At 56.0% G+C, this 57671-nt stretch carries 55 protein-coding genes and 4 tRNA genes; 27 read left to right on the top strand and 32 right to left on the bottom strand.

Translation table 11 applies throughout. The features are described 5' to 3' along the window. Positions 1–217: 217 nt before the first annotated feature. The gene (gene ulaG, locus ACWKX3_RS18225) at positions 218–1282 is read left to right on the top strand and encodes an L-ascorbate 6-phosphate lactonase (RefSeq protein ID WP_006178987.1); all 1065 of its coding nucleotides are present in this window, start codon (positions 218–220) and stop codon (positions 1280–1282) included. A gap of 110 nt (positions 1283–1392) precedes the next feature. Then, positions 1393–2148, top strand: coding sequence for an HTH-type transcriptional regulator UlaR (gene ulaR / locus ACWKX3_RS18220; RefSeq protein ID WP_006178986.1), 756 nt, complete (start codon positions 1393–1395; stop codon positions 2146–2148). On the opposite strand, the gene yjfP is transcribed toward ulaR, so the two are convergent. Then, positions 2145–2867: an esterase gene (gene yjfP / locus ACWKX3_RS18215; RefSeq protein ID WP_202561573.1), complete on the bottom strand. Its 723-nt coding sequence runs from the start codon at positions 2865–2867 to the stop codon at positions 2145–2147. The two genes, ulaR and yjfP, sit on opposite strands and share 4 nt — an antisense overlap. A 137-nt stretch (positions 2868–3004) precedes the next feature. Between yjfP and bsmA the strand changes: the two genes are divergently transcribed. The 3 genes from bsmA (at position 3005) to ACWKX3_RS18200 (ending at position 5861) form a co-directional block, all read left to right on the top strand. Further along, on the top strand, positions 3005–3334 hold the full coding sequence (bsmA, locus tag ACWKX3_RS18210) for a biofilm peroxide resistance protein BsmA (RefSeq protein WP_006178984.1): 330 nt from the start codon (positions 3005–3007) through the stop codon (positions 3332–3334). Positions 3335–3482: 148 nt separating this feature from the next. Next, the gene (yjfN, locus tag ACWKX3_RS18205) at positions 3483–3758 is read left to right on the top strand and encodes a DUF1471 family protease activator YjfN (protein WP_167519818.1); all 276 of its coding nucleotides are present in this window, start codon (positions 3483–3485) and stop codon (positions 3756–3758) included. A 171-nt stretch (positions 3759–3929) separates the two neighbouring features. Continuing rightward, the gene (locus ACWKX3_RS18200; protein WP_454542172.1) at positions 3930–5861 is read left to right on the top strand and encodes a methyl-accepting chemotaxis protein; all 1932 of its coding nucleotides are present in this window, start codon (positions 3930–3932) and stop codon (positions 5859–5861) included. Here the strand turns inward: ACWKX3_RS18200 and ACWKX3_RS18195 are convergent. After that, positions 5858–7480: an isovaleryl-CoA dehydrogenase gene (locus ACWKX3_RS18195; protein ID WP_088208710.1), complete on the bottom strand. Its 1623-nt coding sequence runs from the start codon at positions 7478–7480 to the stop codon at positions 5858–5860. The genes ACWKX3_RS18200 and ACWKX3_RS18195 overlap by 4 nt on opposite strands. A 193-nt stretch (positions 7481–7673) precedes the next feature. On the opposite strand from ACWKX3_RS18195, the gene ACWKX3_RS18190 reads away from it, so the two are divergent. Beyond that, positions 7674–8948: an MFS transporter gene (locus tag ACWKX3_RS18190; protein WP_454542171.1), complete on the top strand. Its 1275-nt coding sequence runs from the start codon at positions 7674–7676 to the stop codon at positions 8946–8948. Between the two features lie 82 nt (positions 8949–9030). On the opposite strand, the gene rlmB is transcribed toward ACWKX3_RS18190, so the two are convergent. From rlmB to nnr, 14 genes are all read right to left on the bottom strand, one after another. After that, on the bottom strand, positions 9031–9762 hold the full coding sequence (gene rlmB / locus ACWKX3_RS18185; RefSeq protein ID WP_006178978.1) for a 23S rRNA (guanosine(2251)-2'-O)-methyltransferase RlmB: 732 nt from the start codon (positions 9760–9762) through the stop codon (positions 9031–9033). Between the two features lie 69 nt (positions 9763–9831). Then, the gene (gene rnr, locus ACWKX3_RS18180) at positions 9832–12273 is read right to left on the bottom strand and encodes a ribonuclease R (protein WP_454542170.1); all 2442 of its coding nucleotides are present in this window, start codon (positions 12271–12273) and stop codon (positions 9832–9834) included. A gap of 38 nt (positions 12274–12311) precedes the next feature. Then, positions 12312–12737 (bottom strand): nitric oxide-sensing transcriptional repressor NsrR, encoded by a 426-nt coding sequence (gene nsrR, locus ACWKX3_RS18175; protein ID WP_058609530.1) that lies wholly within the window; start codon positions 12735–12737, stop codon positions 12312–12314. A gap of 193 nt (positions 12738–12930) precedes the next feature. Next, positions 12931–14229 (bottom strand): adenylosuccinate synthase, encoded by a 1299-nt coding sequence (locus ACWKX3_RS18170; RefSeq protein WP_006178975.1) that lies wholly within the window; start codon positions 14227–14229, stop codon positions 12931–12933. Positions 14230–14332: 103 nt separating this feature from the next. Further along, complete coding sequence (locus ACWKX3_RS18165) at positions 14333–14530, bottom strand: DUF2065 domain-containing protein (RefSeq protein WP_032643808.1); 198 nt, start codon at positions 14528–14530, stop codon at positions 14333–14335. 71 nt (positions 14531–14601) lie between these two features. After that, positions 14602–15606, bottom strand: a complete 1005-nt coding sequence (gene hflC / locus ACWKX3_RS18160; RefSeq protein WP_101738371.1) for a protease modulator HflC — start codon at positions 15604–15606, stop codon at positions 14602–14604. Positions 15607–15608: 2 nt separating this feature from the next. Beyond that, the gene (hflK, locus tag ACWKX3_RS18155; protein WP_006178972.1) at positions 15609–16868 is read right to left on the bottom strand and encodes an FtsH protease activity modulator HflK; all 1260 of its coding nucleotides are present in this window, start codon (positions 16866–16868) and stop codon (positions 15609–15611) included. 56 nt (positions 16869–16924) lie between these two features. Continuing rightward, the gene (gene hflX, locus ACWKX3_RS18150) at positions 16925–18205 is read right to left on the bottom strand and encodes a ribosome rescue GTPase HflX (protein WP_006178971.1); all 1281 of its coding nucleotides are present in this window, start codon (positions 18203–18205) and stop codon (positions 16925–16927) included. Positions 18206–18278: 73 nt separating this feature from the next. Continuing rightward, positions 18279–18590 carry an RNA chaperone Hfq gene (hfq, locus tag ACWKX3_RS18145; RefSeq protein WP_006178970.1) on the bottom strand — a complete coding sequence of 104 codons (312 nt, stop codon included), beginning with the start codon at positions 18588–18590 and terminating at the stop codon, positions 18279–18281. An 85-nt stretch (positions 18591–18675) separates the two neighbouring features. Further along, on the bottom strand, positions 18676–19626 hold the full coding sequence (gene miaA, locus ACWKX3_RS18140; RefSeq protein WP_006178969.1) for a tRNA (adenosine(37)-N6)-dimethylallyltransferase MiaA: 951 nt from the start codon (positions 19624–19626) through the stop codon (positions 18676–18678). After that, entirely contained in the window at positions 19619–21463 is a 1845-nt protein-coding gene (gene mutL / locus ACWKX3_RS18135; protein ID WP_454542169.1) for a DNA mismatch repair endonuclease MutL, read from the bottom strand. Before mutL ends, miaA begins: the two co-directional genes overlap by 8 nt. Positions 21464–21472: 9 nt before the next feature. Continuing rightward, positions 21473–22819 carry an N-acetylmuramoyl-L-alanine amidase AmiB gene (gene amiB, locus ACWKX3_RS18130; protein WP_454542168.1) on the bottom strand — a complete coding sequence of 449 codons (1347 nt, stop codon included), beginning with the start codon at positions 22817–22819 and terminating at the stop codon, positions 21473–21475. 16 nt (positions 22820–22835) lie between these two features. After that, positions 22836–23297 carry a tRNA (adenosine(37)-N6)-threonylcarbamoyltransferase complex ATPase subunit type 1 TsaE gene (gene tsaE, locus ACWKX3_RS18125; RefSeq protein ID WP_006178966.1) on the bottom strand — a complete coding sequence of 154 codons (462 nt, stop codon included), beginning with the start codon at positions 23295–23297 and terminating at the stop codon, positions 22836–22838. After that, a complete protein-coding gene (gene nnr / locus ACWKX3_RS18120) occupies positions 23290–24813 on the bottom strand; it encodes a bifunctional ADP-dependent NAD(P)H-hydrate dehydratase/NAD(P)H-hydrate epimerase (protein ID WP_454542167.1) in 1524 nt (507 codons plus the stop codon). The genes tsaE and nnr overlap by 8 nt, the downstream gene beginning before the upstream one ends. On the opposite strand from nnr, the gene queG reads away from it, so the two are divergent. Beyond that, on the top strand, positions 24812–25951 hold the full coding sequence (queG, locus tag ACWKX3_RS18115; protein WP_454542166.1) for a tRNA epoxyqueuosine(34) reductase QueG: 1140 nt from the start codon (positions 24812–24814) through the stop codon (positions 25949–25951). The genes nnr and queG overlap by 2 nt on opposite strands. A gap of 270 nt (positions 25952–26221) precedes the next feature. Here the strand turns inward: queG and ACWKX3_RS18110 are convergent. The 4 genes from ACWKX3_RS18110 to orn form a co-directional block, all read right to left on the bottom strand. Further along, positions 26222–26297 (bottom strand) — tRNA-Gly (locus ACWKX3_RS18110). A gap of 36 nt (positions 26298–26333) precedes the next feature. Next, positions 26334–26409, bottom strand: a tRNA-Gly gene (locus tag ACWKX3_RS18105). 36 nt (positions 26410–26445) lie between these two features. Next, a tRNA-Gly gene (locus ACWKX3_RS18100) sits at positions 26446–26521 on the bottom strand. 197 nt (positions 26522–26718) lie between these two features. After that, the gene (gene orn, locus ACWKX3_RS18095; protein WP_141114063.1) at positions 26719–27264 is read right to left on the bottom strand and encodes an oligoribonuclease; all 546 of its coding nucleotides are present in this window, start codon (positions 27262–27264) and stop codon (positions 26719–26721) included. Positions 27265–27371: 107 nt separating this feature from the next. Here orn and rsgA point away from each other — a divergent pair, with 107 nt between their 5' ends. The 3 genes from rsgA to mscM all read left to right on the top strand — a co-directional run bounded on the left by rsgA (position 27372) and on the right by mscM (position 32833). Then, positions 27372–28424 carry a small ribosomal subunit biogenesis GTPase RsgA gene (rsgA, locus tag ACWKX3_RS18090; RefSeq protein ID WP_042322497.1) on the top strand — a complete coding sequence of 351 codons (1053 nt, stop codon included), beginning with the start codon at positions 27372–27374 and terminating at the stop codon, positions 28422–28424. Positions 28425–28521: 97 nt separating this feature from the next. Next, a complete protein-coding gene (asd, locus tag ACWKX3_RS18085; protein ID WP_058609517.1) occupies positions 28522–29490 on the top strand; it encodes an archaetidylserine decarboxylase in 969 nt (322 codons plus the stop codon). Positions 29491–29509: 19 nt separating this feature from the next. Further along, entirely contained in the window at positions 29510–32833 is a 3324-nt protein-coding gene (gene mscM / locus ACWKX3_RS18080; RefSeq protein ID WP_337279555.1) for a miniconductance mechanosensitive channel MscM, read from the top strand. Positions 32834–32880: 47 nt separating this feature from the next. Here the strand turns inward: mscM and ACWKX3_RS18075 are convergent, their stop codons facing one another. From ACWKX3_RS18075 to epmA, 3 genes are all read right to left on the bottom strand, one after another. Beyond that, positions 32881–33219, bottom strand: a complete 339-nt coding sequence (locus tag ACWKX3_RS18075) for a DUF2645 family protein (RefSeq protein WP_172980141.1) — start codon at positions 33217–33219, stop codon at positions 32881–32883. Between the two features lie 51 nt (positions 33220–33270). Continuing rightward, complete coding sequence (yjeM, locus tag ACWKX3_RS18070) at positions 33271–34773, bottom strand: glutamate/gamma-aminobutyrate family transporter YjeM (protein WP_058609515.1); 1503 nt, start codon at positions 34771–34773, stop codon at positions 33271–33273. 199 nt (positions 34774–34972) lie between these two features. Beyond that, entirely contained in the window at positions 34973–35950 is a 978-nt protein-coding gene (gene epmA, locus ACWKX3_RS18065; RefSeq protein WP_006178957.1) for an elongation factor P--(R)-beta-lysine ligase, read from the bottom strand. 309 nt (positions 35951–36259) lie between these two features. Between epmA and frdA the strand changes: the two genes are divergently transcribed. From frdA to frdD, 4 genes are read left to right on the top strand one after another with little or no spacing between them, the layout of a single operon-like run. Further along, the gene (frdA, locus tag ACWKX3_RS18060) at positions 36260–38050 is read left to right on the top strand and encodes a fumarate reductase (quinol) flavoprotein subunit (protein ID WP_058609514.1); all 1791 of its coding nucleotides are present in this window, start codon (positions 36260–36262) and stop codon (positions 38048–38050) included. After that, positions 38043–38777 carry a succinate dehydrogenase/fumarate reductase iron-sulfur subunit gene (locus ACWKX3_RS18055; RefSeq protein ID WP_006178954.1) on the top strand — a complete coding sequence of 245 codons (735 nt, stop codon included), beginning with the start codon at positions 38043–38045 and terminating at the stop codon, positions 38775–38777. Before frdA ends, ACWKX3_RS18055 begins: the two co-directional genes overlap by 8 nt. Before the next feature lie 10 nt (positions 38778–38787). Beyond that, a complete protein-coding gene (frdC, locus tag ACWKX3_RS18050; protein ID WP_042322487.1) occupies positions 38788–39183 on the top strand; it encodes a fumarate reductase subunit FrdC in 396 nt (131 codons plus the stop codon). 10 nt (positions 39184–39193) lie between these two features. Then, positions 39194–39553, top strand: coding sequence for a fumarate reductase subunit FrdD (gene frdD, locus ACWKX3_RS18045; RefSeq protein ID WP_042322484.1), 360 nt, complete (start codon positions 39194–39196; stop codon positions 39551–39553). A 29-nt stretch (positions 39554–39582) separates the two neighbouring features. Here frdD and ampR read toward each other — a convergent pair whose 3' ends face one another. After that, entirely contained in the window at positions 39583–40458 is an 876-nt protein-coding gene (gene ampR, locus ACWKX3_RS18040) for a LysR family transcriptional regulator AmpR (RefSeq protein ID WP_448891688.1), read from the bottom strand. Between the two features lie 131 nt (positions 40459–40589). On the opposite strand from ampR, the gene ampC reads away from it, so the two are divergent. Further along, positions 40590–41735 (top strand): CMY2-MIR-ACT-EC family cephalosporin-hydrolyzing class C beta-lactamase, encoded by a 1146-nt coding sequence (gene ampC / locus ACWKX3_RS18035; protein ID WP_454542165.1) that lies wholly within the window; start codon positions 40590–40592, stop codon positions 41733–41735. A 114-nt stretch (positions 41736–41849) separates the two neighbouring features. Beyond that, positions 41850–42380, top strand: a complete 531-nt coding sequence (locus tag ACWKX3_RS18030; RefSeq protein WP_220710964.1) for a lipocalin family protein — start codon at positions 41850–41852, stop codon at positions 42378–42380. On the opposite strand, the gene sugE is transcribed toward ACWKX3_RS18030, so the two are convergent. Then, positions 42377–42694, bottom strand: coding sequence for a quaternary ammonium compound efflux SMR transporter SugE (gene sugE, locus ACWKX3_RS18025; protein WP_006178944.1), 318 nt, complete (start codon positions 42692–42694; stop codon positions 42377–42379). The two genes, ACWKX3_RS18030 and sugE, sit on opposite strands and share 4 nt — an antisense overlap. A 262-nt stretch (positions 42695–42956) precedes the next feature. Between sugE and ACWKX3_RS18020 the strand changes: the two genes are divergently transcribed. After that, positions 42957–43556 (top strand): helix-turn-helix transcriptional regulator, encoded by a 600-nt coding sequence (locus ACWKX3_RS18020; RefSeq protein WP_006178942.1) that lies wholly within the window; start codon positions 42957–42959, stop codon positions 43554–43556. 38 nt (positions 43557–43594) lie between these two features. On the opposite strand, the gene ecnB is transcribed toward ACWKX3_RS18020, so the two are convergent. The 3 genes from ecnB to efp all read right to left on the bottom strand — a co-directional run bounded on the left by ecnB (position 43595) and on the right by efp (position 44605). Continuing rightward, positions 43595–43741, bottom strand: coding sequence for a lipoprotein toxin entericidin B (ecnB, locus tag ACWKX3_RS18015; RefSeq protein WP_006178941.1), 147 nt, complete (start codon positions 43739–43741; stop codon positions 43595–43597). Positions 43742–43849: 108 nt separating this feature from the next. Next, positions 43850–43981 carry an entericidin A/B family lipoprotein gene (locus ACWKX3_RS18010; protein ID WP_042322597.1) on the bottom strand — a complete coding sequence of 44 codons (132 nt, stop codon included), beginning with the start codon at positions 43979–43981 and terminating at the stop codon, positions 43850–43852. A gap of 57 nt (positions 43982–44038) precedes the next feature. Next, positions 44039–44605: an elongation factor P gene (gene efp, locus ACWKX3_RS18005; RefSeq protein WP_006178939.1), complete on the bottom strand. Its 567-nt coding sequence runs from the start codon at positions 44603–44605 to the stop codon at positions 44039–44041. A 40-nt stretch (positions 44606–44645) separates the two neighbouring features. Here efp and epmB point away from each other — a divergent pair, with 40 nt between their 5' ends. Beyond that, positions 44646–45674 carry an EF-P beta-lysylation protein EpmB gene (gene epmB, locus ACWKX3_RS18000; protein WP_454542164.1) on the top strand — a complete coding sequence of 343 codons (1029 nt, stop codon included), beginning with the start codon at positions 44646–44648 and terminating at the stop codon, positions 45672–45674. A gap of 34 nt (positions 45675–45708) precedes the next feature. Here the strand turns inward: epmB and ACWKX3_RS17995 are convergent, their stop codons facing one another. Next, complete coding sequence (locus tag ACWKX3_RS17995) at positions 45709–46062, bottom strand: DUF4156 domain-containing protein (protein WP_006178937.1); 354 nt, start codon at positions 46060–46062, stop codon at positions 45709–45711. Between the two features lie 231 nt (positions 46063–46293). Between ACWKX3_RS17995 and ACWKX3_RS17990 the strand changes: the two genes are divergently transcribed. Both ACWKX3_RS17990 and ACWKX3_RS17985 read left to right on the top strand, forming a co-directional pair. Then, complete coding sequence (locus ACWKX3_RS17990) at positions 46294–46959, top strand: nucleoside recognition domain-containing protein (protein WP_006178936.1); 666 nt, start codon at positions 46294–46296, stop codon at positions 46957–46959. Further along, positions 46940–47401 carry a YjiG family protein gene (locus tag ACWKX3_RS17985; protein WP_006178935.1) on the top strand — a complete coding sequence of 154 codons (462 nt, stop codon included), beginning with the start codon at positions 46940–46942 and terminating at the stop codon, positions 47399–47401. Before ACWKX3_RS17990 ends, ACWKX3_RS17985 begins: the two co-directional genes overlap by 20 nt. 63 nt (positions 47402–47464) lie before the next feature. Here the strand turns inward: ACWKX3_RS17985 and groL are convergent, their stop codons facing one another. Both groL and ACWKX3_RS17975 read right to left on the bottom strand, forming a co-directional pair. Beyond that, a complete protein-coding gene (gene groL, locus ACWKX3_RS17980; RefSeq protein ID WP_006178934.1) occupies positions 47465–49108 on the bottom strand; it encodes a chaperonin GroEL in 1644 nt (547 codons plus the stop codon). Between the two features lie 39 nt (positions 49109–49147). After that, on the bottom strand, positions 49148–49441 hold the full coding sequence (locus ACWKX3_RS17975; protein WP_003855929.1) for a co-chaperone GroES: 294 nt from the start codon (positions 49439–49441) through the stop codon (positions 49148–49150). A gap of 177 nt (positions 49442–49618) precedes the next feature. Here ACWKX3_RS17975 and yjeH point away from each other — a divergent pair, with 177 nt between their 5' ends. Then, entirely contained in the window at positions 49619–50860 is a 1242-nt protein-coding gene (yjeH, locus tag ACWKX3_RS17970; RefSeq protein WP_454542163.1) for an L-methionine/branched-chain amino acid transporter, read from the top strand. A 32-nt stretch (positions 50861–50892) separates the two neighbouring features. Here the strand turns inward: yjeH and ACWKX3_RS17965 are convergent, their stop codons facing one another. Next, positions 50893–51357 (bottom strand): FxsA family protein, encoded by a 465-nt coding sequence (locus ACWKX3_RS17965; protein WP_042322475.1) that lies wholly within the window; start codon positions 51355–51357, stop codon positions 50893–50895. A gap of 335 nt (positions 51358–51692) precedes the next feature. Here ACWKX3_RS17965 and aspA point away from each other — a divergent pair, with 335 nt between their 5' ends. From aspA to ACWKX3_RS17935, 6 genes are all read left to right on the top strand, one after another. Next, on the top strand, positions 51693–53129 hold the full coding sequence (gene aspA, locus ACWKX3_RS17960; RefSeq protein WP_006178931.1) for an aspartate ammonia-lyase: 1437 nt from the start codon (positions 51693–51695) through the stop codon (positions 53127–53129). Between the two features lie 117 nt (positions 53130–53246). Continuing rightward, positions 53247–54548, top strand: a complete 1302-nt coding sequence (locus tag ACWKX3_RS17955; protein WP_454542162.1) for an anaerobic C4-dicarboxylate transporter — start codon at positions 53247–53249, stop codon at positions 54546–54548. 113 nt (positions 54549–54661) lie between these two features. Beyond that, the gene (cutA, locus tag ACWKX3_RS17950) at positions 54662–54985 is read left to right on the top strand and encodes a divalent cation tolerance protein CutA (RefSeq protein ID WP_006178929.1); all 324 of its coding nucleotides are present in this window, start codon (positions 54662–54664) and stop codon (positions 54983–54985) included. Further along, positions 54961–56658: a protein-disulfide reductase DsbD gene (locus tag ACWKX3_RS17945; RefSeq protein WP_454542161.1), complete on the top strand. Its 1698-nt coding sequence runs from the start codon at positions 54961–54963 to the stop codon at positions 56656–56658. Before cutA ends, ACWKX3_RS17945 begins: the two co-directional genes overlap by 25 nt. 48 nt (positions 56659–56706) lie before the next feature. Then, positions 56707–57282: a transcriptional regulator gene (locus ACWKX3_RS17940; protein ID WP_042322470.1), complete on the top strand. Its 576-nt coding sequence runs from the start codon at positions 56707–56709 to the stop codon at positions 57280–57282. 127 nt (positions 57283–57409) lie between these two features. Next, positions 57410–57485 (top strand) — tRNA-Phe (locus ACWKX3_RS17935). The last annotated feature ends 186 nt before the right edge of the window (positions 57486–57671 follow it).

Here is a 57671-nt window from a genome sequence, read left to right as displayed (position 1 = left end):
GATTTTCACTTCCGATTTTAAAGAATAATTTTATCCTTAAATTTCATTGCCTTAATCGTAAATACTTGATGTTTTAACAACTCAAAAACAGATCTCATAAGGAATTTACGGGAAAAATAGCTGCAATTTAGCCATTGCAAACCGAATCAAAGAGTGCCAGTATTAATCACATCAAATCACAATATGATTACTTTTGATTGAACGCAGGAGTCGAACGATGAGTAAAGTGAACACCATCACCCGTGAATCATGGATTCTGAGCACCTTCCCGGAATGGGGTTGCTGGCTGAATGAAGAGATTGAGCAGGAACAGGTTGCGCCTGGCACCTTTGCAATGTGGTGGCTCGGCTGCACGGGGATTTGGCTGAAATCTGAAGGCGGCGCCAACATTTGCGTCGATTTCTGGTGTGGGACGGGCAAACAGAGCCACGGCAACCCGCTGATGAAAAAGGGCCATCAGATGCAGCGCATGGCAGGCGTAGAAAAACTTCAGCCGAACCTGCGCACCACGCCGTTTGTGCTTGATCCTTTCGCCATTCGCCAGATCGACGCCGTGCTCTCCACCCACGATCATAACGATCACATCGACGTCAACGTCGCTGCCGCGGTGATGCAAAACTGCGCCGATGATGTTCCTTTCATCGGGCCACAAACCTGCGTCGATTTATGGATCGGCTGGGGCGTGCCAAAAGAGCGCTGCATCGTCATGAAACCGGGCGACGTGGTGAAAATCAAAGATACGGAGATCCACGCGCTGGATGCCTTTGACCGCACGGCGCTTATCACGCTGCCTGCCGACCAGAAAGCCGCAGGCGTGCTGCCGGACGGCATGGACGAACGTGCGGTGAACTACCTGTTCAAAACACCGGGCGGTTCGCTGTACCACAGCGGCGATTCACACTACTCCAACTACTACGCGAAGCACGGTAACGAGCATCAGATTGACGTTGCGCTCGGCTCCTACGGCGAAAACCCGCGCGGCATTACCGATAAAATGACCAGCGCCGATATGCTGCGCATGGCGGAAGCGCTGAATACCAAAGTGGTGATCCCATTCCACCACGATATCTGGTCAAACTTCCAGGCCGATCCGCAGGAGATCCGCGTGCTGTGGGAGATGAAAAAAGATCGTCTGAAGTATGGCTTTAAGCCGTTCATCTGGCAGGTTGGCGGCAAGTTCACCTGGCCGCTGGATAAAGACAATCTTGAATATCACTATCCGCGCGGATTCGATGATTGCTTCACCATTGAACCAGACCTGCCGTTCAAATCATTCCTCTGATTGATGCGCCCCGTTGCCAGGCCCAAAGCCTGGCGATTTTCCATTTATCTTAGTAATTTCATGCTATTTCAAATATCATCTTTTCAAATCAATACTTATCGGAATAGCTCATGACGGAAGCGCAACGACATCAAATATTACTGGAACTCCTGGCGCAAACGGGGTTTATCACCGTCGAAAAAGTGATTGAACGTTTAGGGATTTCCCCCGCAACGGCACGGCGAGATATCAACAAGCTGGATGAGAGCGGCAAGCTCAAGAAAGTCCGTAACGGTGCAGAAGCCATCAGCCAACAGCGCCCGCGCTGGACACCGATGAATATTCATCAGGCGTTGAATCATGATGAGAAAGTGCGTATCGCCAGAGCGGCATCGCAGCTGGTTAACCCGGGCGAAAGCGTGGTGATTAACTGCGGTTCAACGGCGTTTCTGCTGGGCAGGGAAATGTGCGGTAAGCCGGTGCAAATCATCACCAACTATCTGCCGCTGGCCAACTACCTTATCGATCAGGAGCACGAAAGCGTGGTGATCATGGGCGGCCAGTATAATAAGAGCCAGTCGATCACGCTGAGCCCACAGGACAGTGAAAACAGCCTCTACGCCGGGCACTGGATGTTTACCAGCGGTAAAGGGCTAACCACCGACGGCTTGTATAAAACCGATATGCTGACCGCCATGGCAGAACAGAACATGCTTAACGTGGTCGGTAAGCTCGTTGTTCTGGTCGACAGCAGCAAAGTGGGCGAGCGCGCAGGTATGCTGTTCAGCCGGGCTGAGCAGATTGACATGGTGATCACCGGAAAAAGCGCTAACCCTGAGATCCTCCAGAAGCTGGAAGACCAGGGCGTAACGGTGCTACGCGTTTAAAGGTGCTGGCGGAAAAATGCCACGGTCGCGTCCAGCGCCGTCGGCGTAATGCGGTGCCGCACACCGGCTTCCCACAAACAGGTGAGATTGCTGTCCAGCCCTTCACGCTGTAACGCCTGCTGCAGACGGAACGTTTCGCCGGGCGGCACGACGTCGTCCGCATCGCCATGCCATAACAGCAGCGGACGATCGGCCAGCTGCGCCAGCGCATGGCTGACGTCCCATTCCGCCAGCAACCCTTCAATTTCCTGGGGTGCCTGCGGCGGGAAAAGCGTTTTCGCCAGCGTGGTAAAGTAACCCGATCCCATCAGGCAGGCTACGGCTCTCACCTCCGGATGGCGGGCCATAATGCCCAACGCCGTCATCCCGCCCATGGAGGCTCCCGCGACCGCCAGGCGGTCATCCGCCACCAGCCGTGACTGACGAAGCGCATCATGCAGCCCGGCGAATTCCGTGAGATTGCCGTGCAGGATGTGCCAGAACTGACCAAGCCGGGCCGCCTCGTTACCTGTGAATCGCGCGCCGTGGTCGGGGGCATCCGGCATCACGACGCGAAAACCCGCCTGCGCCAGCGCCACGGCAAAATAGCTGTATACCAGCTTCGATGAGGTAAACCCATGGTAAAAAACCACGGTGGGCAGCGGGTGTTCACCTTTTCCGGCGGGAAAAGCGTGTAATATTTCATTATCGCCGAGGCGTCGTGTTTCAAGTTCAATCATTGTCACTCCTGGGCTACCGGATGATTCATAATGTTGAGAACTGGGTTACGGTTTCACGATATTTTCATTCGAAAATTACGCCCCAGCTAACACTTCGGGAACATTCCCCCAAAACTAAATTTACAGACAACTACACTATGGCTATCAGGAAACGAGATATGGTTATGCGCAGGTTTGCTGCTTTATTGCTGGTCTCTCTGCTTGGCGGCTGTAGCGCGCTGCAGGGCACACCACAACCCGCTCCGCCGGTCACCGATCGCCCGCAGGAAATTCGTCGTAATCAGACGGAAGGATTACAACGAATGGGCACCGTCTCTGCGATGGTGCGCGGTTCCCCGGACGACGCGGAGGAGGCAATCAGAGCACAAGCCGTCGCCGCCAAAGCAGATTATTACGTCATCATTATGGTCGACGAAACCATTATTACGGGACAGTGGTACTCGCAGGCCATTTTATACCGTAAATAACGGCGATCATTTGAACGACATTTACACTGCTTTGCGTCCATAGACATTTTCCTGTCCACAATAAACTCCATGCCAGCAACAATGGAAGTGAGTTTATTCGCGAAGGATTGCCCGGCGGATACCGGAGACATGTGAAATGGAGCTGACAATGAAACGAACTCTTGCTTTAACCTCTCTGTTGCTCTCAGCGGGCCTTGTAAGCACGACCGCGCAGTCGGCGGAATTCGCCAGCGCAGATTGCGTAACGGGTCTGAATGAGATTGGTCATATCTCCGTAAATAATATTTCGGGAAGTCCACAAGACGTTGAACGTGTCGTTGCATTAAAAGCCGATGAGCAGGGTGCGTCGTGGTATCGCATTATCCAGATGCAGGAAGACCATCATGTCGATCACTGGCGAGTACAGGCCATTCTCTATGCATAATCCCTCCCAGTAAAAGCCACTTATTTTTAGTGGCTTTTCATTTTTGCAAATCTTTCATCACCTTATAAGCCATTAATAAAACAAATAAATAACATCCAGTTACATTTATAGAGTAAATGTTAGCCCTGCTCTGCCGTTGAAAAGCCATACCTTTTTAATAATGAGCAATTTATGATCAGTTTTTTCCGCCGTGCAGGCCTGGGCACTAAGCTATCGCTGCTGACCGGCGTGAGCGTCGCCATTCTGTTTCTGCTGTTCACTTTTCTTCTCAGCCATAAGGCCAGCCAGCAGCTGGAATCACTGGCCGTTGAGGATCTGCATAATCAGTCCACCGGCATGGTGGATATGGTCGAGATGTTCAACACCAGCCTGAGCGAAGAGGTCGAAAGTTATACCCGGCTTTTCACCACCTTTCTTCCGCAACCGTTACATGTCGATTCCGCCGAGAGCAGGACGATCAACGGATTAACCGTTCCCCTGCTGAAAGGCGGCGAGACCGGGCTGCATGATAACAATGCCCTTTCCGACGACTTCCTCAATCGAACCGGTGCGATTTCGACGCTGTTTGTCCGCAGCGGTAATGACTTTATCCGTGTCGCCACGTCCCTGCGCAAAGAGAATGGCGAACGCGCAATGGGTACCGTGCTGGATACCACCAGCCCGGCGTTTGCCGCCGTCACCAAAGGGGAAGTGTACCGTGGGCTGGCGCTGCTTTTCGGCAAGCGTTATATCACCCAGTATCAGCCCGTCAAAAACAGTGACGGCCAGGTGATCGGCATTATTTTTGTCGGGGTGGATATCACCCACTCCTGGAACGTCATGCGCGAGAAAATCCTTAACCGTCGCCTCGGTGAAAGTGGACACTTTTTCGTTCTCGATCGCAGCACCGGGAAGACCCGCGGGCAATACCTGTTCCACAACAGCGAAGAGGGACAATTGCCCAAATGGGATAGCGCCACGCAACAGCAGTTGCTGAGCGATACCGCCGGTACGCTGGAGCGGATCAGTGATGATGGCCGCACGCTCAAAATGGCCTACACCCCGCTTCCGGGCTGGAACTGGACCATCGTGGGCGAGGTGGATAAAGCAGTACTGCTCTCAAACGTGAATCACCTGCGCGATCGCTTCTTGCTGGCGGGCGTGGCGTTATCGGTGCTATTTGCAGGGCTGTTCGTCATGATTATCCGTCGCATGCTTACGCGCCCGTTACGCAATGTGATCCACCTTGCCCGCCTGTACGCGGCAGGCGATCTGCGGGCAAACCTGCCAGTGACGCGCCAGGATGAGGTCGGCCAGCTGATCGCGGCGATCAACGGTATCGGGGATGGCCTGCAAAAGATCGTTATTCAGGTCCGTGAGGCCGCAGGCGACATTCGGACCGGAACCAACGCGCTGGCCAATGATAGCGGCGAGATTTCAGAGCAGATCAACAAGCAGGCCAGCAGCGTAGAAGAGACCTCCGCCAGCATGGAGCAGCTGGCCGCGACGGTGCAGCAAAATGCGGCCAACATGGAGCAAACGCAGCAGCTCGTCGGAGAGACGTCGCGCGCGGTGCATCAGGGCGGTGAAACGGTCACCCACGCCGTTGCCACCATGGATGATATTCGTGATGCGTCAAAACGCATTGAAGATATCACGCGCGTGATCGAGTCAATCGCTTTCCAGACCAACATCCTGGCCCTCAATGCGGCAGTCGAAGCGGCGAGGGCGGGCGAGCATGGCAAAGGTTTCGCGGTGGTCGCGCAGGAGGTCCGCGCCCTGGCGGCACGCAGCGCCAACGCGGTGAAAGAGATTGAGCAGCTGATTGGCGACACGCTGAACAAAGTGAGCGAGGGGCACGCGCTTTCCGAGCAGACGCGCCTGGCGATGGATGCCATCATCGTTCACATCAATAACATCAGCCAGCTGGTGACTGAAATTAACCACGCCTCCCGCGAACAGTCCGCCGGGATTGGCCAGGTTAACCTGGCCATGACCCACATTGGTGAAGCGTCGCACATCAACGCCGATCGCGTTTCACGCAGCGAGCAAACCGCACACGCGCTGCGCGAGCAAGGATCGCACCTCGCCCGGCTGGTAAGCCTGTTCCAGCTGAAAGATTAACCCACCCTGCCCGTGGCGCGCAGCAGCAGGTCATTTTGCACCTGTTCGCTCATCAGCGTTCCGCCACGGGTATCCAGCATCATGCGACACCACGCCTGCGCCATCGGCGGCGAGGCGTGCCGCAGCATCTGGCTTCCCGCGCCCAGCAAACTGAGCTGGCGGGCAATCTCCCTGCCCTGCGCCTCCTGAGGCTTACGCAGCTTCTGCTGGAGCTGCCGCCAGCTGCGATCGAAGTGGCGATCTTGCCCTTTTACCTGGGCGAAGTCGTCGCTGAGCAGGTCGAGCATTCCCGGCTGCTTCGTCAGGACCCGCAGCACGTCCAGGCACATAATATTCCCCGAGCCTTCCCAGATACTGTTCACCGGCATTTCCCGGTACAGACGTGGCAGTTCGTTATCTTCGCAGTAGCCTGTCCCCCCCAGCACTTCCATCGCTTCCGCCACAAAGGGAATGCCTGCCTTGCATACGCTGAATTTCGCGGCCGGAGTGAAAAGCCGCGCCCAGGCCATCTCCTGCGGATCGGCGCGCTTATCCCATGCGCGGGCAAGACGAAACAGCAGCGCGGTTTGCCCCTCCAGCACCAGCGCCATCCGGCTAAGCACCTCGCGCATCAGAGGCTGGTCGATCAGGTTTTTTCCAAACGTCTGCCGCTGATGGGCATGATACAGCGCCACCGAAAGCGCCCTGCGCATAAGCCCGTGGCTGCCGAGCGCGCAGTCGAAGCGCGTCAGCCCGCCCATTTTGAGGATTTGCCGAACCCCTTCCCCCTCCTCGCCCAGCAGCCAGCCGGAGGCATCCAGAAACTCGGCCTCGCTGCTGGCATTAGAGCGGTTACCCAGCTTGTCCTTCAGGCGCTCCAGGCGCACGGCGTTGCGCTGTCCGTCAGGCAAGAAACGCGGAACAAAAAAGCAGGATAAACCGCCCTTCGCCTGCGCCAGCACCAGATGAGCATCGCTTTGTGGGACGGAGAAAAACCATTTGTGGCCCACCAGCCGGTAGCTGCCGTCACTGCATTTTTCCGCCTTCGTGGTATTGCTCAGCACGTCGGAGCCGCCCTGCTTTTCCGTCATCCCCATACCGATAAGCAGCCCCCGTTTCTGCCCACCGGGGGCCAGATGCGGATCGTAACGGTCACCGAGCAGCGGGTTTCGCCAGCTTTCGAAGGGCTTGGGCAGCGCCTGCAGCAGCAGCGGCGTGGCGGCAAAGGTCATGGTGATGGGGCAAAGCGTGCCCGCTTCCACCTGCGCATGCAGCACAAAGCGTGCAGCCCGGGCGACGAAGGAGCCTTTACGCGCCTCCTCTTCCCACGCCAGGTTATGCACCCGGTTGGCGCACAGCCCCTGCATCAGCAGGTGCCACGCGGGGTGGAAACGGACGTCGTCAAGCCGCCCTCCCATCGCATCATAACGCAGCAGTTCGGGCGGGTTCACGTTGGCCAGCCTGCCCAGCTCCAGCGATTCCGCCGTGCCCAGCTGCTGCCCAATGCTGGCGAGAAGATCCATGTCCCATTCGGCACCTTCGCGCGCCACCGCGTCGCGCAGGGCGCAGTCCGAGAGGAAAAGATTGCTGTTAGAGAGCGGGGAAGGTTGATTGAAAACGGTGTGAGTCTGCCAGTGCATACTGTCTCCCTCCTTCAGTGGCAATGAAGATAAGTATGGACAGAGCGCCTGCGGGCTGCATGGGAGTCGGGTCACATGCTGGCGATCGCATTGAAAGGCTTCGTGAAATAGCTCACAGAACATAAGAATAAACTATTTCATGGTAGCGCTTTTGTTGAATAATTTATTCTTACTCTTTTCTGCGAGGATCGTTATGCAACCGGATGCGCACAAGCGTGCATTAATTGCAGGCTCCATAGGTAACTTCATCGAGTGGTACGAGTTTGCGGTCTACGGTTTCCTGGCGACCGTGATTGCGAAGAATTTTTTCCAGCTCGACGGTGAAACGGGGCTAACCAGCCTGATCCTCACCTACGCCTCGTTTGCCATCGCCTTTTTCTTTCGCCCGCTGGGCGCGGTGGTGTTTGGCCGTATTGGCGACAAGATTGGCCGTAAACCGACGCTGATTATCGTGCTGGTCCTGATGACGCTCGCCACCGCCGCCATCGGTATTGTGCCGGTCTATGCCAGCATCGGGATTGCCGCACCGCTGATCATCACCCTGCTTCGCATCCTGCAGGGACTGTTTGCCGGAGGGGAATATGGCGGGGCCGTGTCACTGATGACCGAGTTCGCACCACGCGGCAAGCGCGGCCTGTACGGCGCGTGGCAGTCCTTCACCGTGGCGCTGGGGCTGTTAGCAGGTGCAGGCATTGTGGCGCTGCTCTCCGTACTGCTCACTCCCGAGGCGCTCCACGACTGGGGATGGCGCATTCCGTTCTTCCTCGCGCTGCCTATGGGTGCCGTCGCGCTGTGGCTGCGGGTCAGCATGGAAGAGACGCCAAGTTTTGTGCAGCAAAAAGAGAAACCGGCTGTCGCTCAGGCCGACATCGCGGCTACGCTTAGGGCCATCGTGACGGGCATTGGCCGGGTCATGGTGTGGTCCGCGGCGGGCTATACCTACCTGGTGATCATGCCAACCTATCTGCAGTCGGCCCTGCATACCGGGTTCAACCAGGCGCTGCTGATTGCTGTGATTTCAAATATTGGCTTTGCGCTCACCATCATTCCGTCGGGGATCCTGAGCGATAAGATAGGACGCCGCACGGTGATGATTATCGCCGCCGCGCTGCTGCTGATCCTCGCCCTTCCGCTGCTCAACATCCTGCAGGCGGAGTGGAGCACGCTGGCCGTCAAAGCCATCGTGGTGCTAATTGCAGGCGGTCTGGTGGGGATGCTGGCGGGGCCAGGTCCGGCCATGCTCTCGGAGATGTTCCCGACGCGCGTGCGCTATACCGGGCTTGGGCTGGCCTATTCCCTGTCGAATGCGATTTTCTCAGGCTGTGCGGGCTTAATCATTACCAGTCTGATTAAAGAGACAGGCAATCTTGATATTCCGGCCTATTACGTAATGGCAACGGCGGTGGTGAGCATCGTGGCGCTGATGACATTGAGGAAGGATGACCATTTGCGGGCGTTAGAGGAGTGAGGTTGTTTTGCCGGGTGGCGGCTTCGCCTTACCCGGCTTACAAAACCGTAGGCCCGGTAAGCGAAGCGCCACCGGGCGAAAATCAACTACGCTGACGCACCGCTTCAAACAGGCAGATGCCCGTCGCGACGGAGACGTTCAGCGACGACACGCTACCTGCCATCGGAATGCTGATCAGCTCGTCACAGTGCTCGCGCGTCAGGCGACGCATGCCTTCCCCTTCTGCGCCCATCACCAGCGCCATGCGGCCGGTCATCTTGCTTTGGTACAGGGTGTGATCCGCTTCGCCAGCCGTACCGACGATCCAGATATTCTCTTCCTGAAGCAGACGCATGGTGCGCGCCAGGTTGGTCACGCGGATCAGCGGTACGTTTTCCGCCGCGCCGCAGGCCACTTTTTTGGCCGTCGCGTTCAGCTGCGCTGAGCGGTCTCTTGGTACGATCACCGCGTGGACGCCCGCCGCATCGGCGCTGCGCAGGCACGCGCCGAGGTTGTGCGGATCGGTCACGCCATCAAGGATCAGGAAGAACGGGTTATCCAGCCCGGCAATCAGATCCGGCAGATCGTTTTCCTGGTACTGACGGCCCGGCTTCACGCGCGCAATAATGCCCTGGTGAACCGCGCCTTCACTTTTCTCATCCAGGTACTGACGGTTCGCCAGCTGGATCACCACGCCCTGCGCTTCCAGCGCGTGGATCAGCGGCATCAGACGTTTGTCTTCACGCCCTTTCAGAATAAACACTTCCTGAAAACGCTCCGGCGCGCGCTCCAGAAGGGCCTGCACCGCGTGGATGCCGTAAATCATTTCACTCATTGATGGTTCTCATTATGACAATGCTTGTCCCCCTCCCTTTTCGGGAGAGGGTCAGATTAGCAGAGTAGTTTACTCCGCCTGCTGTTTCTTCGCAGCGCGTTTTGCTTTGGTAGCGGCCGCGATTTTCTGGGTTTTGGTAGAAGGCTTCTTCGCTTTCCGGGCGTCTTTCTTCGCTGCCTTCGGCTTTTGTTTCTTCTCGCCACGGAAGGCACTGTCCGGCTCAAAGTTTACCTTTTTACCGGCCTGACGGCGTTTACCACCCGCGTTGCTGTTGCCGCCTTTTTTCGCTCTTTCACGCTCGGTTTTGCCGACGTTACGCGGCGCACGCTCGCTGGAGATCAGGCTGAAGTCGATTTTACGGTCGTCCATATTGACGGCTTCAACTTTCACTTCCACGCGGTCGCCCAGGCGATAGGTCTGGCCACCGGATTCGCCAATCAGGCGCTGGCCCACCTGGTCGAAGCGGTAGTAGTCGTTATCCAGGCTGGAAACGTGCACCAGACCGTCGATAAACAGCTCATCCAGACGCACGAAGAACCCAAAGCCGGTCACGCTGGCAATCACGCCTTTAAAGACGTTGCCGACCTGATCCAGCATAAAGTCACACTTCAGCCAGTCAGCCACATCACGCGTGGCTTCGTCGGCGCGGCGTTCAGCCATGGAGCAGTGCTGACCAAGCTGCAGCATCTCGTCCATCGAGTAGTGATAGCCGCCGGTTTCGGTGGTGTTACCTTTGTGACCCTGCTCCTGAGCCAGCAGATACTTGATGGCGCGGTGCAGAGAGAGGTCCGGATAACGACGGATCGGCGAGGTAAAGTGCGCGTAAGACTGTAGCGCCAGGCCAAAGTGGCCCCGGTTTTCCGGATCGTAAATCGCCTGCTTCATGGAACGCAACAGCATGGTTTGCAGCATTTCTGCATCCGGGCGGTCGCCAATGGACTCCAGCAACTCGGCGTAATCACGCGGCTCTGGCTTGTTGCCGCCAGGCAGTTCCAGTCCTAATTCGGACAGAACGGTGCGGAACGAATTCACTGCTTCCGTCGTCGGCTTATCGTGGATACGGAACAGCGCCGGCTCTTTGGCTTTCTCAACGAAACGTGCCGCTGAGATGTTCGCCAGGATCATGCACTCTTCAATCAGCTTATGCGCATCGTTGCGCTGGGTCTGTTCGATGCGCTCGATACGACGCTCGGCGTTGAAGATAAACTTCGCCTCTTCGCTCTCAAACGAAATCCCGCCGCGCTCTTCGCGCGCCTGATCCAGCGTTTTGTAGAGGTTATGCAGCTCTTCGATGTGCTTGACCAGCGGCGCGTACTGTTCGCGCAGATCCTGGTCGCCCTGCAGCATATGCCAGACCTTGGTATAGGTCAGGCGCGCGTGCGAGCTCATCACCGCTTCGTAGAATTTGTAGCCGGTTAAGCGGCCCTTGGTCGAGATGGTCATTTCGCAGACCATACACAGACGATCAACCTGCGGGTTCAGCGAGCAGAGGCCATTGGAGAGCACTTCCGGCAGCATCGGCACAACCTGTGACGGGAAGTAGACCGAGGTTCCACGGCTGCGCGCTTCGTTGTCCAGCGGGGTATTCGGACGCACATAGTAACTGACGTCTGCAATCGCAACCCACAGACGCCAGCCGCCACCGCGTTTCTTCTCGCAGTATACGGCATCATCGAAGTCGCGGGCGTCTTCGCCATCGATGGTCACCAGCGGCAGGGCGCGCAGATCCACGCGGCCCACTTTGGACTCTTCCGGCACTTCTTCACGCAGGTTTTCGATTTGCTCTTCAACCGCTTTCGGCCAGACGTACGGGATCTCATGGGTACGCAGCGCCATATCGACGGCCATACCGGTGCCCATGTTATCGCCCAGCACTTCGACGATTTTACCTACCGCTTTGGTACGGCGGGTTGGACGCTGGGTGAGTTCAACCACCACCACAAAGCCCATGCGCGCGCCCATCACCTCTTCAGGCGGGATCAGGATGTCGAAGCTCAGACGGCTGTCGTCCGGCACCACAAAGCCCACGCCTGCATCGGTAAAGTAACGGCCCACAATCTGGCTGGTTTTCGGTACCAGCACGCGCACCACGCGCGCCTCACGGCGGCCTTTACGATCGGCTCCCAGCGGCTGCGCCAGGATCTGATCGCCGTGAATACACATCTTCATCTGTTCGGATGAGAGATAGAGATCGTCTTTACGGCCTTCCACGCGCAGGAAGCCAAAGCCATCGCGGTGCCCAATGACCGTGCCTTTCAGCAGATCGAGACGTTCAGGCAGGGCGTAGCACTGGCGGCGGGTAAAGACCAGTTGCCCGTCGCGCTCCATGGCGCGCAGGCGGCGGCGAAGGGCTTCGGTTTGCTCTTCACCTTCAATGTTTAATTCAACGGCAAGTTCTTCACGATTGGCGGGTTTTTCGCGTTTGGTTAAGTGTTCAATGATGAACTCGCGGCTGGGGATAGGATTCGCGTATTTTTCGGCTTCGCGTTCCTGGAAAGGATCATGTGACATGTCGGTTCCTCCGTTGTCAGCTCCGGTGGAAATTTTCTTCATTCCACCAGCAATAATTTATAAAGCGGTTGATTCTCTTCAACCAAATCGGCCAGCGTGTAGTTATCCAGTTCCTTGAGAAAACTTTGCACGGCCTGAGAAAGCGCCTGTTTCAGGCGACAAGCGGGGGTGATGTGGCAAAATGCGCTGCTGCAGTTCACCAGAGACAAGGGCTCCAGTTCACGTACCACATCCCCAACACGAATACTCTGCGCCGGTTTACCCAGGCGGATCCCACCATTCTTCCCGCGGACGGCAGCAACGTATCCGGCACGACTAAGTTGATTGATTATTTTGACCATATGATTACGGGACACGCCGTATACCTCTGTGACTTCAGAGATACTTGTCATTTTCCCGGCGGGTAACGACGCCATGTAAATGAGCGCGCGTAAGCCGTAATCGGTGAAACTTGTTAACTGCACATCAACCTCAGGAAATAAGGAAAAACGCGGTCAAACCGCAGAGATATTCATTAATGATGATAAACCAGCCAGCCAGGTAGCGGCTAATTTATTTGACAGACGGGGCGAAAAAGCGGATATCCAGGAGGGGTCGCCGGATGGCGCTACGCTTATCCGGCCTACGGGTCACCCCGCAGGCCAGCAGTCACGAAGATTATGCGTCGAACGGGTCGCGCAGGATCATCGTTTCAGTACGATCCGGGCCGGTAGAAATAATATCGATCGGCACTTCGGTCAGTTCTTCAATACGCTTGATGTAATCCAGCGCCGCCTGCGGCAGGCCGCTACGCTCTTTCACACCGAAGGTGGTCTCAGACCAGCCCGGCATGGTTTCGTAGATTGGCTCGATGCCTTCCCAGTCGTCAGCAGCCAGCGGCGTGGTGGTCACTTCGCGGCCATCTGGCATACGGTAACCTACGCAGATTTTCACCTCTTTCAGGCCGTCCAGCACGTCCAGCTTGGTCAGGCAGAAGCCAGACAGGGAGTTGATCTGCACGGCACGACGTACGGCAACCGCGTCCAGCCAGCCGGTACGACGACGACGACCGGTGGTCGCGCCAAACTCGTTACCCTGCTTGCACAGGAACTCGCCGGTTTCATCAAACAGCTCGGTCGGGAATGGACCTGCACCCACACGCGTGGAGTACGCTTTGATGATACCCAGAACGTAATCCACATAACGTGGACCCAGACCAGAGCCGGTCGCCACGCCACCTGCGGTGGTGTTAGAGGAGGTCACGTACGGATAGGTACCGTGGTCGATGTCCAGCAGCGTACCCTGCGCACCCTCGAACATGACGAAATCGCCACGCTTGCGCGCCTGGTCCAGCAGATCGGAAACATCAACAACCATACCGGTCAGGATGTCAGCAATCGCCATGACGTCATCCAGCACTTTCTGGTAGTCAACGGCGTCAGCTTTATAGAAGTTAACCAGCTGGAAGTTGTGATATTCCATCACTTCTTTCAGTTTTTCAGCAAAGGTCGCTTTATCGAAGAGGTCGCCGACGCGCAGACCGCGACGTGCTACTTTGTCTTCGTAAGCCGGGCCGATACCACGACCGGTCGTCCCGATCGCTTTCGCGCCACGCGCTTTTTCACGTGCCACATCCAGCGCCACGTGATAATCCAGGATCAGCGGGCAGGCTTCGGAGAGCAGCAGACGCTCGCGAACAGGAATACCACGGTCTTCCAGACCTTTCATCTCTTTCATCAGGGCAGCAGGAGACAGCACGACGCCGTTACCGATGATGCTGGTGACGTTTTCGCGAAGAATGCCTGATGGAATAAGATGGAGGACGGTTTTTTCACCGTTGATTACGAGAGTATGGCCTGCGTTGTGACCGCCCTGATAGCGTACAACATATTTAGCCCGTTCAGTCAGAAGATCAACGATCTTCCCTTTACCTTCGTCACCCCATTGGGTGCCCAGTACGACGACGTTGTTACCCATTTTTTCAAAATCACCGATTGCTTAAAAATGGATTCTACCATCGCTTTTTCAGATATACAGCACTTTTTGACCCTAAAACATGCCAAATCCGACCACTTTTTGATCAGCCAATCGTTTTCCTCAACATGTAGTAGATAACGATCCCCGCAACCACAAGACCCCCGCCAAATCGACGTAAAATATTATCCGGAAGACTGCTCATGGTGGCGATCATCCGACGCCAGGCACGCGGGTAAAGCATCGGCCCGAGGCCTTCCAGCACCAAAACCAGGGCCAGAGCGAGCCAGATCGTTGAATTCATTTTTGTTCCTTATAAAAGAAAACCACCGCTCCGTGAAGAGCGGTGGTTTGAATACTCAAACGCGCCTGAGTTTATCGCGTTGCGTTGGCCGGCGTCTTCATATAACGGAAGAAATCGCTGTCCGGGCTGAGCACCATCACATCCTGGTTGCTCTGGAAGCTATTCTCGTAAGCACGCAGGCTACGGATGAAGGCGTAGAAGTCAGGATCCTGGCTGAAGGCATCAGCAAACAGTTTCGCCGCTTCGGCATCACCTTCACCGCGCAGGATACGGCCCTGACGCTCAGATTCCGCCAGCGTCTTGGTCACTTCGTAGTCCGCCGCTGCACGCAGTTTCTCAGCCTCTTCCTGACCCTGTGAACGGTGACGACGGGCTACCGCTTCACGCTCGGCGCGCATACGGTTGTAAATCGCCTCAGACACTTCTGCAGGCAGGTTGATCTGCTTGATACGCACATCGACCACTTCGATACCCAGCGCCGCCATACTGTTCGGATTGATCACCGGCACGTTGCCGTTGGTTTCCGTCTGAACACGCTCAGCCGCTTTGGCAATCGCGTCATCCGCAGCCGGAGTTTCCACCTCGTCTTCCGTACCCGCAGAACCGGAGTTCAGCGCATCACGCACTTCGAGAGTCAGACGACCACGGGAGTCGGTAACGATGTCTTTCACGTCCAGACGACCAATTTCAGAACGCAGACGGTCAGAGAACTTACGTTTCAGCAGCACTTCTGCCTGAGAAACGTCACCGCCGCCTGTCGCCAGGAAGTAGCGGCTGAAATCACTGATGCGCCATTTGATGTAGGAATCAACGATCAGGTCTTTTTTCTCTTTGGTCACAAAACGGTCGGCCTGGTTATCCATAGTCTGAATACGCGCATCGAGCGTTTTCACCGACTGAATAAACGGAACCTTGAAGTGCAGGCCCGGCTCATAGATCACCGGACGCTTGTCGCCATCACGCACGACGCTGCTGAACTGGAATTTGATCCCACGCTCGCCCTCTTTCACCACAAAGATCGAGGTGTAAAGCACGACCAGTACGATGATGATGATCGCAATAACTGACTTACGCATCCTTATTCCCCCTGACGCTGGTAGTCGTTACGCTGCGCGTTAGCACGGCGTTGGTCCATAATGTCACCATCGTTCGAAGAAGGCGTTGTGTTCGCGCTGGAGCTGCCCTTTGAGGCTGGCGGCAGACGCAGCAGGTTGTTTGCGCCGCTGGTGTCTTTCGCAGCCGGTGCAGAACCGCCTTTCAGCATCTGATCCAGCGGCAGAACCATCAGGTTCCCGCCCTTGCTGTCGTTAACCAGCACTTTACGCGTGTGGCTCAGCACTTTTTCCATGGTTTCGATATACAGACGCTCACGGGTAATTTCCGGAGCCGCTTTATATTCCGGCAGGATCTTCGCGAAACGCGCCACCTCACCCTGTGCTTCCAGGATGGTCTGCGTCTTATACGCACGCGCTTCTTCCAGAATACGCTGCGCCTGACCGTTAGCACGCGGCTGAACTTCGTTGGTGTACGCTTCCGCTTCACGGATGTACTGCTGCTCGTTTTCACGCGCGGCAATCGCATCGTCAAATGCGGCTTTCACCTCTTCCGGCGGACGTGCAGCCTGGAAGTTGACGTCCAGCAGGGTGATACCCATGTTGTACGGGCGAATGGTCTCTTCCAGCTCACGCTGGGTATCGCTACGAATAACGGTACGACCTTCCGTCAGGATGCGGTCCATGGTGTACTTGCCGATCACGCCGCGCAGGGCGCTGTCGGTTGCCTGACGCAGGCTGTCGTCCGCGCTGGTCACGCTAAACAGATAACGTTCTGGATCGGTCACGCGGTACTGCACGTTCATTTCAACGCGCACGACGTTTTCGTCAGAAGTCAGCATTACGCCAGAGGCGGCCAGTTCACGGACGGATTCCACGTTTACCGCGGTCACGTCGTCAATGAAGGTCGGTTTCCAGTTCAGACCCGGCTCAACCAGATGGCTGAACTTACCAAAACGGGTAACCACGCCGCGCTCCGCTTCTTTAATGGTGTAGAACCCGCTGGCTGCCCAGATGATCACCACGGCAGCAGCAACAATGCCCACGATGCGGCCACCCATTTGCGGGCGAGGTCCCTGAGTGGAATTTCCACCCGTGCCAGAACCTTTACCCCCACCTAACCCACCCAGCTTTTTGCTGAGCTTACGGAAGATGTCATCCAGATCCGGCGGCCCCTGCTCGCGACCACCTTTGTTGCCATTTCCCCCAGAGTTGCCGCCTTGATTATTGCTGCTTCCCCACGGGTCGCGGTCTTGTCCGTTATTACCGGGCTGATTCCACGCCATGTATATGCTCCATATTTGTTATGCAAGGGCGAATTATTCAGGCATCCCCTTTCTGATCAGACGATATAGTCGACCAGCGCAGGTTCTTGTTTACAGAGGCGACGCCAGTCAACGATCGGCATACGCACCTGCATCCCCACGCTGCCGTCATCCTCCATCCACTCTTTTTCTATCGCCTGAAGCTGATAAAACCGGCTGCGCAGCCTGCCTTCCTGTGGCGGCAGTCGCAGCGTGTGCTGAGCTACCTCACCGGAAAGACGTTCTGTCAAAGCCTGGAAAAGCAGTGGCACACCAACACCGGTCTGGGCAGAAAGCCAGACCCGAATCGGTTTGTTCTCTTCATCTCGGTCGATACGCGGCTCGAAATCCTCCAGCATATCGATTTTGTTCATCACCAGCAGCGTCGGGATTTCGTGGGCCTCGATCTCTTCGAGCACCACGTTTACCGCGTCGATGTTCTCCTGCACGCGCACGTCTGCTGCGTCAATAACGTGCAGCAGCAAGGTCGCCTGGCGCGTCTCCTGCAGGGTGGCTTTAAACGCTGCCACCAGATCGTGCGGCAGATGGCGGATAAACCCTACGGTATCCGCCAGCACCGTTTCACCGACGTCCGCAACGTCAATACGACGCAGCGTCGGGTCCAGGGTCGCAAACAGCTGGTCTGCGGCATACACCTGAGCCTCGGTTATCTGGTTAAACAGGGTGGATTTACCGGCGTTGGTATAGCCCACCAGCGACACCGTCGGGATGTCGGCTTTCGTTCGCGCCCGACGTCCCTGCTCACGCTGTTTCTCTACGCGTTCCAGGCGTGAGAGGATCTGGGTAATACGGCCACGCAGTAAACGGCGGTCGGTTTCGAGCTGGGTTTCACCCGGACCGCGTAAACCAATCCCGCCCTTTTGTCTTTCAAGGTGGGTCCAGCCACGCACAAGACGCGTCGCCAGATGGCGCAGCTGCGCCAGCTCAACCTGCAGCTTCCCTTCATGGGTACGCGCACGCTGAGCAAAAATATCTAAAATTAGCCCTGTGCGATCGATAACCCGACATTCGCAAAGTGCTTCAAGATTACGCTCCTGAGCGGGAGACAGCGCGTGATCAAACAACACGACTGATGCGCCGGTTGCTTTAACGGCATCCGCAATTTCAACTGCTTTACCTTCACCAACAAAATACTTCGGGTGCGGCGCTTTACGGCTACCGGTAATCACCTGCATTGCTTCGACGCCAGCGGAAGAGACCAGAGTTTCAAACTCCTGGAGGTCTTCCATATCTTTGTCTTGCGAAAAATAGATGTGTACCAGCACCGCCTGCTCACCGGCATCATAACGGTCAAACAAGCGTAAACCTCTCAATAAAGATCAACGGGGAACGCAGGATCCCTGGCTCCCCGTGTGGATAACAGCCGAAACCTTATTCGGTATCGTCGCTGTCCTGCGCAGGGGCAGTAGAACCCTGTGCGTTGCTACCATGATGGTAGTTACTACCTGTGCCGCCGCCAGCGTTATTGCTGTGATGAGATACCGGACGAGACGGAACAACAGTAGAAATAGCGTGCTTATAGACCATCTGGCTGACCGTGTTTTTCAACAGAATCACGAACTGATCGAAAGACTCAATCTGACCTTGCAGCTTAATACCATTCACCAAATAAATAGAAACTGGAACACGTTCCCGACGCAATGCGTTCAGGAACGGATCTTGTAAAGATTGCCCCTTAGCCATTCTATCTTTTCCTTATATGCTTGTTTTGTACTTAGAACCTTGCGATTCTGAAAAATTGCGCACGATACGGCTTAATTGTACACATTCAGTGAGCGATATCACCAATAACCTCAATCACTTCGTTTAACGCCTGTTGTGGTTTTTCACTGTCTAACCAGTGAACCCCCTCCCAACCGCGCAACCAGGTGATCTGGCGCTTCGCTAACTGCCTCGTGGCGCAAACACCTCGATAAACCATTTCATCGTATGAAATCTCACCTTCAAGATACGACCACATCTGGCGGTATCCCACACAACGAATGGAAGGCATGTCCGTATGCAAATCTCCACGGGCAAAAAGCGCCCGCACTTCTGCTTCAAAATCTGAAGCCAACATCTGATGAAAACGCTGCTCAATTCGTTGATGGAGCAGTTCACGGCTCGCCGGGGCGATGGCGAACTGATGCACCTGATACGGCAGAGCCTCTCCTGACGTTTGCGTCAGTTCCGTTAAAGTTTTACCCGAAATGAAAAAAACTTCCAGTGCCCGGGAAAGCCTTTGCGGATCATTTGGATGAATCCGTGCTGCGGCAACCGGATCGACTTGTGCCAGTTGCTTGTGCAAAACGTCCCACCCCTGCTCTGCCGCCTGCTGCTCAATCTTTGCTCTTACCTCAGGATCCGCCGATGGCAGAGGTGATAACCCCTCCAGAAGCGCCTTAAAGTAGAGCATGGTACCGCCAACCAGCAGCGGTATTCGTCCTGCCGCCGTAATGTCGGCCATTTCGGCCAGGGCATCGCGGCGAAAATCGGCTGCCGAATAAGCCTGAGCCGGGTCAAGAATATCCAGCAAACGATGCGGTGCCGCGCGCAGTTCGTCTGCGTCTGGCTTCGCCGTGCCAATATCCATCCCCCGGTAAATGAGGGCAGAATCAACGCTAATCAACTCTACAGGCAAAACTTTACGCAGCTCAATGGCTAATGCCGTTTTACCGGAAGCCGTCGGCCCCATTAAAAAAATTGCCTTAGGCAGGCTCGCCTTGCTTACATCAATCATCTTTCAGGGCGATCATCGCCGTTTTTAAATCAACAGGTTGTAATAATCCACCCGGTGGCGCTTTTACCAGATGCGGACAAAGGCGTTCCACCTCCGCCAGCACGGTAATGGCCTGCGCCATACTCCATGCAGCGTGTTCACTTGCCAGATGGCGAGCAATCCACTGCGCGGTATTCGCGGTATCAGACGTTGTCTGTTGCGCCAGGTAGCCTATCAGTTCAGGAATCAAGTTTTGTAAATTTTGTTGGCGTAAGGGTAAAGGCACTGCGCGAATGGTCACATGCTGCGCTTCAAGTGCGATTTCAATACCCATTTCCGCCAGTAACGGCGTTGCACGCTGCAATACCGCTGCTTCCTGTGCGGTTATTTTCAGGCGTACGGGGATCAGGAGCGGCTGTGCGCAAGCGGCATTGATCCCCGGCGTCAGCTGCGCCTGTTTGAGCCAGCGTTCCGCCACCGGCAGCGCCAGCAGCATCAGTTGCCCTTCGCGTTCGAGCAGCGCGACATCCGGCGCGATGATGGTCAATACCCGTCCAAAGCTCTGGCTGTGGCCGTCCAGCGAAGGCGTAGAGACCGCAATGCGTTCTTTATGCTCAACGGCTGGCGTATCCAGCAGCTTGCGGTACAACGCCCCCTGCTGCTTTTGATAACCCGGCTGGGCGTTCGGGTAGTTCGCCCCCGTGGCTCGCGGCGTGCTGCCGGACGCGGCGAATCGCGGTGCCGCCGGTTCACGCGCAACGGCGGGTTCGGCAAAGTGGTTACGCCCTGCGGCGACCCGGTTTTCCGGCAGTGAACGCGCAGACGGCTCGCTGTCGTCCAGCGGTAACGTCGGCTCTGCCTGCTGCTGCAATACGCTCACTACGCCCTGATAAATAAAATCATGCACCAGGCGCGACTGATGGAAACGGACCTCATGCTTGGCCGGATGAACGTTAACGTCAACCTGGTGCGGGTCAATATCCAGATAGAGCACAAAGGCGGGCTGCTGATCCGCACCGAGCTTCTCTACACAGGCCTGGCGAATTGCGTGGTTGATCAAGCGATCGCGCATCATACGCCCGTTGACGTAGCAGTACTGAACCTCAGCAAACGCGGCGCTGCTCACCTTAGGATCGGCCACCCAGCCGCGCAGGGCTAAATCGCCATGCTGCCACTCAATCGCCAGCGCGTGCTCGAGGAAGGGCGTTCCGCAGATGGCGCCCAGGCGGCGCTCTTTTTGACCGCCTTCAGCGACCGCGCGGTACTGGCGCATGACTTTGCCGTTATGGCTGAGGTTGATCGTGACATCAAACCGCGCCAGTGCGATGCGGCGAATAATCTCATCGATATGGCCGAATTCGGTCTTCTCGGTGCGCATGAACTTGCGTCGGGCGGGCGTGTTGTAAAACAGATCCAGCACTTCCAGCGTGGTGCCAACCGGATGTGCGGCAGGTTTCACCGTCACATCCATGTCGCGCCCTTCGGCGTAGGCTTGCCAGGCCTCCTGCTGTTCGGCCGTGCGGGAGGTGAGCGTAAGACGTGAAACGGAACTGATACTGGCAAGCGCCTCGCCGCGAAAACCCAGGCTGATAATCGCTTCTAGGTCGTCAAGCGAGGCGATTTTACTGGTGGCATGGCGCGCCAGAGCTAACGCCAGCTCGTCCTTTTTGATGCCGCAGCCGTTGTCCCGAATGCGGATAAGCTTCGCGCCACCGCGTTCGATATCAATATCGATGCGGGTTGCGCCCGCATCAAGGCTGTTTTCCACCAGCTCCTTCACCACCGATGCAGGGCGTTCAACCACCTCACCGGCGGCGATTTGGTTCGCGAGCTGCGGCGGGAGAATCTGAATCGGCATGACGTCTCCTTAATTGGTCGCGGTCATCTCACCCGGTAACGCAGCGCTGGCCGTCTGGCTCACGCCGCCCTGCGGTGCCGCCTGCAGCGGATGCGCGTCAAAATATTTACGCAGACCGTTATAAATCGCTTCGGCAATTTTCTGCTGGTAGCTGTCGCTTCCCAGCAAACGTTCTTCACCGTTATTACTGATAAAGCCGGTTTCCACCAGAATCGACGGGATATCCGGCGAGCGCAGAACACCGAGGCTGGCATGTTCAGGACGCCGCTTGTGCAGCACGCCCACGCTTTGTAACTGGTTCAGTACATTGGTGGCGACATCATACCCGACGCGCTGAGAATGACCGAACTGTAAATCCAGCACGGCCTGGCTGAGATACGGGTCAGACTGGCTGTTTGCCAGCACGTCGCCCGCGCCGCCTAACAGCTCGGACTGTTTCTCATGCTGCTCCAGCCAGCCCGCCATTTCGCTGTTGGCGCGACGGTTTGAGAGCACCCAGACGGACGCTCCGGTGGCATCACGATTCGGAGCCGCATCCGCATGAATCGACACCAGGAAGTTAGCATTTTGCTTACGCGCCACGTCCGAGCGGCCCATGACCGAGATAAAGTAATCCCCGTCGCGGGTCAGCACGCCTTTAAACATCGGGTCGTCGTTGAGCAGCGTACGCAGCTTGCGGGCGATGGCGATAGTGACATTTTTCTCGCGCGTGCCGCCCGGCCCAATCGCACCGGGGTCTTGCCCACCGTGACCGGCATCAATGGCGATAATCACCTTGTCTTCGCTGACCGTCGCACGACGCGCGCTGGCCGCCGGGCGCGTCACCGTATTGCTGCTGGTTGCCACAGTGATGCGATCGTCCTGCGATTTAAACGGATTACGGGCAGGCTCAGCGGGACGCGGAGTATAAACCGGCGTTTCCACGCGTTTCGCGACCACCGGCGCAGGCGGCGGTGGAGGTGGCGGAGGCACATCGGCGTTGATGGTAAAAACCACCGTATAATTCGAGCCGTTTTTCTGCTTAACCGCCTTCGTCTTCCCTTTTTCGGTCAGATCCACCACCAGCCGTAGCGACTGGCTGTCCTTTGGCGTTCCGGAGCGGATGCTTTTCACCAGGTTATTTCCGCTAAACTGCAGCGGCAGCCCCTGGATCACGCCGGTTTGTTTGATATCGAGCGCCACGCTGTGGCTGTCGATTTGTGAGAAGGCATACTCAGGATCACCCATAAAGCTGAAGGTGATGCGGGCCTGGCTATCGCCATTGGAGACCTGAATATCCGAAAGATTCGCCGCCCCGGCCTGCGCGCACAGCAGCACCGTTGCAGCTAACAACCAACCTTTAACGCGATTAATCATCCCGTCATTCCTACGCTTAACCGGCCAGACGGGCCAGTAAGGAACACCCTGATGAGGAAACAGCACTGATCCGCGCCTCACGCCCTTGCGCCTGGTACTCTAAGTGAATTTCGACATCCGGGTCAGGCAGCACACCCGCACCTTGCTGCGGCCACTCCACCAGGCAAATGGCGTCGTTGGCAAAATAATCACGGATCCCCATAAACTCCAGCTCCTCCGGGTCCGCAAGGCGGTATAAATCAAAGTGATAGACCGTAACATGGTCCAGGGTGTAAGGCTCAACCAGCGTGTAGGTTGGGCTTTTCACATTCCCTTTATGGCCTAACGCCTGCAGGAACCCACGGCTGAAGGTTGTTTTACCCGCGCCTAAATCTCCATACAGATAAATGACGGTTGCCCCCTGACAGGCCTGCGCCACGCGCGTGCCGAAATCCAAAGTGGCTTGTTCATCAGGTAAAGAAATCGCTCGATTAGTCATTTTCTACGTCAATCACATCCGGGTTAACTACACGCCGCAGCGTGCAAAAAAGATCGGTGGCCAGCATACCGCGCGTGCCGTAACGCGCTGCCAGCCTGTCGGCTGCCGCCCCGTGGGCTACGCAGCCCGCGCAGGCTGCATCATATAGGGGAAGTTTCTGTCCGAGCAATGCGCCAATGATGCCGGAAAGCACATCGCCCATGCCGCCGCTGGCCATTCCCGCGTTACCGGCATCAATGATGCCCTGCAAAACGTCACTGGCAACGACGGTTCCTGCCCCTTTGAGGACAACAACACCTCCGTAACGTTTTACCAGACGCTGGGCAGAAAGTAAGCGATCGCTTTCAATTTCTGCCACGCTGCAGTTAAGCAACCGCGCGGCTTCACCGGGGTGCGGCGTCAGAATGCGATTGTGACGCGTATCCGGGTTGATTGCCAGAAGGTTCAGCGCGTCGGCATCCCAGAGCATCGGTTTACGGAAATTCTCCACCTTTTGCAGGGCTTGTTTGCCCCAGGTTTCTTGTCCCAGCCCGGGACCAATCACCACCACATCCGCCCACTCGAGACTCTCCTCAAGCGATTTTGGGGTCAATTCATGCACCATCAGTTCCGGGCGGGCGGTGATAATCGGAACAATATTTTCGCTGCGCGTAAGCACCCGCACCAGCCCTGCTCCGCAGCGCAACGCCGCTTCGCCGGTCATGCGGATCGCGCCTGCGGTACCGGTATCGCCTCCGATAATCACCAGCCGCCCCTGGTCGCCCTTATGGGACGTTGGACGGCGCGGCGGCAACCAGTGGGCAAGCTGCGAGGCATCAAAACGTGAAAGATTTGTCTCCTGTCCGGCCAGCCAGCCGTCCAGCCCCAGCGTACTGTGGTGCAGCAGGCCGACCACATCCCGCGCTTTACCGGTGAGCAGGCCAGGTTTGAGGGCGATAAAGGTCACGGTGTGAGCGGCGTTAATCACCGCACCCGGCGTGGCTCCGGTCTGCGCGATCAATCCGGAAGGGATATCCAGCGCCACTACCGGAGCAGCATGCGCGTTGGCGCGTTCAATCAGCGCCGCAACGCTGTCGCGCGGCGCGCTGTGCAGCCCGGTCCCCAGCAGCCCATCAACGATCAGCGCGACATCATCCGGCCAGAGAATGTCCGGCGCGTGGATCATACCGCCCGCGTTAAGCCAGGCTTCCCGCGCGGCGCTGGCTTCTTCTGGCAGGGGCTTATCGCTCTCCTGCGCAAGCAGCGTGACGCGAAGACCGGTGGCAACGGCCAGACGTGCGACCACATAGCCGTCCCCGCCGTTATTGCCATGTCCGCATAAAATCAGCCAGTGCGATGCATCCGGGTAGGCCGTCCGGGCGACGTTAAATGCCGCTTCGCCCGCCCGCTGCATCAACTCATACAGGGTAATCCCCAGGCTGTCGGCCGCCTCTTTTTCAGCATGGCGGAGGTCATCCGCATGCCAGATGGAATGTGGTATACTTGCGGGGTTTTTCTTCACAGTATGGTCCGTCATGTCACAGCCCCTCGATCTCAATCAGTTAGCGCAAAAAATTAAACAGTGGGGTGCTGAACTTGGCTTCCAGAAAGTGGGTATCACCGATACCGATCTCTCTGCCAGCGAGCCAAAATTGCAGGCCTGGCTGGACAAACAGTACCACGGCGAGATGGAGTGGATGGCGCGTCACGGCATGATGCGCGCCCGTCCACACGAGCTTTTGCCGGGCACGTTACGCGTGATCAGCGTGCGCATGAACTACCTGCCTGCCAACGCGGCATTTGCGCGCACGCTAAAAAATCCCGCGTTGGGCTACGTCAGCCGGTATGCCCTCGGGCGTGATTACCATAAGCTTCTGCGTAACCGCTTAAAAAAACTTGGGGAAACTATTCAGCTGCACTGTGTTTCGCTGAATTTTAGACCGTTTGTTGACTCCGCGCCTATTCTTGAGCGTCCGATTGCCGAAAAAGCCGGGCTTGGCTGGACAGGTAAGCACTCACTTATCCTGAGCCGTGACGCCGGCTCCTTCTTTTTCCTCGGGGAGTTGCTCATTGATTTACCGCTGCCCATTGACGGGCCGGTAGAAGAAGGCTGTGGGCGCTGTGTGGCCTGTATGACCATCTGCCCGACCGGGGCAATCGTCGAGCCGTATGTCGTCGACGCGCGCCGCTGCATCTCCTATCTCACGATTGAACTCGAAGGCGCAATCCCCGAAGCGTTTCGCCCGCTCATCGGCAACCGCATCTACGGCTGCGACGACTGCCAGCTGATCTGCCCGTGGAACCGCTACTCGCAACTCACCGAGGAAGAGGACTTCAGCCCGCGCAAAGCGCTTCATGCGCCACAACTCATCGAACTGTTCGCCTGGACCGAAGCCTGGTTCCTGAAAGTCACGGAAGGTTCGGCTATCCGTCGTATCGGCCACCTGCGCTGGCTGCGTAACGTCGCCGTCGCGCTGGGAAATGCCCCCTGGGATGAAGCCAATATTCAGGCGCTTGAAAGCCGCAGAGGTGAGCACCCACTTCTTGATGAACACATAGAATGGGCGATTGCGCAGCAAATTGAGAAGCGAAATGCCTGCGTCGTTGAAGTGCAGCTGCCGAAGAAACAGCGCCTGGTGCGGGTGATTGAAAAAGGGCTGATACGGGATGCTTGATATATTCACAGCCTGTGAATAAAAATAAAAACTCAAGCGCTATCAGGGCTGACAACGAGATCAAGCGATCGCGTTAACATTTTGCAATCAAATTTTCTTCATGAAAAACAGCATGTTAAAAAGATATTATTCACCCTGCTAAGGTTTCAGCCGTTTCGGATACATCAGGCGTTCTGTGGATAAGTCTGTTCACAAGAATATTTCAAATGCAACGGGAAACGTCCCCAGCATGACTTTACGCTGTGGATAATTTTGACTGGAAGAAGAATTTGGAGCGGGAAACGAGACTCGAACTCGCGACCCCGACCTTGGCAAGGTCGTGCTCTACCAACTGAGCTATTCCCGCTTGGGTGGTTCGTGCTGTGAAAGCACTTTCAAATTTTGGAGCGGGAAACGAGACTCGAACTCGCGACCCCGACCTTGGCAAGGTCGTGCTCTACCAACTGAGCTATTCCCGCTTGGGTGGTCCGTGCTGTGAAAGCACTTTCAAATTTTGGAGCGGGAAACGAGACTCGAACTCGCGACCCCGACCTTGGCAAGGTCGTGCTCTACCAACTGAGCTATTCCCGCAAATCTGTACTGCTTTTGTTGCTGTCGTAACGTGTAATTCTCTGTCGTTACGGGAGGCGCATTATACGAGAAATCCGTTTAGCTGCAACCCCTCCTGAAGCGATTTTTTTGAAATTCCGTTTAAGTGATTAATTAATCAGCAGGCTGAACAATTTAACGGCAAAAACCCGGCAACGCAAGCGTGCCGGGCCTCAAAATCAAAGCTTAATAAAGTTTTCGCGGTAGTAGGCCAGCTCAGCCACCGACTCACGGATGTCATCCATCGCCTGGTGGGTCCCCTGCTTTTTGAAGCCATCCAGGATTTCCGGTTTCCAGCGACGGGCCAGCTCTTTCAGCGTGCTCACGTCCAGATAACGGTAGTGGAAGTAAGACTCCAGTTCCGGCATGTACTTAAAGAGAAAACGACGATCCTGACCGATGCTGTTCCCACAGATAGGTGATTTCCCTTCCGGCACCCATTGTTTGAGGAATTCGAGGGTGGCCAGCTCTGCTTCGCGGTCGCCCTGGGTGCTGGCCTTCACGCGGTCCACCAGACCACTCCCCGTATGGGTACGCACGTTCCAGTCATCCATCAGCGCAAGCTGCTCATCGGACTGATGCACCGCGATGGTTGGCCCCTCCGCCAGAATATTGAGGTTCGCATCGGTGACCAGCGTTGCGATTTCAATGATGCGATCTCGCTCGGGATCCAGCCCGGTCATTTCAAGATCGATCCAAATCAGGTTGTTTTCGTCCGCGCTCATGTTATTTTCCACCCTTCTCGCATAACCGGCAGTAGCAGGTTAACTAGTATTAATTAGAGTGTATCATAGAGGTTTTGCCCGTTACGGGCGACCAGGAGCCAGCGCGATTGAGTAAAAATAAACTCTCCAAAGGGCAGCAGCGTCGGGTGAATGCCAATCACCAGCGCCGTCTTAAAACCACTACGGAGAAGCCCGATTACGACGACAATCTGTTTGGCGAAGCGACGGAAGGCGTAGTGATTAGCCGTTTCGGTATGCACGCCGATGTCGAAGCCGCCGACGGCGCGATCCACCGCTGCAATATCCGACGCACCATCCGTTCGCTGGTGACCGGCGACCGCGTGGTATGGCGCCCGGGTAAAGAAGCGGCGGAAGGCGTAACGGTAAAAGGCATTGTCGAAGCCGTACATGAACGCACCTCGGTGCTGACCCGTCCCGATTTCTACGACGGCGTGAAGCCCATTGCCGCCAACATTAACCAGATCGTTATCGTGTCGGCGATTTTGCCCGAGCTGTCGCTCAACATTATCGACCGCTATCTCGTGGCCTGTGAGACGCTGCAGGTTGAGCCGATCATCGTGCTGAACAAAATCGACCTGCTGGATGACGACGGCATGGCGTTCGTTAACGAGCAGATGGATATCTACCGCAACATCGGTTATCGCGTGCTGATGGTGTCGAGCCACACCAAAGACGGCCTGAAGCCGCTCGAAGAGGCGTTGACCGATCGCATTAGTATCTTTGCCGGGCAGTCCGGGGTGGGCAAATCGAGCCTGCTGAATAACCTTCTTGGCCTGCAGCAGGAAATCCTGACGAACGACGTTTCTGGCGTCTCGGGTCTTGGTCAGCACACCACCACGGCTTCACGCCTGTATCATTTCCCGCACGGCGGCGACGTGATCGACTCCCCGGGCGTGCGTGAATTCGGTTTATGGCACCTTGAGCCGGAACAAATCTTCAACGGATTTGTCGAATTCCATGACTATTTAGGCGCTTGCAAATACCGCGACTGTAAACATGACAATGATCCAGGCTGCGCCATCCGCGAAGCGGTCGAAAACGGTAAGATTGCAGAAACGCGTTTCGAAAATTATCACCGCATTCTTGAGAGCATGGATCAGGTAAAAACGCGTAAAAACTTTTCCGATTCTGATAACTGACAACTACGCTAAGCATCGCTAAAATCGTCCCCCTTTTTAAGGATCCGGCTGTCTGCAGCCGGATCAGGAACGACAAAACAATGGCCTGGAGGCTACCTTGTTAAACTCATTTAAACTTTCGCTTCAATACATTCTGCCAAAACTGTGGCTCACTCGCCTGGCGGGCTGGGGCGCAAGCAAACGAGCGGGCTGGCTGACCAAACTGGTCATCGATCTGTTTGTGAAATACTACAAGGTCGACATGAAAGAGGCGCAGAAGCCGGATACCGCCAGCTACCGCACCTTCAACGAATTCTTCGTGCGCCCCCTGCGCGACGAAGTTCGCCCGCTTAACACCGATCCTAACGTGCTGGTGATGCCTGCCGACGGCGTGATCAGCCAGTTGGGTAAAATTGAAGACGACAAAATTTTGCAGGCGAAGGGCCATAACTACAGCCTGGAAGCGCTGCTGGCGGGTAACTATCTGATGGCCGACCTGTTCCGTAACGGTTCGTTTGCTACCACCTATTTGTCACCACGCGACTACCACCGCGTCCATATGCCGTGTAACGGTATCCTGCGTGAAATGATCTACGTGCCGGGCGATCTCTTCTCCGTGAACCACCTGACCGCACAGAACGTTCCAAACCTGTTCGCCCGTAACGAGCGTGTGATCTGCTTGTTTGATACCGAATTTGGCCCAATGGCGCAGATTTTGGTAGGCGCAACCATCGTCGGCAGTATCGAAACCGTCTGGGCGGGCACCATCACCCCACCACGCGAAGGGGTGATCAAACGCTGGACCTGGCCTGCCGGGGAAGATGAAGGCTCTGTTGCCCTGCTGAAAGGCCAGGAGATGGGCCGCTTTAAGCTCGGCTCTACCGTGATCAACCTGTTTGCGCCGGGTAAAGTGAACCTGGTGGAACAGCTCCAAAGCCTGTCGGTGACCAAACTCGGCCAGCCGCTGGCAGTTTCTGCCGAAGCGCTCGTCACACCAGACGCAGAGCCTGCACCGCTGGCGGAAGAAGAGATCAAAGCCGAGCACGACGCCAGCCCGCTGGTTGACGATAACAAAGACCAAGGCTAACAACAGAAGGATCGCTGACGTGCGCCCGATTATCGTTCTACTGATGGCCTGGTGCCTCAGCATGGGGGCGTACGCAGCGACGGCCCCCGACGCCAAACAGATAACCCAGGAGCTGGAGCAGGCAAAAGCGGCGAAACCCGCTCAGCCAGAGACCGTTGAGTCGCTCCAGGCCGCACTGAACGCGCTTGAGGAACGTAAAGGCTCCCTCGAGCGCGCCCAGCAGTATCAGCAGGTTATCGATAACTTCCCTAAACTCTCGCAGACCCTGCGCTCGCAGCTTAATAACCTGCGCGATGAACCTCGCAATGTCCCCGTCGGCATGACGTCTGACGCGCTGAACCAGGAGATCCTCCAGGTCAGCAGCCAGCTCCTCGAAAAAAGCCGTCAGGCCCAGCAGGAGCAGGAGCGCGCACGTGAAATTGCCGACTCGCTCAGCCAGTTACCACAGCAGCAAACCGACGCCCGCCGTCAGTTAAACGATGTCGAACGCCGCGTCGGTACCCAAACCGGCAGCACGCCTCAAAGCCAGGCGCAAAACCTTGGTCTGCAGGCAGAATCCGCCAGACTCAAGGCGCTGGTTGATGAACTGGAGCTGGCGCAGCTTTCCGCCAATAACCGCCAGGAGCTTTCACGCATGCGCGCCGAGCTGGCGCAGAAGCAGAGCCAGCAGTTAGACGCCTATCTGCAGGCCCTGCGCAATCAGCTTAACAGCCAGCGCCAGCGTGAAGCGGAGCGCGCGCTGGAAAGCACGGAACTGCTTGCTGAAAACAGCGCAAACCTGCCGACCGGGATCGTCGATCAGTTCAGGGTTAACCGCGAGCTTTCTGCCGCGCTGAACCAGCAGGCGCAGCGTATGGATCTGGTTGCCTCGCAGCAGCGTCAGGCCACGAATCAAACTCTGCAGGTGCGCCAGGCGCTCAATACGCTGCGCGAACAGTCCCAGTGGCTTGGTTCTTCAAACCTGCTCGGCGAAGCGTTACGCGCCCAGGTTGCCCGCCTGCCGGAGATGCCAAAACCGCAGCAGCTTGACACCGAAATGGCGCAGCTGCGCGTTCAGCGTCTGCACTTTGAAGACCTTCTCAACAAGCAGCCGCAAATCCGCCAGATCCGTCAGGCTGACGGCCAGCCGCTGACCAGCGAGCAAAGCCGTATTCTTGAAGCACAGATGCGCACCCAGCGTGAACTGCTCAACTCCCTGCTGCAGGGTGGCGACACGCTGATCCTGGAACTTACCAAGCTGAAGGTCTCCAACAGCCAGCTGGAAGACGCGTTAAAAGAGGTCAACGAGGCGACGCACCGCTATCTGTTCTGGACGTCTGACGTGCGGCCAATGACCTTCTCGTGGCCGATTGAGATTGTGCAGGATCTTCGCCGCCTGATTTCGCTTGATACCTTCAGCCAGTTGGGTCAGGCCAGCGTGATGATGATCACCAGCAAAGAGACCATCTTCCCGCTGCTGGGGGCGCTCATTCTGGTGGGGTTCAGCATTTACTCGCGCAGACACTTCACCCGCTTCCTCGAACGTTCCAGCGCCCGCGTGGGCAAAGTCACTCAGGATCATTTCTGGCTGACGCTGCGCACCGTGTTCTGGTCGATTCTCGTCGCCTCACCGCTGCCGGTACTGTGGATGACGCTCGGATATGGCCTGCGAGAAGCCTGGCCTTATCCGCTGGCGGTCGCGATTGGTGATGGCGTTACCGCCACCGTACCGCTGCTGTGGGTCGTGATGATTTGCGCCACGTTCGCGCGCCCTAACAGCCTGTTCATCGCCCACTTTGGCTGGCCGCGTAACCGCGTTGCGCGCGCCATGCGCTATTACCTGATGAGCATCGGGCTGATTGTGCCGCTGATCATGGCGCTGATCATGTTTGATAATCTTAACGACCGCGAGTTCTCCGGCTCTTTGGGTCGTCTCTGCTTTATGCTGATTTGTGGAGCACTGGCGATCGTGACGCTGAGCCTGAAACGAGCGGGCATTCCGCTCTATGTCGATAAGACCGGCAGCGGCGATAACATGTTTAACCGCCTGCTGTGGAATTTACTGTTAAGCGCGCCGCTGGCGGCGATTCTGGCGGCGGCGGTGGGTTACCTTGCCACCGCGCAGGCCTTGCTGGCGCGTCTGGAAACCTCGGTGGCGATCTGGTTCCTGCTGCTGGTGGTTTACCACATTATCCGCCGGTGGATGCTCATCCAGCGCCGTCGTCTGGCGTTTGATCGTGCCAAGCATCGTCGTGCTGAAATCCTTGCCCAGCGCGCCCGCGGCGAAGAGGAGTCGCATCACACCAACAGCACCGAAGGCACCGCAGAGGTGGACGAGGTCGAGCTGGATCTCGATGCTATCAGTACCCAGTCCCTGCGTCTGGTGCGATCCATCCTGATGCTCATCGCGCTGCTGTCGGTCATCGTCCTGTGGTCAGAGATCCACTCGGCGTTTGGCTTCCTCGAGAACATCTCCTTGTGGGATGTGACCTCGACGGTGCAAGGGGTTGAAAGCCTGGAGCCAATCACCCTGGGGGCCGTGCTGATTGCCATTCTGGTGCTGATTATCACCACCCAGCTGGTGCGGAACTTCCCGGCCCTGCTGGAGCTGGCGCTGTTGCAGCATCTGGATCTCACCCCCGGGACGGGGTATGCGATCACGACGATCACCAAATACCTGATCCTGCTCTTCGGCGGGCTGGTGGGCTTCTCAATGATTGGTATCGAGTGGTCGAAACTGCAGTGGCTGGTCGCGGCACTTGGTGTGGGGCTGGGTTTTGGTCTGCAGGAGATCTTCGCAAACTTCATCTCCGGCCTGATTATCCTGTTCGAAAAACCGATTCGTATTGGCGATACGGTGACGATCCGCGATTTAACCGGCAGCATCACCAAAATCAACACCCGCGCCACGACCATCAGCGACTGGGACCGCAAAGAGATTATCGTGCCGAACAAAGCGTTTATCACCGAGCAGTTTATCAACTGGTCGCTGTCCGACTCCGTGACGCGTGTGGTGCTGACGGTGCCTGCGCCGTCGGATGCTAACAGCGAAGAGGTGACGCAGATCCTCTACACGGCGGCAGAGCGCTGCACGCTGGTGATCGACAACCCACCACCGGAAGTGTTCCTCGTCGATTTGCAACAGGGGATCCAGATCTTCGAACTGCGTATCTACGCCGCCGAAATGGGGCACCGTATGCCGCTGCGCCATGAGATCCACCAGCTGATTCTGGCAGGCTTCCGCGAACACGGTATTGATATGCCGTTCCCACCGTTCCAGATGCGCCTTGAAACGCTGGATGGCCGTAAGACGGGAAGGACGCTGTCGTCAGCGGCGCGTACGCGCCCGGCAGGGAGTTTGTAGAAACTCAAAGCCAGCCACTGATGTGGCTGGCTTTTTTGTCTGTGGTTTTACCCGAGACAAAACTGGTAGCGGAAGATAAAGCGCCATAACCAGACGCCTGCGATGAGTATGGTTATAAGGTACAAAAAACCGTGATGGGCTTTTTTTATCAAGAATGCATACAGAGCAGGTAAAAAAACCGGGAACGTCACGAGCATTCCGAAATCGCGGATATCATCATTCTCTACATACGCCATCAGGTCACAGATATTTTTGATGTTCTCTTCTCCAATCCACCACTCCTTGTCCTGTGTCGAGAAGATAACAATGACGAGAATCGACATGCACAGCCAAACGATCCCAGGCGTAAATATTTTATAGTTCACCGCGCAAAATCCCTTTGCCATAAGCCCCCCTACTCCCCGCACAATCTCAGGCAGTAGGGGCTAATAGCGAACTTAATCAGCGGCCCAAATCGTTGATTGCGCTACGCGACGACGGTAATTCTCATAAATCCCCATCGCCATCAGCGAGAAGAAGATCGGGCCACCCACCATCCACAGCGCGCTATTCCAGTCATTGGCCTCAATGACCGGCTGGATCACGGTGAAGATATTCGCAAAAGCCACCACCAGCACGACGACGGTGGTGGCCAGCAGCGTGGCGGCGCGGGTTTTGAAAATCACGAACGGACGTTCGAGATCCTGCTTCGCCTTAAAGAACGGGAACGCCAGGGTCAGGAAAAGATACGGCAGCGTCATTGATACGTTCGCCATCAGGGTCAGCTTGTTGTAAAACGCAGAGGCAGTATCCCCACCGAACGACACCAGAAGAATAAACACGCAGACCAGCAGGCACTGCATCCACATGGCGTTCGCAGGCATACCTGCCGTATTGAGCTGCGTCATGCGGGCTGGCCATAGCGCTTTTGGCGTTCCCTGGATAATCGCTTTTAGCGGCGAATAGATCAGCGTAAAGAAGGCACCGGTATAGGCGAGGAACATCGACAGGCCGGTGATACGCGCGAACCAGACGCCCATCGTCGTGGCCGCATCCGGCGTCAGCTGCAGTGCCTGCCCGAGCGTCATCCCCAGGCTCTTCATCAGCACGTAGGTAATATTCCCAAGGTTAGTGGTATCGTTGCTTAACACCTGCTGCCAGTTGGTGCTCACACCCCAGAGGAAAATCGCCAGCGAGTAGCCGACAGAGATAACTATCGCCGCGAAGATAATGCCTTTGGCAAAGTTCTTTTCCGGGTTCTCGGTTTTATCGACCAGGCCGCCCACCGCTTCTATACCGCCATAGGCAAAGATGGCAAACACCACAAAAGAGAGCATCGCGAGGCCGGACTGATAGCTCGGGTTAGGTGACGAAACGAAATTCACCTCCTGTGCAAAATGGCCGCCGTTGAGACACAAAATCGCGATGCTCACCAACAGCAGGACCAGGTTCAGACACATAACTGAAATACCGCCCACGGCGGTTATGCGCGCGATTTTGTTGATGCCTTTCGACGCCACCAGCGTCACTACCACCATCCAGCAGACCGCGAGGATCCCGACAACCTGCGTGGAGCTCAGCCCAGCCAAAGACCAGACCTGCGTTTTATCTGCCCCAAAGAGAAACGTCGAGAAAGGTACCCACACCTTGGCGGCGGTACTGACCATCCAGACCACGTAGGAAGAGAACCACATAAAGGTGCCGATAAACGCGTAGCGCGGCCCGATGCTGTTGTTCATCCACGAGTAAATCCCGCCCTCTTCCTTGCGATAAGCAGACCCCATCTCCGCCATCATCAGCGCAAACGGAATAAAGAAGAACAGAGCAGAGACGATATAAAACGGTGTCGCGCTGTAGCCCATCAGGTAAAACGCCGAGGGGCTGTTGGCAAAACCAAACACTGACGTAAAAATCATCAGGATAAGACCGGTCAGGGTCATTTTTTTCATTGAGTGGGACATAGAACCATCCAAAGCGAAAATAAACTGCGCGGATGGTAGCAGATGACCAGACGAATAGTGTGGCTATTCAGGGCAAATTAGGAAAATAACCTGCGTAACACAACGCTGGCAGTTATTGATGCCATGAATATTTACTGGAAAGGTTTATTGCCAGGGAGAGAGACACACCGGGCAGGCTCGCGCGCCACCCGGTATTGTATTACGCGCGGTCGACCGTAAATGCAATCACGTCACCAAGCTGCTCTGCGCCAAGCGCCAGCATCACCAGACGGTCAACACCCAACGCCACGCCGGAACAATCGGGCAGGCCGGCTTTCAGGGCTTCCAGCAGATTCACGTCGATCGGCTGTTGCGGCAGACCGCGGGCGTTACGCTTGCGGTTGTCCTGTTCGAAACGCTGCTGCTGTTCGCGCGCGTCGGTCAGTTCGTGGAAGCCATTCGCCAGCTCGATGCCTTTGTAGTAGACCTCAAAACGTTCAGCTACGCGGTGATCTTCCGTACTGATCTGCGCCAGCGAGGCCTGGCTTGCCGGGAAGTGATAGACGAACGTTGGGCGATCTTTGCCGATCTGCGGCTCAACGCCGAAGGTAAACAGCAGTTGCAGCAGCGTGTCGCGATCTTCTTCCGTCTCCGCCACGTTGCTGAGATCCAGTTTTGCCGCCGCGTCGCGCAGCTGCGCTTTGTCGGCAGACAGCGGATCGATTTCCAGATGGCGCTGGAACGCCTGCTGATAGGAGAGCGTCTCGGCTTCCGCGCAGTCCAGCACCTGTTGCAGCAGGTCGTCCACCTCGTTCATCAGGCGATACATGTCGTAATGCGGACGGTACCACTCCAGCATAGTGAATTCCGGATTATGGTGACGGCCCATCTCTTCATTACGGAAGCTACGGCACAGCTGATACACCGGGCCACAGCCCGCCGCCAGCAGGCGCTTCATATGGTATTCCGGGCTGGTCATCAGATAGAGATTCATCCCCTGTGAGTGGCCAGGGCCAACAAAACGGGTTTCAAACGGGACCAGATGAATATCCGTTACCGTTGCCTGGCTCATGCACGGCGTTTCCACCTCAAGGACTCCGCGATCGGCAAAGAAACGACGGATCTCCGCCATAATGGCCGCGCGTTTAAGCAGGTTGGGGATGGATGCGCTCGGCTGCCAGGTTGCCGTTTCGCTCATGAGTTTTTCTCCGATTTCAGACAAGGGCACGAAGTCTACTCGACAGGCGGGGCAGAGACAAATTTTGCACAGTAAAAAGCGGCTTTTCATTCATGAGTGAAATTACGTGACGCAATTCATCAATCACCATGATAAATCACCGCACAGAACAGCAAAAAAATCGAACACGTCAAATTTCCCTCATATCCATCCGGTTATACTGTTTTACCCATAAAGGAGCAGTGGAATCGCTTTCGCAATCGTCCGTTTGGACAGGTGAACTGCCTTTAACTCACGCATTGCGGGAAAACAAAAATCTGGAGGAATGTCGTGCAAACTTTTCAAGCCGATCTTGCCGTAATAGGCGCTGGCGGGGCTGGATTACGCGCAGCAATTGCTGCGGCACAAGCTAATCCAAACGCTAAAATCGCTCTGATTTCAAAAGTCTATCCGATGCGCAGCCACACCGTTGCCGCTGAAGGAGGGTCCGCCGCCGTTGCGCAGGATCATGACAGCTTCGAATACCATTTCCACGACACGGTTGCAGGGGGCGACTGGCTTTGCGAACAGGATGTCGTTGACTACTTCGTGCATCACTGCCCCACGGAGATGACCCAGCTTGAGCAATGGGGTTGCCCGTGGAGTCGCCGCCCGGACGGCAGCGTCAACGTTCGTCGCTTCGGCGGCATGAAGATAGAACGAACCTGGTTCGCCGCCGACAAAACCGGCTTCCACATGCTCCACACCCTGTTCCAGACTTCCCTTCAGTTCCCACAAATTCAGCGCTTTGACGAGCACTTCGTCCTCGACATCCTGGTGGATGAGGGCGAAGCGCGCGGTCTGGTGGCGATGAACATGATGGAAGGCACCCTTGTGCAGATCCGCGCGAAAGCGGTGGTGATGGCAACGGGCGGTGCGGGGCGCGTTTATCGCTACAACACCAACGGCGGTATCGTCACCGGCGACGGCATGGGCATGGCGCTCCGCCACGGCGTGCCGCTGCGCGATATGGAGTTTGTCCAGTATCACCCAACCGGTCTGCCAGGCTCCGGCATTCTGATGACGGAAGGCTGCCGCGGTGAAGGCGGTATTCTGGTTAACAAAAACGGCTACCGCTACCTGCAGGATTACGGTATGGGGCCAGAAACACCGCTCGGCGAGCCGAAGAACAAATACATGGAGCTGGGTCCACGCGACAAAGTGTCTCAGGCTTTCTGGCACGAATGGCGCAAAGGCAACACCATCTCCACGCCGCGCGGCGATGTGGTTCACCTCGATCTGCGTCATCTCGGCGAGAAGAAACTGCTGGAGCGCTTGCCGTTCATCTGCGAACTGGCGAAAGCGTACGTTGGCGTTGATCCAGTGAAAGAGCCCATTCCGGTGCGTCCAACCGCGCACTACACCATGGGCGGGATCGAAACCGATCAGCAGTGTGAAACCCGCATTAAAGGCCTGTTCGCCGTTGGCGAGTGCTCCTCCGTGGGCCTGCACGGCGCAAACCGTCTGGGGTCCAACTCGCTGGCCGAGCTGGTGGTCTTTGGTCGCATGGCGGGCGAGCGCGCGATGGAGCGTGCCGCCACGGCAGGTGAAGCCAATGGTGCGGCGCTGGATGCGCAGGTTGCCGACGTTGAAAAACGGCTCAAAGACCTGGTGAATCAGGAAGGCAACGAAAACTGGTCGAAGATCCGCGACGAAATGGGCCTGTCGATGGAAGAAGGCTGCGGCATCTACCGTACGCCAGAGCTGATGCAGAAAACCGTCGACAAGCTGGCGGAGCTGCAGGAACGGTTCAGGCATGTACGCATCACCGACACCTCCAGCGTTTTCAATACCGACCTGCTCTATACCATCGAGCTGGGCCACGGTCTGAACGTCGCGGAATGTATGGCGCACTCGGCGCTGGCGCGTAAAGAGTCACGCGGTGCCCACCAGCGTCTGGATGAAGGTTGTACGGAACGTGATGACGTCAATTTCCTGAAACACACTCTCGCCTGGCGCGACGCGGATGGCACCACTCGTCTGGACTATAGCGACGTGAAGATCACCACGCTGCCACCGGCGAAACGCGTGTACGGTGCAGAAGCAGAAGCCGCCGAGAAGAAGGAGAAGGCGAATGGCTGAGATGCAAAAAATGAAAGTTGAAGTGGTGCGCTACAACCCGGAAGTGGACACCGCGCCGCACAGCGCTTTCTATGAAGTGCCCTATGACGAGCAAACCTCCCTGCTGGATGCGCTCGGGTATATCAAAGACAACCTGGCGCCGGATCTGAGCTATCGCTGGTCGTGCCGTATGGCGATCTGCGGCTCCTGCGGCATGATGGTCAACAAGGTGCCGAAGCTGGCCTGTAAGACCTTCCTGCGCGACTACACCAAAGGCATCAAGGTTGAAGCGCTGGGCAATTTCCCGATCGAACGCGATCTGGTGGTCGATATGACCCACTTTATCGAAAGTCTGGAGGCCATTAAGCCGTACATCATTGGCAACCCGCGCACGCCGGATCAAGGCCCGAATACGCAAACCCCGGCGCAGATGGCGAAATACCATCAGTTCTCCGGCTGCATCAACTGCGGCCTGTGCTATGCCGCGTGCCCACAGTTTGGCCTGAACCCGGAGTTCATCGGCCCGGCCGCCATTACCCTGGCGCACCGCTATAACGAGGACAGCCGCGACCACGGCAAAAAAGAACGTATGGCGCAGCTTAACAGCCAGAACGGCGTCTGGACCTGCACCTTTGTGGGCTACTGCTCCGAAGTCTGTCCAAAGCACGTCGACCCGGCAGCCGCTATTCAGCAGGGAAAAGTGGAAAGCTCGAAAGACTTTCTTATCGCAACCCTGAAACCACGCTAAGGAGTGCATGATGACGACTAAACGCAAAGCCTATGTGCGGCCAATGCCGTCCACCTGGTGGAAAAAACTGCCGTTTTATCGCTTCTATATGCTGCGTGAAGGGACGGCAGTTCCTGCGGTGTGGTTCAGTCTTGAGCTTATCTACGGCATTTTTGCCCTTAAGCACGGCCCCGAATCCTGGGCGAGTTTTGTGGGCTTCCTGCAAAACCCGATCATCGTGGTGCTGAACCTGATCGTGCTCGCTGCGGCGCTGCTGCATACCAAAACCTGGTTTGAACTGGCACCCAAGGCGGCGAACATCATCGTTAAAGGCGAGAAAATGGGACCAGAGCCTGTGATTAAAGGGCTGTGGGCGGTGACGGCAGTGGTTACTGTGGTCATTCTGTTTGTCGCACTGTTCTGGTAAGGAGACTACCGTGATCAATCCAAATCCAAAACGTTCTGACGAGCCGGTTTTCTGGGGGTTGTTCGGTGCAGGCGGCATGTGGAGCGCCATCATCGCACCGGTGATTGTCCTGCTGGTCGGCATTATGCTGCCGCTCGGGCTGTTCCCGGGCGATGCGCTGGGTTATGAACGCGTCCTCGCGTTTGCCAGCAGCTTTATTGGCCGCGTGTTCATCTTCCTGATGATCGTCCTGCCCCTGTGGCTCGGCTTGCACCGCATTCACCACGCGATGCACGACCTGAAAATCCACGTTCCAAACGGGAAATGGGTCTTCTACGGCCTGGCCACCATCCTGACCGTGGTCACCCTGATCGCCGTCGTCACCCTGTGATCGCACTGGCCCGCCACCCGGCGGGCCTTCTAGTGCGGCATCTTCTCCACCAGCCACTGTGAAAACTCGCGCATAGCGGGCGTTTCCACACGCGACTGCAGCCGCGTTAGCCAGTAACTGCCCAGATCGATCTGCGTCGCAAACGGCTGCACGATACGCTCGCGGGCGAGTAAATGGCTAAACATATCGACAGGTGCGATAGCGATCCCCACGCCGACCTGGGCGGCCTCCAGCATAGTGACGGACGAATCAAAGACCATGACCCGGTGCGTCGGTGAAGGTGGATGCTCGCCCACCGCTGCCATCCACGCCGTCCATTCATCCCGTCGATACGAACGCAGCAGGGTAAATTTCAGTATGTCGGCCGGGGTGCGCAGTCTGGCGGCAATGTCTGGCGTACAGAGCGGGGCCAGCGGGGCATGGCACAGAAACGTTGCCTCGGTGCCGTGCCACGCTCCGCCGCCGTAGCGGATCGTGTAATCCAGCCCTTCAGCCGCCGGATCGACGCGGTTGTTGTGTGTAGACAGCTGAAGATCGATATGCGGGCAGCGGCGGCGGAAATCATCAAGCTGCGAAAATAACACGCCGGTCGCAAACGTCCCCACGACGCCGATTTTCAGCTTCTCCTGCGCCCGATGATTTACAAAGCGATCTAACATACCGGCGATACGATCAAAGGAATCGTTCAGCACCGGCAGCAAATTTTCCCCTTCCGTGGTCAGCATCAAACCTCGCGAAACGCGGATAAAGAGCTGGCAGTTCAGGTGCTGCTCCAGCGCCTTGACGTGCTGGCTGATGGCAGAGTGGGTGACGTTCAGCTCGATAGCGGCATGCGTAAAGCTCAGATGCCGGGCGGCAGCTTCAAAAGCACGAAGTGAATTAAGCGGAATGTAGCTGCGCGTCATAGGCTCGTCCGTTAGAAAAATTTACAGCTCATGCTAAATTTAACCGTTTGTCAGCGGCTGTCAAATCCCACAGACTACGCTCGTCTTATGGGCCCGGACACTCCCTTACACGCTATTACGGAAGATAACTGATGAAGAAAAAACTCGTTTTCTGCGCCCTGCTTCTCGGCGTTTCATGCTCAGCCCTCGCGTCCTCCCTGTCAGAAAAAGAGCTGGCAAAGGTGGTGAAGCGCACCGTGACGCCTCTGATGAAAGCACAGTCCATTCCGGGCATGGCGGTGGCGGTGATCTATCAGGGCCAGCCGCACTACTTCACCTTCGGCAAAGCCGATGTTGCTGCAAATATACCCGTCACGCCGCAGACCTTATTCGAGCTAGGCTCTGTCAGTAAAACTTTCACCGGCGTGCTGGGCGGCGATGCCATTGCCCGCGGCGAAATTTCGCTTAACGATCCGGTGACGAGGTACTGGCCTGAACTGACCGGCAAGCAGTGGCAGGGCATTCGCTTGCTGGATCTCGCCACCTACACCGCCGGTGGCCTGCCGTTACAGGTGCCGGATAACGTCACCGACCCGGCCGCAATGCTGAACTTCTATCAAACGTGGCAGCCGCAGTGGAAACCGGGCACCACGCGCCTGTATGCCAATTCCAGCATCGGCCTCTTTGGGGCGCTGGCGGTCAAGCCCTCTGGAATGGGCTTTGAGCAGGCCATGACCACGCGCGTCCTGAAGCCGCTGAAGCTCGATCATACCTGGATCCAGGTTCCGAAATCCGAAGAGCAGCATTACGCCTGGGGCTATCGCGACGGCAAAGCGGTCCACGTTTCACCGGGTATGCTGGACGGCGAAGCCTATGGCGTAAAAAGCAACGCCGAAGACATGGCGAGCTGGGTGATGGTAAACATGGCACCGGAGCGCGTTCAGGCTACATCACTTAAACAGGGTATCGCCCTGGCACAGTCTCGCTACTGGCGCGTTGGGTCGATGTATCAGGGGCTGGGCTGGGAGATGCTGAACTGGCCGGTCGATGGCAAAACGATTATCGATGGCAGTGATAATAAGATCGCCCTGGCAGCGTTACCCGCGCGAGAAGTAAACCCTCCGGCACCACCGGTTAAGGCCTCGTGGGTCCATAAAACGGGCTCAACCGGCGGGTTCGGCAGCTACGTGGCCTTCATTCCCGAGAAGCAACTGGGGATCGTGATGCTGGCGAACAAGAGCTATCCGAACCCTGCCCGGGTAGAAGCGGCTTACCAGATCCTTAACGCACTGCAGTAACGCGTTGCCGGGTGGCGGCTTCGTCCACCCGGCCTCCGCCAGTCAACAACGTACAAAACCCGCATTTTCCTTGCTGTCATCTACACTTATCAAAAAACCAGTAAGGAAACACCTATGCGCATTCTGCCTGTTATCGCCGCAGTGACAGCCGCGTTTTTAGTCGTTGCCTGCAGCTCCCCTACCCCTCCTCCTGGCGTGACTGTCGTCAGCAATTTCGACGCACAACGCTTCCTTGGCACCTGGTATGAAATCGCCCGCCTCGATCATCGCTTTGAACGCGGATTAGAAAAAGTCACGGCACATTACAGCTCAATGGATGACGGCGGTATTCAGGTCGTTAACCGGGGATATAATCCGGATCGTGAGATGTGGCAGCAGTCTGTGGGTAAAGCCTACTTTACCGGCGATCCGCACAGAGCCGCCATGAAGATCTCGTTTATTGGCCCGTTCTACGGCGGATACAACGTGATCGCGCTCGACAGAGAGTATCGCCATGCGCTGATTTGCGGGCCGGATCGCAGCTATCTGTGGATACTCTCCCGCACGCCAACCCTTTCACCCGAAATGAAACAGCAGATGCTCGACATTGCGACCCGGCAAGGGTTTGATGTAACGAAATTAATCTGGGTAGAGCAGCCGCATTAATGCGTGCTGAGCTTCAGCCCTATGATCCCGGCAACAATCAGCGCGAGGCTGGCGATGCGCGCCAGGCTCGCTGATTCTCCCAGCAGTAAGATCCCGGTTATCGCCGCACCGACGGCACCAATGCCCGTCCAGACGGCATAGGCTGTACCCACGGGCAGAGAACGCATCGCCCATGACAGCAGGACAATGCTCACAATCATCGCGGTAACGGTAATGACGCTTGGGGTCAGGCGAGTGAAACCATGGGTATATTTCAGGCCAATGGCCCATACCACTTCGAGCAGACCGGCAATAAAGAGAATAATCCAGGACATCTCAGGCTCCTTAACTTCAGTGAAAGTTGGGGCCGTCCCCGGTGAAAGAGGCGCTTACGGGTCGTCCCGCAAGGCAGAGGTTACACGCCCTATTGTGGTTAGCGTGCGATTTTTTTTCAATCCTTTTTTGCTGAACGCGTTAAGGCAAGAAATAGCCTCAGTATGCCGTGCAGTTCAGGCATTTATCACTCATCCGACTTCTCTATGATGGTGTGCTTTCTGATGGCAGGAAGCCAAACCACTAGCCGACTGCGAATACAATATGTTCAAAATTCTTTTGATTGACCGTTGTCACTTCACCCGCGCCGGGATTGAAGACTGGCTCAATCACTCAGGCCTGTTTCCGGGTGACTTCGTTGTGACCGGCCTGAATAATCTGTTTCTTGCCCGAGAGCACATCCTGCAGTGGAAACCGACGTTAGTTATCGCTGACTTACACGGTTTCAGACAGGACATTCACCATTTTCAGCAGCTCTCTTCCTTGCTGATAGCCAGCGAAACGCTGCCTTTTATTTTATTGCAGTCGGGCGAGGAGAAAGCGATGGCAGATTATGTGGCACAGTTCCCGGTATGGTCGTCACTGCACAAAAAAACCGATCTCGAACAGCTGGCAACGGTGATTAACGACGCGCTGACGATGTGTACACGCGTGGCGATCCCGCAGGCGGCGGCTCCGCTGTTAACCCGGCAGGAAGAAAAAGTGCTGACGCTGTGGATGGATGGTGCAAGCAACCAAAAGATTGCCAGCCACCTGAGCATTAATGGAAAGACGGTTTATACGTATAAACGCAATATTCGCATGAAATTGCATATGGATACGCGCTTTTCGCCGTTTTTGTCGCTGCAGGAAAGTGAAAATTGACGGTACGGGGAGACGACACGCCGTACCGTCCTGTCTCATCAGTTCTGAGCTTTAGTCGCTGCACCAGAAATGGCACTACCACCGTCAGAGATATCTTCCCCTACACCACGGGTGGTATTACATGCGGTCAGTACCGAAGACAGCACCAGAACAGAAAAGATCGCTGCAATTGTTTTCTTAACCATAATATCTTCCTTTTATAGCCAAAGTTATTTTGTGTATAGCAACTTAAGGATAGACAAGATCCCGGCGCTTGACGGAAAAGGAACAATTTTTAGGAAAATTAGACGGGATTAGCTGGCTGCGTGGGAAATGATATGGCCAAGATCCTGAATATCTTCGCCCATGCCGCGCGCGGTGTTACATCCGGAAAGGAACGCGCTGGAGAGCGCTAACAGAAGCAGAATTTTTACGATACGTTTCATCATCCGTGCCTGAAAATCAGGCGCAGCGGGCGCTGCGCCTTTCATCATCTACATGAATTACTTCACGCGGGATACGTATTCGCCGGAGCGGGTATCCACTTTGATCACTTCGCCAGTCTGTACGAACAGCGGAACTTTAACCACGGCACCGGTGGACAGTTTAGCTGGCTTACCGCCAGTACCTGCGGTGTCGCCCTTCAGACCTGGATCGGTTTCAACGATTTCCAGCTCTACGAAGTTAGGTGGGGTCACAGCGATAGGCTGGCCGTTCCACAGGGTCACGATGCACTCGGCCTGGTCCAGCAGCCATTTAGCGCTGTCACCTACGGCTTTCTCGTCAGCAGACAGCTGTTCGAAAGTCGTGTTGTTCATGAAATGCCAGAACTCACCGTCGTTGTACAGGTAAGTCAGGTTCATATCGACAACATCTGCGCCTTCAGCGGAGTCAGTAGACTTGAAGGTTTTTTCTACACGGGTACCGGTCAGCAGACGGCGCAGCTTAACGCGCGCGAACGCCTGGCCTTTACCTGGTTTAACGAATTCGCTGGCTTCAACCGCATACGGTTCGCCGTCCATCATGATTTTAAGACCAGCACGAAAATCGTTGCTATAGTACGTTGCCATAAGGCCCTCTAAATTTGTTAACTGGTAGCTAAGCCACAAAATGGCGCATATTGTAACCCTAAACACCCCGTCCAGAGAAGATTGGTTATCGCAACTTGCCGATGTAATCACCAGTCCTGATGAATTGCTGCGTCTCTTAGACCTCGAAGGGCATCAAACATTGCTCGCAGGCCGTGAGGCAAAGCGCCTGTTTGCCCTGCGCGTACCCCGCGCGTTTGTCGCCCGCATGGAGAAAGGTAACCCCGACGATCCGTTACTAAAACAAACGCTTACTTCTCAGGATGAGTTTGTCACTGCGCCGGGTTACAGCACCGACCCGCTGGAAGAGCAGAACAGCGTCGTGCCGGGTTTGCTGCATAAATACCTTAACCGCGCTCTGCTGCTGGTGAAAGGCGGCTGTGCGGTAAATTGCCGTTATTGTTTCCGCCGTCACTTCCCCTACGCTGATAATCAGGGAAACAAGCGTAACTGGCAGGTCGCGCTGGACTATATCGCCGCCCACCCGGAACTGGATGAGATCATTTTTTCCGGTGGCGACCCGCTGATGGCAAAAGATCACGAGCTGAACTGGCTGCTGACCCAGCTTGAAGCCATCCCGCATATTAAGCGTCTGCGCATTCATAGCCGTCTGCCGATCGTGATCCCGGCGCGGATCACCGACGGGCTGGTTTCGCGCCTTGCGCAGTCTCGTTTACAGGTTTTGCTGGTCAACCATATCAACCACGCCAACGAAATTGACGATGAATTTCGCTCGGCGATGATTCGCCTGCGTCAGGCAGGCGTGACGCTGCTGAACCAGAGCGTGCTGCTGCGCGGCGTCAATGATAATGCCCGCGTGCTGGCCGATCTGAGCAATGCGCTGTTTGATGCAGGCGTGATGCCCTATTACCTGCATGTGCTGGATCGCGTTCAGGGTGCGGCACATTTTATGGTGACGGATGAAGAGGCGCGGCAGATCGTGCGCGAACTGCTAACGCTGGTCTCTGGCTATATGGTGCCGAAACTGGCGCGCGAGATTGGCGGTGAGCCAAGCAAGACGCCGCTGGACTTGCAGCTGCGTCAGAGCTAGTTTCCCCTCTCCCGACGGGAGAGGGAAAAGGCAATCAGTTCGGGCACTTATAGACCTGGCCGTTCATCTGGCTGGCCGTTGGGACGAAGCTGGACAGCATACTCTGCGTTGGGCTGCTCACGCCGTAAATCACGTTGCCTCCCATTGCTGCAGCCTGGTTACGCAGGGCGTTTGCCGCGCCGCGCATAGAGCCGCCCTCTTCACCGTGTTGCCCGGAAAGCCAGTTGCTTTGTTTACCGGAGGCTGTGCCTAACAGTTGGCATTCGCTACCCGGTTTGTCTTCCACAAAGCGAACGCTTTGACCAGCCGCCGACAGCTCATTGCTGGAGCTACAACCCGCCAGCAGCAATGCTGCACCTACGATCCCTGCACAGACTTGTACGCGCATGTTATTCCTCGTTTTCAAAAAGCTGGACTCAGTTGTCCGTGTGTAAATCTTATACCTAAAAGATGACCAAAAGAAAAACGCTGAGCATTTCTGCGAGTCAGATTCCGCCTCGCATGCCTTTCTTATCCTAAATGAATTCCGATATTAACCTTTGAGGTATCGTGTTTTAGCCCTTAATCGTTTTTAGTGGTGCCACGTACAACTTTTGTACGGCATAAAAAAGGGGGCTTCATGAGTAGATCATCCTCAGGAGAGGAAAAAGTGACATGGGTGGGCTATCTGGCGTTTGTGCTTACCATTGTATTTTTTTCAGGTTTCTTCGCCAAAAGCACCGAATGGTGGCGCGTGCTGGATTTTACCGTCATCAACGGCAGCTTTGGGGCGGTGAACGGCGCGCTGACGTTTCGCGGCGAGGGCGGTACGGGGGCGAAAGACGGGTTCTTGTTTGCCCTTGAGCTGGCACCCTCGGTCATTTTATCGCTCGGCATTATCGCCGTGACCGAAGGATTAGGCGGGCTGCGCGCCGCGCAGCAGCTGATGACGCCGGTGTTGCGCCCGCTGCTCGGGGTACCCGGCGTATGCTCGCTGGCGCTGATCGCCAACCTGCAAAATACCGATGCTGCCGCGGGGATGACCAAAGAACTCGCTGACGAAGGGACGATTACCGGGCGGGAACGCGCCATTTTCGCCACCTTCCAGACCAGCGGAAGCGCCATCATAACGAACTATTTCTCTTCAGGCGCTGCGCTCTTTACCTTTATCACCGTCCCGGTGATTACGCCGCTGGCCGTCATTCTGGTGTTTAAATTTGTTGGCGCGAATCTTCTTCGCCTGTGGATTGCCCGCATCGAAGGCCGACATAGTCAGGAGGAAGCCAATGATCGCCCAGCCGCGTAAAAACATCATGGATCTGTTTATCGAGGGTGCCCGCCGCGGCTTTACCATTGCCACCACCAGCCTGCTACCCAATGTGGTCATGGCCTTCGTTATCATTCAGGCGCTCAAGGTGACGGGCCTGCTGGATATAGTGGGTAAGGTATGTGAACCCGTCATGGCGCTCTGGGGGCTGCCGGGCGCAGCGGCGACGGTGCTGCTGGCTTCGGTGATGAGTATGGGCGGAGGCGTGGGCGTCTGCGCCAGCCTGGTGGCCGCAGGAACGCTGAATGGACACGATGCCACCGTTCTTCTCCCGGCAATTTACCTGATGGGCAATCCGGTGCAAAACACGGGGCGCTGCCTGGGTACCGCAGGCGTTGACCCAAAATACTATCCGCACATTATCACCCTCTGCGTGATTAACGCGCTGGTCTCTCTGTGGGTGATGCAGTTGCTCGTCTAAAAAAAAGCCCCCGACATTGCTGTCGGGGGCTTCTTTATTTCTGCAAAGGGCAGAACTGCATGATTACATCATGCCGCCCATTCCACCCATGCCGCCCATACCAGCAGCACCTAAGTCAGGCGCATCGCTTTTAGGCAGGTCGGTCACCATGCACTCGGTGGTGATCATCAGGCCAGCAACAGATGCCGCGTACTGCAGAGCAGAACGGGTCACTTTTGTTGGGTCCAGAATACCGAAGTCGATCATGTTGCCGTATTCTTCAGTTGCTGCGTTGTAACCGTAGTTACCTTCACCTGCTTTCACGTTGTTAGTCACAACAGACGGCTCTTCACCGGCGTTGGACACGATCTGACGCAGAGGTGCTTCCATCGCGCGCAGCGCAACTTTGATACCCACGTTCTGATCTTCGTTCTGAGCAGTCAGGTTAGCCAGTTTAGCGGCTACACGCACCAGCGCGACACCACCACCAGCAACGACGCCTTCTTCTACCGCAGCACGGGTTGCGTGCAGGGCATCGTCAACGCGCGCTTTCTTCTCTTTCATTTCAACTTCGGTCGCAGCACCGACTTTGATTACCGCAACACCGCCAGCCAGTTTCGCTACGCGCTCCTGCAGTTTTTCACGGTCGTAATCAGAGGTCGCTTCTTCGATCTGCTTACGGATCTGAGCCACACGGCCCTGGATTGCGCCTTCTTCACCCACGCCATCGATGATGGTGGTGGTGTCTTTGTTGATGACAACGCGTTTCGCCTGGCCCAGGTCTTCCAGAGTGGCTTTTTCCAGCTCCATACCGATCTCTTCGGAGATGACGGTACCGCCGGTCAGGGTTGCGATATCCTGCAGCATCGCTTTACGACGATCGCCGAAGCCAGGTGCTTTAACCGCAGCCACTTTCACGATGCCACGCATGGTGTTAACCACCAGGGTTGCCAGCGCTTCGCCTTCAACGTCTTCAGCGATGATAACCAGCGGCTTGCCTGCTTTCGCAACGGCTTCCAGCACTGGCAGCATTTCGCGGATGTTGGAGATTTTTTTGTCAGCCAGCAGGATGAACGGGCTTTCCAGCTCAACTGCACCGGTTTCTGGCTTGTTGATGAAGTATGGAGACAGGTAACCGCGGTCGAACTGCATACCTTCAACTACGTCCAGTTCGTCTTCCAGACCGGTACCGTCTTCAACGGTGATAACGCCTTCTTTGCCGACTTTGTCCATCGCTTCTGCGATCAGCTTACCTACGGTTTCGTCGGAGTTAGCAGAGATAGTACCAACCTGAGCAATCGCTTTAGAGTCAGAGCACGGTACGGACAGCGCTTTCAGTTCTTCAACGGCGGAGGCGACAGCTTTGTCGATACCACGTTTCAGATCCATTGGGTTCATGCCCGCCGCAACGGCTTTCAGGCCTTCAGTGATGATAGCCTGAGCCAGCACGGTCGCGGTGGTGGTACCGTCGCCTGCAGCGTCGTTCGCTTTAGAGGCAACTTCTTTCACCATCTGCGCGCCCATGTTTTCGAATTTGTCTTCCAGTTCGATTTCACGTGCAACAGAAACACCATCTTTGGTGATGGTTGGAGCGCCGAAGGATTTATCCAGCACTACGTTGCGGCCTTTCGGGCCAAGAGTGACTTTAACTGCATCTGCCAGCACGTTTACGCCGCGCAGCATTTTCACACGAGCGTCGTTACCGAATTTTACGTCTTTAGCTGCCATGTTCTTTTTTCCTCAAATTCGTACAGTTTCGTGCGTAGATTACGCTTCAACAATTGCCAGAATATCGCTCTCGGACATGATCAACACTTCTTCATTGTCGATCTTCTCGGATTTCACGCCGTAGCCATCGTTGAAAATGACGATGTCACCAACTTTAACGTCCAGAGGCTGCACAGTTCCGTTTTCCAGGATGCGGCCCTTACCGACAGCGATGATTTCGCCACGCGTTGATTTGGCTGCTGCAGAACCGGTCAGAACGATGCCGCCTGCAGACTTAGTTTCAACTTCTTTACGTTTGACGATCACACGATCATGTAACGGACGAATACTCATTGATAGCTCTCCTTTGAGAAAGTCATTATCAGTTATGGATGACGCCGGTCCGCACGCGGTTTCCGGCTAGTGCACTGAGAGATGGGGATAGCTTTTTACCCCTTCAAGGGGGAATCGAAAAAAAATTTGTGAAAGTGTTACCATCGCCTCTCTTTTGATGGCGGCAGGACGATGTAAATGAGTGGACTGAAACAGGAGCTGGGGCTGGCGCAGGGGGTAGGGTTGCTCTCCACCTCTTTGCTCGGCACGGGCGTTTTTGCGGTCCCCGCGCTGGCGGCGCTGGTCGCGGGAAATAACAGCCTGTGGGCCTGGCCGGCGCTGATTGTGCTGGTTTTCCCGGTGGCGATTGTTTTTGCGATCCTCGGGCGGCACTTCCCCAGCGCAGGCGGGGTGGCGCACTTTGTCGGGATGGCATTCGGTCCACGTCTGGAGCGCGTGACGGGCTGGCTGTTTCTTTCGGTGATCCCGGTCGGCCTGCCTGCCGCGCTGCATATTGCGGCTGGCTTTGGGCAGGCGCTTTTTGGCTGGCATCACGAGCAGCTCCTGCTGGCCGAGCTGGGTACGCTGGCGATTGTCTGGTGGGTTGGGTCACGCGGGGCGAGTTCCAGCGCTAACCTGCAAACGCTGGTCGCGGTGCTGATCGTCGCACTCATTGCCGCTATCTGGTGGGCGGGCGATATCAACGTCGCGGACATTCCGTTCCCGGCGGTGAAGGATGTCGATCATTCCCAGCTGTTCGCCGCGCTTTCCGTGATGTTCTGGTGTTTTGTCGGGCTGGAGGCCTTTGCTCATCTGGCGTCAGAATTTAAACAGCCCGAACGCGACTTCCCGCGCGCGCTGATGATCGGCCTGCTGCTGGCGGGCACGGTGTATTGGGCCTGCACCGTTCTTGTGCTGCATTTTAATGCGTTTGGCGCAGATAAAGCTGCCGCTGCGTCGCTGCCGGGGATCGTGGTGCAGCTGTTTGGTGTGAAAGCGCTGTGGGTCGCGTGTGTGATTGGCTATCTGGCCTGCTTTGCCAGCCTTAATATCTACATCCAGAGCTTTGCGCGCCTGGTATGGTCGCAGGCGTTGTACAAACCCGAAAGCCGCCTTGCGCGCTTGTCCCAACGTCAGCTGCCGTTGAATGCGCTTAATGCCGTGCTGGGCTGCTGTGTGGTGAGCACGCTGTGCATTTACGGCCTGGACATCAATCTTGATGCGTTAATCGTCTACGCCAACGGCATCTTCATCATGATTTATCTGCTGTGCATGCTGGCAGGCTGCCGTTTGCTGAAGGGGCGTTATAAAGCGCTGGCGATCGTCGGGGGTGTGCTGTGTCTGCTGCTGCTGGCGATGGTGGGCTGGAAAAGCCTGTACGCCATTGTCATGCTGGCGGGACTGTGGGCGTTTTTGCCGACGCGCGGTGCGCTCCGCTAGTTGCCAGTTAGCGAAGCGCCACAGAAGAAAATTTATCGATCGTCTTTATGGTCTAAACGGTCGCGCTGGTCGTCCTTACGCTGATACTCCCCGTCGAACGTGTCGCCAGGGCCGGTGCTGAAACCACCGCCTGGCACGCGGTTGAATCGCAGATGCGGCAGCAGTTTCATGGTCAGGTGCTTTTGAACCGGCGGTAACAGCAGCAACAGGCCGAGGAAATCGGTAAAGAACCCCGGCAGGATCAGCAGCAGGCCCGCAATAATCAGCGACACACTTTTGATCATCTCGGCGGCTGGGCTTTCGCCTGCGGCCATCTTCTGCTGCATTAACAGGAAGTTCTTGAAGCCCTGGTTGCGCACCAGCGACATGCCGATAACGGAGGTGAAGATCACCAGAATCAGCGTCAGCAGGACGCCCAACACATGAGCAACCTGAATGAAAATCGAAATCTCGATGTAAACGTAGAGAAAGAAAGCAATAAACGGTATCCAGCGCACTGGCATCTCCTGTATGGCAGGTGCCGTAAGGCCCCTGTCTGAATGTATTCGCGAAGCGCGTCTGTAAGAGATGGTGACGGTTAGCCAAAATTCAATCGGTTTGCACGGATATTTTTTCTGGAAATATTAAAGCGGTGACTCATTTCACAGATTAATAATTATCATGTGATCGAGACGATAATAAGTGATCCAGCTTACGGCAATTCGCTATCATCAGCATATGATCTCGAACATCTGGCTGATTGAGGGAATAATCGTCGGTCAGAAAATATTCAAAACCACATATATACTGTGTGTTTAGTACAATCCATCGGCAGCTTGAAAAGAAGGTTCACATGTTAAACAACATTCGTATCGAAGAAGACTTGTTGGGTACCAGGGAAGTTCCAGCGGATGCCTACTATGGTGTTCACACTCTGAGAGCGATTGAAAACTTCTACATCAGCAACAGCAAAATCAGCGACATCCCTGAATTTGTGCGTGGCATGGTGATGGTGAAAAAGGCCGCAGCACTGGCGAACAAAGAGCTGCAAACCATTCCGAAAAGCGCCGCAAATGCGATTATCGCCGCCTGCGATGAAGTGCTGAACAACGGCAAATGCATGGACCAGTTCCCGGTTGACGTCTATCAGGGCGGCGCGGGTACCTCCGTCAACATGAATACCAACGAGGTGCTGGCAAACATCGGCCTGGAGCTGATGGGTCACCAGAAAGGTGAATACCAGTACCTGAACCCGAACGACCACGTTAACAAATGCCAGTCCACCAACGACGCCTACCCGACCGGCTTCCGCATTGCGGTATATGCCTCTGTGGTGAAACTGGTCGACGCGATTAACCAGCTCGGCGAAGGCTTCCAGCGCAAAGCGGTTGAGTTCCAGGATATCCTGAAGATGGGCCGTACCCAGCTGCAGGACGCGGTGCCTATGACCCTCGGTCAGGAATTCCACGCGTTTAACGTGCTGCTGAATGAAGAGACCAAAAACCTGCTGCGCACTTCTGAGCTGCTGCTGGAAGTTAACCTCGGCGCGACCGCCATCGGTACGCGTCTGAACACGCCGGACGGCTATCAGCAGCTGGCGGTACAGAAGCTGGCCGAAGTTTCTAACCTGCCGGTTGTGCCTGCAGAAGACCTGATTGAAGCCACCTCCGACTGCGGCGCTTACGTGATGGTTCACAGTGCCCTGAAACGTCTGGCGGTGAAGCTCTCCAAAATCTGTAACGACCTGCGCCTGCTCTCTTCTGGCCCGCGCGCCGGCCTGAACGAAATCAACCTGCCAGAGCTGCAGGCGGGTTCCTCTATTATGCCAGCCAAAGTTAACCCGGTGGTGCCAGAAGTGGTTAACCAGGTTTGCTTTAAAGTCATCGGGAACGACACTACCGTTACCATGGCTTCTGAAGCCGGTCAGCTGCAGCTCAACGTGATGGAGCCGGTAATCGGTCAGGCGATGTTTGAATCCATTCACATCCTGACTAACGCCTGCTACAACCTGCTGGAAAAATGCATTAACGGCATCACCGCAAATAAAGAAGTGTGTGAAGGCTACGTTTACAACTCCATCGGCATCGTCACCTACCTGAACCCGTTCATCGGTCACCACAACGGGGATATCGTCGGCAAAATTTGTGCCGAGACCGGTAAGAGCGTACGTGAAGTGGTGCTGGAGAGAGGTCTGTTGACCGAAGCCGAGCTGGACGATATCTTCTCAGCTCAAAACCTGATGCATCCGGCCTATAAAGCGAAACGTTATACCGATGAAAGCGAACAGTAACAGTTCAGGCTAAGCTACCGAAAGGCACGTCACTTGTGACGTGCCTTTTTTCTTTTTAAGCATTACCAATTACACAACAATTTAATATCAACTTGTTAATAAACAAGGAAGGCATATATGTTTGGAGCAGAACTCGTCATCGTCCTGTTGGCGATTTATCTGGGAGCAAGACTCGGAGGCATTGGCATTGGGTTTGCCGGTGGTCTCGGGGTGCTCGTTCTCACCCTGATCTTCCAGATCAAACCCGGCGCAATCCCGTTTGACGTCATTGAGATCATCATGGCGGTTATCGCCGCTATCGCCGCCATGCAGGTGGCTGGCGGGATGGACTACCTGGTCAGCCTGGCGGAGCGTATGCTGCGCCGCCATCCCAAATACATCACCTTCCTTGCGCCCCTGGTGACCTGGTTTATGACCATTCTCGCAGGTACCGGGCACACCGCCTTCTCCACGCTGCCGGTGATCACCGAAGTGGCGAAAGAGCAGGGTATCCGCCCTTCTCGCCCGCTCTCTATCGCGGTTGTGGCGTCTCAGATTGCCATCACCGCATCGCCCATTTCCGCCGCCGTGGTCTTCTTCGCCGGTATTCTGGAGCCGATGGGCGTGAGCTACCTGACGCTGCTGGCCATCTGTATTCCGGTCACGCTGATTGCCGTGATGATTACCGCCGTGCTGTGCAACTTCCTGGGTGCCGAGCTGAAAGATGACCCGGTTTATCAGGAACGTCTGGCGAAAGGTGAAGTGAAACTGCGCGGCAGCCAGGTCTTCGAACTGAAGCCGCACGCAAAACGCTCCGTACTGCTGTTCCTGATTGGTATCATTGCCGTGATGTTCTACGCCACCGCCATCAGCGACACCGTGGGCTTGATCCAGAACCCGGTTCTGCCGCGTAACGAAGCGATTGTGGTGTTTATGCTGACTATCGCCACGCTGATTAGCATTACCTGTAAAATCGACACCAGCGAAGTGCTGAACGCCAGCACCTTTAAATCCGGCATGAGCGCCTGCGTGTGCGTGCTTGGCGTGGCATGGCTTGGCGATACCTTCGTGAAAGCCCACATCAGCGATATCCAAACCGTTGCAGGCGACCTGCTGCATAACTATCCGTGGCTGCTGGCCGTGGTGCTGTTCTTCGCGGCGACCCTCCTTTACTCTCAGGCGGCGACCACCAAAGCGTTGATGCCAGCGGCCCTGATGCTGGGCGTAACGCCACTGACCGCGATCGCCTCTTTCGCCGCGGTATCTGCGCTGTTCGTGCTGCCAACGTATCCAACCCTGCTGGCGGCGGTTGAGATGGATGACACCGGTTCTACCCGTATCGGGAAGTACGTGTTTAACCACGCGTTCCTGATCCCGGGCGTCGTTGCGATTTCCCTGTGCGTTATCCTCGGCTTTATCATCGGCGGTATCGTTCTGTAAACCGTTAGCCGTTGTAAAAATAGTTAAAATCGGGCCGCTCTGCGGCCCGTTTCATTAATGACCACCCGCCGTGCGTGATATAGTGAGGCCTTTCGTGATGAGGAGGTCGACTTGTGAACACGCCTGATGCTGTTGTCGTACTTTGTACCGCCCCAGATGAAGCCTCTGCCCAGGATCTCGCCGCTAAAGTGCTGGCCGAAAAACTGGCCGCCTGTGTGACTCTTCTTCCCGGTGCCACGTCCCTCTACTACTGGGAAGGCAAACTGGAACAAGAATACGAAGTCCAGATGCTGCTTAAAACCAACCTGGCGAACCAGCAGGCGCTCCTTGATTGCCTTAAGTCTCATCATCCTTACCAAACTCCGGAACTGCTGGCGCTGCCAGTCGTCCACGGCGATAACGATTATCTCTCATGGCTCAACGCTTCTTTACGCTGATCCTGCTGCTGTGCAGCACATCAGCCTTTGCCGGGTTGTTTGACGCACCCGGCCGTTCAAACTTTATTCCTGCTGACCAGGCGTTTGTTTTTGATTTTCAGCAGAACCAGCACGACCTCAACCTCACCTGGCAGGTGAAAGAGGGCTACTACCTCTACCGCAAGCAGGTCAGCATCACGCCCGCTCAGGCAAGCGTAGGCGCATTACAGATGCCTGCCGGCGAGTGGCACGAGGATGAGTTTTATGGCAAAAGCGAAATCTATCGCCAACGCCTGAACGTGCCCGTTACGGTAAATCAGGCCGACAAAGGTGCCACGCTGACGGTCACTTACCAGGGCTGCGCCGACGCGGGGTTCTGCTACCCCCCTGAGACGAAGGTGGTTCCTCTAAGTGAAGTAAGCGCTGCCGCCACCGTTTCACCTCCACCTTCCAGCGTGAAGGACGAAGGGGAGAGCGCTTCAGACCTTCCTTTCTCCGCGCTCTGGGCCTTACTGATTGGTATTGGCATCGCCTTTACCCCGTGCGTGCTGCCGATGTATCCGCTGATTTCAGGCATTGTGCTGGGCGGTAAGCAACGTCTGTCCACCGCCCGTGCGCTGCTACTGGCCTTTATTTACGTACAGGGCATGGCGCTGACCTATACGGCGCTTGGCCTTGTTGTGGCCGCAGCCGGGCTACAGTTCCAGGCAGCACTTCAGCATCCGTATGTGCTCATCGGCCTGTCGGGCGTGTTTATTCTGCTGGCACTGTCAATGTTCGGCCTGTTTACCCTGCAACTGCCCTCTTCCCTGCAGACACGCTTAACGCTGATGAGTAATCGTCAGCAGGGCGGCTCAGCAGGCGGTGTGTTCGCGATGGGGGCCATCGCCGGACTGATTTGCTCTCCGTGCACAACCGCGCCACTTAGCGCGATCCTGCTGTACATCGCCCAGAGCGGCAATATGTGGCTGGGCGGCGGTACGCTTTATCTTTACGCACTGGGTATGGGCCTGCCGCTGATCCTGGTTACGGTGTTTGGCAACCGCCTGCTGCCTAAAAATGGCCCGTGGATGGAGACGGTTAAAACGGCATTTGGCTTTGTGATCCTGGCCCTGCCGGTTTTCCTGCTGGAACGCATCATCGGTGACGTTTGGGGCACGCGTCTGTGGGCGATGCTCGGCGTGGCGTTCTTCGCCTGGGCATTTATCGTCAGCCTCGGGGCAAAAAAACCGTGGATGCGTCTGGTACAAGTTCTTCTCCTTGCCGCCGCACTGATAAGCGTTCGTCCGCTGCAGGACTGGGCGTTTGGTGCGCCTGCGGGGCAATCGCAGGCGCATCTCAGCTTCACACAGATTAAAAACGTGGATGAACTTAACCGCGCGCTGGTTCAGGCAAAGGGGAAACCCGTAATGCTGGACCTCTATGCCGACTGGTGCGTGGCCTGCAAAGAGTTTGAAAAATACACCTTTAGCGATCCGCAGGTGCAACGTGCGCTGGAAGAGACGGTTCTGCTACAGGCGAACGTCACAGCAAACAGCCCGCAGGATAAGGCCCTGCTTAAGCAACTTAACGTGCTCGGTCTGCCTACGATCCTGTTTTTCAATGAACAGGGCGAAGAACAACCGGCACAGCGTGTCACCGGGTTTATGGATGCTGCAGCGTTCAGTGCGCATTTGCACGATCGCCAACCGTAAACAACACTTTAAACGGGACAAACCGTGGGAAAAGCGGAGGAGAAAACCGTGCAACGCGAAGACGTACTGGGACAAGCCCTGCAATTACTTGAGATTCAAGGGATCGCCAGCACCACGCTTGAGATGGTCGCCGACCGTATCGATTACCCTCTGGATGAATTAACACGCTTCTGGCCTGATAAAGAAGCGCTGCTTTACGATGCCCTGCGCTATCTTAGCCAACAGGTTGATGTCTGGCGCAGGCAGTTGATGTTAAATGAAGAGCTGACGACAGAACAGAAACTGCTGGCGCGTTATACCGCCCTGTCCGAATGCGTAAGCAACAACCGCTATCCGGGCTGTCTGTTTATCGCCGCCTGTACGTTCTACCCGGACCCAGGCCATCCGATTCACCAGCTGGCGGATCAGCAAAAGCGTGCGGCGCATGACTTCACCCATGAGCTGCTGACTACGCTTGAAGTGGACGATCCGGCGATGGTGGCTAAACAGATGGAGCTGGTGCTGGAGGGCTGCCTGAGCCGTATGCTGGTAAACCGTAGTCATGCCGACGTGGAAACAGCACATCGTCTGGCAGAAGACATTCTGCGCTTCGCCCAGTGCCGTATGGGTGGGGCATTGACCTAAGCTTTAGCGGTAAATTTGCCGTTTTCGCTGCGTAAACCGTCATATTGACGCAAAGTTAAGCAGTTGAACGGCTTTTCCCGAAATAATGTTGACGGTCAGGCGTGATTGAGGTTTAATGCGCTCCGTTGCCCGGATAGCTCAGTCGGTAGAGCAGGGGATTGAAAATCCCCGTGTCCTTGGTTCGATTCCGAGTCCGGGCACCACTATTTAAAGAACCCAGCCTATGGCTGGGTTTTTGCTTTTCTGCGTTTATAAATCCCTTCTTTTATATTCTTGCTTCTCTTTCCAGTGAGATCGTGCAATCTGCTTTGCCGGATGGCGGCTTTGCCTTATCCTGCCTGTTAAACCCGTAGGCCCGGTAAACGCAGCGCCACCGTTTTTTTCAGACC

The sequence above is a fragment of the Enterobacter sp. UPMP2052 genome (assembly GCF_053709675.1).
Note: the sequence above shows the minus strand (reverse complement) of the source record. Positions and strands in the feature narration are given on the sequence as shown.

Coding starts and splice junctions, on each gene's coding strand:
- ACWKX3_RS17955 (WP_454542162.1), top strand. CDS start 53,247: ATGTTTGGAGCAGAACTCGTCATCGTCCTGTTGGCGATTTATCTGGGA.
- ACWKX3_RS17990 (WP_006178936.1), top strand. CDS start 46,294: ATGAGTAGATCATCCTCAGGAGAGGAAAAAGTGACATGGGTGGGCTAT.
- hflK (WP_006178972.1), bottom strand. CDS start 16,868: ATGGCGTGGAATCAGCCCGGTAATAACGGACAAGACCGCGACCCGTGG.
- ACWKX3_RS17945 (WP_454542161.1), top strand. CDS start 54,961: ATGGCTCAACGCTTCTTTACGCTGATCCTGCTGCTGTGCAGCACATCA.
- aspA (WP_006178931.1), top strand. CDS start 51,693: ATGTTAAACAACATTCGTATCGAAGAAGACTTGTTGGGTACCAGGGAA.
- efp (WP_006178939.1), bottom strand. CDS start 44,605: ATGGCAACGTACTATAGCAACGATTTTCGTGCTGGTCTTAAAATCATG.
- miaA (WP_006178969.1), bottom strand. CDS start 19,626: ATGATTGATGTAAGCAAGGCGAGCCTGCCTAAGGCAATTTTTTTAATG.
- ACWKX3_RS18010 (WP_042322597.1), bottom strand. CDS start 43,981: ATGAAACGTATCGTAAAAATTCTGCTTCTGTTAGCGCTCTCCAGCGCG.
- ulaR (WP_006178986.1), top strand. CDS start 1,393: ATGACGGAAGCGCAACGACATCAAATATTACTGGAACTCCTGGCGCAA.
- hflC (WP_101738371.1), bottom strand. CDS start 15,606: ATGCGTAAGTCAGTTATTGCGATCATCATCATCGTACTGGTCGTGCTT.
- ACWKX3_RS18165 (WP_032643808.1), bottom strand. CDS start 14,530: ATGAATTCAACGATCTGGCTCGCTCTGGCCCTGGTTTTGGTGCTGGAA.
- groL (WP_006178934.1), bottom strand. CDS start 49,108: ATGGCAGCTAAAGACGTAAAATTCGGTAACGACGCTCGTGTGAAAATG.
- frdC (WP_042322487.1), top strand. CDS start 38,788: ATGACGACTAAACGCAAAGCCTATGTGCGGCCAATGCCGTCCACCTGG.
- sugE (WP_006178944.1), bottom strand. CDS start 42,694: ATGTCCTGGATTATTCTCTTTATTGCCGGTCTGCTCGAAGTGGTATGG.
- yjfP (WP_202561573.1), bottom strand. CDS start 2,867: ATGATTGAACTTGAAACACGACGCCTCGGCGATAATGAAATATTACAC.
- yjeM (WP_058609515.1), bottom strand. CDS start 34,773: ATGTCCCACTCAATGAAAAAAATGACCCTGACCGGTCTTATCCTGATG.
- ACWKX3_RS18020 (WP_006178942.1), top strand. CDS start 42,957: ATGTTCAAAATTCTTTTGATTGACCGTTGTCACTTCACCCGCGCCGGG.
- epmA (WP_006178957.1), bottom strand. CDS start 35,950: ATGAGCGAAACGGCAACCTGGCAGCCGAGCGCATCCATCCCCAACCTG.
- epmB (WP_454542164.1), top strand. CDS start 44,646: ATGGCGCATATTGTAACCCTAAACACCCCGTCCAGAGAAGATTGGTTA.
- ecnB (WP_006178941.1), bottom strand. CDS start 43,741: ATGGTTAAGAAAACAATTGCAGCGATCTTTTCTGTTCTGGTGCTGTCT.
- amiB (WP_454542168.1), bottom strand. CDS start 22,819: ATGATTAATCGCGTTAAAGGTTGGTTGTTAGCTGCAACGGTGCTGCTG.
- nnr (WP_454542167.1), bottom strand. CDS start 24,813: ATGACGGACCATACTGTGAAGAAAAACCCCGCAAGTATACCACATTCC.
- ACWKX3_RS17985 (WP_006178935.1), top strand. CDS start 46,940: ATGATCGCCCAGCCGCGTAAAAACATCATGGATCTGTTTATCGAGGGT.
- ulaG (WP_006178987.1), top strand. CDS start 218: ATGAGTAAAGTGAACACCATCACCCGTGAATCATGGATTCTGAGCACC.
- ampR (WP_448891688.1), bottom strand. CDS start 40,458: ATGACGCGCAGCTACATTCCGCTTAATTCACTTCGTGCTTTTGAAGCT.
- ACWKX3_RS18055 (WP_006178954.1), top strand. CDS start 38,043: ATGGCTGAGATGCAAAAAATGAAAGTTGAAGTGGTGCGCTACAACCCG.
- yjfN (WP_167519818.1), top strand. CDS start 3,483: ATGAAACGAACTCTTGCTTTAACCTCTCTGTTGCTCTCAGCGGGCCTT.
- ACWKX3_RS18200 (WP_454542172.1), top strand. CDS start 3,930: ATGATCAGTTTTTTCCGCCGTGCAGGCCTGGGCACTAAGCTATCGCTG.
- hfq (WP_006178970.1), bottom strand. CDS start 18,590: ATGGCTAAGGGGCAATCTTTACAAGATCCGTTCCTGAACGCATTGCGT.
- ampC (WP_454542165.1), top strand. CDS start 40,590: ATGAAGAAAAAACTCGTTTTCTGCGCCCTGCTTCTCGGCGTTTCATGC.
- bsmA (WP_006178984.1), top strand. CDS start 3,005: ATGGCTATCAGGAAACGAGATATGGTTATGCGCAGGTTTGCTGCTTTA.
- mutL (WP_454542169.1), bottom strand. CDS start 21,463: ATGCCGATTCAGATTCTCCCGCCGCAGCTCGCGAACCAAATCGCCGCC.
- ACWKX3_RS18190 (WP_454542171.1), top strand. CDS start 7,674: ATGCAACCGGATGCGCACAAGCGTGCATTAATTGCAGGCTCCATAGGT.
- ACWKX3_RS17995 (WP_006178937.1), bottom strand. CDS start 46,062: ATGCGCGTACAAGTCTGTGCAGGGATCGTAGGTGCAGCATTGCTGCTG.
- ACWKX3_RS17975 (WP_003855929.1), bottom strand. CDS start 49,441: ATGAGTATTCGTCCGTTACATGATCGTGTGATCGTCAAACGTAAAGAA.
- rlmB (WP_006178978.1), bottom strand. CDS start 9,762: ATGAGTGAAATGATTTACGGCATCCACGCGGTGCAGGCCCTTCTGGAG.
- ACWKX3_RS18170 (WP_006178975.1), bottom strand. CDS start 14,229: ATGGGTAACAACGTCGTCGTACTGGGCACCCAATGGGGTGACGAAGGT.
- rnr (WP_454542170.1), bottom strand. CDS start 12,273: ATGTCACATGATCCTTTCCAGGAACGCGAAGCCGAAAAATACGCGAAT.
- tsaE (WP_006178966.1), bottom strand. CDS start 23,297: ATGACTAATCGAGCGATTTCTTTACCTGATGAACAAGCCACTTTGGAT.
- ACWKX3_RS18195 (WP_088208710.1), bottom strand. CDS start 7,480: ATGCACTGGCAGACTCACACCGTTTTCAATCAACCTTCCCCGCTCTCT.
- ACWKX3_RS18075 (WP_172980141.1), bottom strand. CDS start 33,219: ATGGCAAAGGGATTTTGCGCGGTGAACTATAAAATATTTACGCCTGGG.
- queG (WP_454542166.1), top strand. CDS start 24,812: ATGTCACAGCCCCTCGATCTCAATCAGTTAGCGCAAAAAATTAAACAG.
- yjeH (WP_454542163.1), top strand. CDS start 49,619: ATGAGTGGACTGAAACAGGAGCTGGGGCTGGCGCAGGGGGTAGGGTTG.
- ACWKX3_RS18030 (WP_220710964.1), top strand. CDS start 41,850: ATGCGCATTCTGCCTGTTATCGCCGCAGTGACAGCCGCGTTTTTAGTC.
- orn (WP_141114063.1), bottom strand. CDS start 27,264: ATGAGCGCGGACGAAAACAACCTGATTTGGATCGATCTTGAAATGACC.